Source organism: Comamonas sp. Z3, from assembly GCF_008121565.1.
GTDB classification, from domain to species: Bacteria; Pseudomonadota; Gammaproteobacteria; order Burkholderiales; family Burkholderiaceae_C; genus Comamonas; species Comamonas brasiliensis.
In genome coordinates, this window is record NZ_VOQU01000010.1 from 1 (window position 1) to 52,284 (window position 52,284).

Sequence of the window (52,284 nt, forward strand, 5' to 3'; positions counted from 1 at the left end):
CATGCCCTTGCGGCCATCTTCCACCCAGCCCTCAATCTCCGACGGCGGCAGGTCATAGGTTCGACTGGCCTCCGACACGCTGGTCTTGCCCTGGATGATCTCCAGGATCAGTGCCGTCTTGCGCTTTGCGGTCCAGCGTTTGATCTCTTCTTCCATCAATGTGCTCATGGTGTCTTTCTCTCGACGGTAACACCTGAGCAGGTTTTCACTGGGTCAATACATTTCTTGATGCCTTTCTTTGACTTGCGCCGTGGTGGCGGCGGATGCCCCAGACTCTGCTTGTGGGGGTGTAAGGCATGGAGATTTTGCGGACTGTTTGTACTGGCTGAGGCAAGTGCAGATCGATGAGGTCTCTAACCAGACAGTTGAGCATCGTCCTATTGCCCATCTTCTTGGAGATGAAACTAGATGCCATCAGCATCAAGATTTCGATGACCTGCTTCGTCAGCAAATACAAAAGTATCGCAAGGATGAACAAGCCCCCCGTTAGTTGACACAGTTTGAAGATGAAGGTGATGGTTTCTTCATCTTGAAAAATTTCTTGCAGCTCTCGGAGTGAGTTTCTGTCCATCAGACTAAAGAAGATTCCCAGAGCGCTGATCACGATGGCGATAACGCGGGTGATGGTTTGAGAGTCGTACAGCTTGCTGAGCACTCCTACAAAGTCGACATCAATTGGTGAGCGGTAGGCTTTCTCTAGCAATAGCAGGTCAGTGATCTCCTGTGCTAGCTGCGCGAAGTCAGACGATGATCTTTGAGTGTGGCTGCTGAGAAAGCTGCGTTTTTCCTTCTCAAGCTGCAATCGTCTGGCTCTAGAGAAAAAGGGTGGAGCCTTCTCGACGCCAAGCACTTGATTGCTGCGGTAGTGAAGGATAAAGAGGCAAGAGCCGACAAAGACTAGCGCAGAAATGAACATGCCCACCGGCCCGTGAACAGGGGGAGCGGAGCTAACAAAATACCAATAGGTGAACAGTGTGGCGGTGCTGAATGTGGCTAAGCAGAGCAACCAACGCCAGTTCCAGAGCTTCGGGAAAAGGTGCGAGCCGTGAAAGCGGTTGTAGTAATGCGCAGCCAATCGGTAGTACTCACTCATAGTAATCCCCCTCGTTAATTCTTCTCTTGATCTTATCTTTGCTATTAATTTGATTGTTAATGTTATTGCTGCATAAGCGCCCGTAACCTGCGACATGTTTTTGTGACAGCCGTCACATGGCTTTGTCGCAGCCGTCCGCCGACCATCGGCGCATGGGTCTCTACAGCCACCTCACCACCGAACAGCTCACCGCGCGGCGCGACAGTTATCTGGCCGCCATCGACGCGCGCCTGACCGGCCCGACGCAGGCCAGCCACAGCACCGACGGCGTGGGCGCGCGCTCCGTGCAGTTCAATGCCGACACGACGCAGCTGCGCCGCGCCATTGACGACATCAACGCCGAACTGGCACAGCGCAGCGGCCAGGCCGTGCGCAAGCCCATCTACCTGGTGTAAGCATGGGCCGCAAGAACCAACTAAGCCGCCAAAGTCGCAGCCCCACGTCGTTTGCGGCGTCGCTGGGCGCAGCGCCGCTCAAGGGCGGGGCGGCCATGTCTGCCTATCAAGGCGCATCGCACACCGACCTGGCGCTGAGCGACTGGCAGCCCATGGCCGGCAGCGCCGATGCCGACCTGCTGCCCGAGCTGGGCACGTTGACCAGCCGCGCCCGCGACCTGGCCCGAAACGACGGGTTGATGGCCGGCGGCCTGCAGACCCACCGCGACAACGTGGTGGGCGCGGTGCTGCGCCTGTCTGCGGTGCCCGACTACCGCTTGCTTGGCTGGACGCCCGAGCAGGCCCGCGAGTGGGGCAACAAGGTAGAGGCGCACTTTCGCAGCTGGGCCGACACTACGGATTGCGACGCCGCCCGCACGCTGGATTTGCTGGGCCTGACGGTGCTGGCCCTGGGCGGCGAGATGGTCAACGGCGATGCCGTGGCCATACCCAAATGGCTGCCCCGGCCCGACAGCCCCTGGGCCACGCGGCTGAGCGTGATCGAGGCCGACCGGCTGGAGACCCCGCCTTACCTGGAGGGCATGGCCCGTATTCGCCGTGGCGTGGAGCTGGACGGCGAGGGCGCGCCCGTGGCCTACCACTTTCGCGCCGCGCACCCTGGCGATGCGCTGTACCTGCGCGGCGACGAGGCGCAAGACCTGAACCGCTGGGAGCGTGTGCCCGCCTTTACCCCCTGGGATCGCCGCCGTGTGGTGCACCTGCATGCCAAGGAGCGCACGGGCCAGAGCTGGGGCAACCCGCAACGCCCAGCTTGCCGGTGACGCCGCTGCCTGCCGAGATCTCGCAGATCAGCACCAGCGACTCGCAGCCCTTGCTGTCGAAGGCGCGGGCGTGGTTGGCCAGCTTGTCGGACTGGTCGAGCGCCGAGACGCCCAGGTCAACGCCCTGAAAGGTCAGGTGCGGGTGGACAGGCAACTGCTGGTTACGCACTGAGCCTGCCTGTCAGTATTGCGATTTGCGTTGGCGGTACTTAAAACCTGAACGTCGCCCCGATGATCGGGCCGCTCTGGCTGAAGTCCAGCCGCTTGCCGCCGTCGCGGTAGTCCACGCTCAGGTGGCGGTAGCCGACGGAGACAAAGATGTTCTCCTTGACCTGGTAGTTCACCGAGGCATGAACCTGCCAGGTGAACTTCGAGCCCACATCCAGCCCGCCCATATCGGCATACAGCAAGCTGGACCAGCGCGGCGCAATGTCGTAGCGCCAGCGTGCGGCCACCACAGGATCGACGAAGGAGGTGTTGGACTGCGCGGACGCCACCCCCGGCACATTCACTTCGGCCCTGATCTGCCATAGGCGAAAGCCCGCCATCAGGTCAAAGCTCGACTCAGGGCTCAACGCCCAGTTGTGCCCACCGGTCATCGTCAGCGAGGTCTGGCGAATCTTGGCATGGGCGCTCAGGCCCGGGGGAAGGGCGGCCTTGTCCGATGTGGCTGCGTAGCTGAAGTCGCCTTGCAGCACATAGCTGCCCTTGCGCGCCGTGCCGTTCACGAAGGCGGCAGCGTCGAGGTTCTCCAGAATGTCCGAGAACGACTTGTTCACGTCGACCGTGGGTGCGCCCCTGAACGGGCGCACGCTGCCGTCCAGACCGGTCATCCACACATAGGGCGTGAGCTGAAAGCGCCACGCATCGGCCGATTCCTTGCCCTGCGCCCAGGCAGGCGAGCCCGCCAGCAGGCCCATGGCCAGCGCTGCTGCGGCCATCTTGATGTGCTGCGTCATTTGTCTCCCTTACAGGGTGTTCTTGTGCACCTTGCCGTCCTTCATGATCAGGCGCAGGTTCTGTTCCGGGTTGGCCAGAAAGTCCAGATTCACCGTCGGGTCGCCGTCGGCCACCAGCAGGTCTGCAAACGCGCCGGGGGCGATGCGGCCCAGCGGTTGGGGGTAGGGGTTGCGCTCGCCCGACAGGGCCAGCAGCTCGCCGTTGGTGCCCGTGGCCTGCTTCAGCAGCGTCATCGGGTCGTAAAAGCGCGTCAGCTTGGCCAGCTGCCTGCCCTGCGTGGCCGTCCCCTTGGGGCTGAACAGAATGTCCGTGCCCCAGCCGGTCTTGATGCCGTACTTCTGCGCCATCTCATAGGCGCGCACCGTGCCCTGGGCCACGCGCGACTGGCTCTCGCGGCGCACGGCGTCAGGGTAGACATTGCTGTCCTCGTCCTGCAAGAAGGGCTGCAGGCTCCACCACACGCCCTCGTCGCGCATCATCTTGACGCTCTCTTCGTCGGCCAGCTGGCCGTGCTCGATGCTCTTCACGCCTGCCTTGATGGCCCGCTTGATGCCCTTGGGCGTATACACATGCGCCATCACATAGGTGTTCCAGTCGCTAGCGGCTTCCACGCCGGCGCGCAGCTCCTTTTCGGTGAACTGGGTGCTGTCCAGCGGGTCGTACAGCGATGCCACGCCGCCGCCGGCCAGCATCTTGATCTGCGATGCACCCAGCATCAGCTGTTCGCGCACGCGGCGCAGCACCTCGGTCTCGCCGTCCGCAATCATGGCCACGCCGACTTGCTCCACCATGCTCAGCGGCTCGTTCGCCGCACGCGGAATATCGCTGCGCAGGCGAAAGTCGCCATGGCCCGAGGTCTGAGAAATCATCGCCCCGCTGGGGTAGATGCGCGGGCCCGGCACCATCCCTTCGTCGATCGCGCGCTTGAGCGCAAAGGCCGGCCCGCCCGCATCACGCACCGAGGTAAAGCCGCGCATCAGCGTGCGCTGCGCCTCTTGCGCGGCGGAGATATATAGATAGCCCAGATCGGCCGTCATCGCCGTCATCTGCGGAATGGCTGCCAGCATGGTGTGCCAGTGCGTATCGATCATGCCCGGCATCACCAGCTTGCCCTGGCAGTCGATCACCTGGGCGCCTTCCACCTTCTCGCCGGCAGAGGGCAGGGCCGCAATCATCTTGCCCTGAATCAGCACCTGCACGCCCTGGCGCACCGACTTGCCCGTGCCGTCAAACAGGCGCAGATTGGTCAGCAACACGGGGCGGTCGGCCTGCCTGGGCGTGCCGCCGGCACCGGGCTCGGCTGCGTGCAGGCCCACAAACGGCGCCATCATCGCGGCTACCCCGCCCACAAACATGCGGCGCGACATATCGGTCATCACCCGCTCATGCAGCAACTGGCACACCACACTGCCGCAGGTGCAGGCTCTGGGGCGAATCGGGCCCGTCTTCCAGGCCAGGTCGGCGTCGGTAGCGATTGCGTGACTCATCTGCTCTCTCCCCTCATGCTGAATGAACAAAGACGCCGTGGCAGGCGTGACAAATGGAACCATCAGTTCACAATTTGATGCACCGATGCTACACGACGACGGCGCATGAAAAACGCCCCGTTGCACGAGGGCACCGGGGCGTCCATTGAATTTTGAGAACAGCCGCAAAGCTGCCGCGCTGCAGTAGACCGGGCTTAAACCACAGGCCTGTGCACTAGCACCGGAATGCCGCTGTTCACCAGCACGCGCTGGGTTTCACTGCCCAGCAAAATGCCGGCAAGGCCCTTGCGGCCGTGCGATGCCATGCAGATCAGGTCGCACTGGCTGTCCTTGGCCTGCTGGATGATGGCCTGGTGCACCGAAAAGTTCATCGTCCGCTCCAACTTGCAGTCCACGCCCTCGGCCTTGGCAATGTCCTGCACCGCCTTTAGCACTGTGTCGGCCGTTAGCTCGGCGTCCCGGCGCATCTCGCTGGGGTTGTAGGCCACCATCCCCTCACCGCTATACATCAGGGCCGAATAGTCCGGCATCACATACAGCACAGTGACCTCGGAGCCTTGCTCCTTGGCCAGCTGCAAGCCTGCACGAAGTGCAGCTTCGGAGAGTTTCGAGCCGTCCGTAGGAATCAAAATGTGCTTGAACATATCCAGCCTCCTTGCGCACCAGCGCATGTGTAGTTGCCAATCAACCCCAACTTAACGATTGCCGCAACCCATACTCACACTCCGGGGCGGCCATTGCAACACTTGACGTCAATATTCAAGCATTCGCCGCTTGTGCCTAGTGCCGCATGTCGGTGGCGGCGGCGCGACAGGGCGCAAGGCAGGCGCCAAGGTTGGGTAGCATGGTGGCGATGTCTTCATCCTTCGGATGACAAGGAAGTCCCATGCTCAACACGGATACCGTTGCCAAGAGATTGCTCGGAGTCTCCGCCGATACCTTGGACGAAAGAGCGCTCAAGGTCGCCCAGCACATTGCCCGGCGCAAACACATTTCACGCAATGTGGCGCAGGAGCTGGAGCAAACGCCGCCCACCTTCGGACAGCGCGCGGCAGATGCCGTTGCAACGTTTGGCGGGTCCTGGGCCTTTGTGATTCTATTTGGCGCAACGATGGTGGTATGGGTTGGCCTCAACACGCTGCTTCTTTTGACGCGCGGCTCCACCTTCGACCCGTATCCCTACATTCTGCTGAACCTGTTTCTGTCCATGCTGGCCGCCATACAGGCGCCCATCATTCTCATGTCACAGAACCGCCAGGCAGAAAAAGACCGCATCCGCGGCGAGCATGACTACGAGGTCAACCTCAAGGCCGAGCTGGAGATCATGCTGCTGCACGAAAAGATCGACGAGCTGCAGAAAACGCAGTGGGGTGAACTCATCGCCATCCAGACCGAGCAGCTGCAGCTGCTGCGCCGGCTTGCGGACGGGCCCCGGCCCGTTTAGCTACCCGGGCTTGGTTCTTGGTGCGTGGTGCTCTCGCATCCACTGTGCAGATCGCCATCAGTGGCTAGGGCGGTAGTACGATTCACCCATCGCAACTTGGAGTGGGTATGGGCAAATCGACGTATCGCGCATTGGTGATTGCTTCGCTGGGCATCCCAATCCTTGGAATGCTGGCGGAATATGGCTTCGATCTGGTGCCCCAGGAGCTGGCTGACCTTTCCCAGAGCCTGTTGATGCAGTCAGAGGTCGGCCCGATGGACTGGATTTTCTTGCTGGCGTTTTCGGTGGTCTTGGTGCTCTGCCTCATTGCTTTCTACGGCATGCTGCGGTTCAGAGCATGGGCACCTCGGTTTACCCTGTGGTCTTCTGTGGCGACCTGGGTCGTCGCATGTTTCAGCCCGCCCATCATCCTGTCAGGCCTGGGGCACTCCACATCGACCTTGGGTTGCGTACTCTTTGGCGCGGTGCTTGCCCTGCCGTACTACTCTCCCGAAGTGCGAGAGCTGTTCTGGCCGTCCACGCCAGAGGCCTGAACAAAAGCCCCTGCCAGGGGCTTTTTGTATGGCTTAGCGCTCGGGCTGCAGAGCAGCCTATCGGAACGTCATGCGCAGCAGGCCTTCATCGGGCGCAGGGGGGCTGCTTGGCTGACCGGGCTGGTGCTTGCGCGGGGCGCTGGCCGGGGGAATTACCGGGGTAGCTCGGCAGCGTCACCTGCTTTTCGCGGTGCTGGGCGCGCTGGGTCAGCCGCTGGGTGCAGGCCGTTGCCAGCGTGACCAGCTGGGCATCGGTTGCGCTTATGATCTCGCCGTCGGCAATGCGCTGCGGCAGGCTGCTGAAAGAGATCACCATCTGGTCCGTCGCAATCGGCTGGGCATGGGGCAGGGTGGGGCGGCCCTGGCTGTCGTAGTTCAGGTTCAGCAGATAGCGGCTGTGCTGCCATTCATCGGCGTCGCCCTGCATCACTGCATTGAACACCGTGCGGTGCACCTGCGCCGCGGCCTCTGCGGCCAGAGAAAAGGCCAGCTCCATACGCTGTGTGTCCGCAGGCTGGTGCAGCGCAGCCTCCATGCGGTTAAAGGCGTCGATATAGGCCAGCTTGAAGCCCAGCGCCTTCTTGCCCGTAAAGCCCATGGCCAGCAGCGTAAAGCCATCGCGGGTCAGGCGGTAGGCGGGGTATTCGGCTTTGGCACCCTGGCCGCCCTCAACCTCCACAGACACTTCCGCAAAATTGCGGAGGTGTTCCTCAGCAAGTTGCGGAAGCAGGTTGCGAATAGCCCGAAGTATGTCGTCATGGCGCTTGCCAAAGTGGCGAGCCAGATCGGTGCTGAGTGTGGTGGGGGTGCCGTCAACGATAGTGACGGAGGGGGTGAGAGCCAGAGTGGTTTGCGGCATGAGAGCGCTCCTGATCGAGACTTGCAAAGCCTTATGGAGCGTTCTTACGCGCATCCATAAGGCGGCCGGGAGGTTAAGAACCTAGGATCAGCTAGGCGGACTTCTTCCCCTTGCGGGTCTTGTATCCGTCGCCCTCCCGGCCATAAATCAAGCATCTGCAAGAGTGCAGACGTGCAATGTCCGGGCGCAAAAAAACCGCCAACTATCGGGTGCGGTTTTCCCGCTGATCCTAAGGAGTTCTTACGCTCCACCTCTTGCGAGGTTCGCACAGTATAGCAAAGGAAGAGCCAGTATGGAAATGTTCTAATAATTAACTATTTACACTAATTTATCCGTCTGGATATAGGAGCGCATAAGTCCAATTGATTCAATTAGTTGTTCAGGCGTAAACCTAATATTAGAGATATTCTCTGGATGATGAATCTGATGACGTATATATTCAGTAAGAGATAAATTAATGTTTTGGGTATTTCCTCTGAAAGTCTTAATATATGGAATTTGTGGCTTTCCATTTTTATAATCTTGGAGTTTTCCAATTTCCTCGATGTATCCATAAAGTTCATTATGATATTCTTCAGTAGCTTCTCCGAAAGCGGCGAAATTAACTTCGTTTAGGCTTGGGTAAGGCAGCTCATTTTCTAGAACTTTCTGAATTTTGTTATCTTGTTGATCTGATATTATTAATAAATTTTCGAATTTTAAACGCTTTACAATCTCTGGGCTGTGAGTTGTAAGTACGACTTGCGTATTACCGGTTTTTGATAATTTTACTAAAGCATCCAGCAGAGCTCTTTGATGATCAGGGTGTTGAGCGGTTTCAGGTTCTTCTATGGCATAAATAATGCTGGGTAGATTTGATTCCAAATGTCTTCTTTCCGCTTCTGCTCTGAAGAAACTGATCAAAATTAAGCGTTTTACTCCACTGCCTCGTTTATTTATTGGAATACCTTCATCAGCGGTGATTGAAACGCTTTTAAAAACGTCAGTCCATTTTAAATCTTGGGAGTCAGGTAACTGGGGATCTAGTGTCGAGGCGATAGCTGGATTCATCTCACTCAATTTTTCACGAGTTCTTGCAGCTACGTCTTCCAATCGCTGTTTTACTAGGCTTGAAATTCTTTCAAAGTCTTCCTTGATAGATTTATCGTTCAGAATTTCTCGTACAGCAAGCTTCATGGGATCCTGGATCTCGCCATCACCGTCACTGTTTTTCCTATCAGATTGGAATAAGGTGAAAAGCGGCATATATGCCTTTAACTTATCCCACAAATCCTTGGAGTCGATTTTTGCGATCTCAATTTCACAATCCTTTAACTCTAGATTGCTTTGATTGCTCCAGATGGATTTTCTAAGTTCTGCATTTTTAGTCTTGTCTGAGCAGGATATTTTTTGGGTATCTACTATTTTCTGTAGTTCTGATATTTTTTTGTGGAGTAGATCTTTGCATGCTGTATTAGTTGGGTGCAGTGCTTCTATAAAGACCTTCTCTTTTCCTGCATTGGGATAGCGCTTTAAAATCTTCAGTGTTTCATTTTTAGTTAGAAGATACTCATCTTTTAATGTCGTGGGGTTGGTTGTGTCAATATATATTTGTGGCGGAAGGTTTGTGAATTCAACTGATATTTCAATGTCAGAGTTACCTTCCGAGAGACATTTCTTATTTATGTCATCTTTGTCTATTTTGACGCAACCTTTTCCCTCATTAAAGAAGATGTCTAGCGCTTCGAGTATTGTAGACTTTCCTATATCATTTTTTCCAACGAAAACTAAAAGATTATCGAAGTCGATTGATACAGGTGAACTATACCCTCTAAATCTATTTATTGTTACAGATTTTATTTTCATATTTATCTCCTCCAAATGAAAAATATTTAACACCTTAGTCGGAACTGCTCATCTCTCGCGACCTTGCGCTCCCTGCGAACCCAATCCAGGTCGTAATATTGGCTGCCTGCACGCCCCATGCTATCCAGCGCTTTGACACGTTCTTCCAGAGCATCGCAAGCTTGCTTTTTGCCGGGCTCGGCAGGTTGGGCAGGGCGGTTTTGATAGACAACCGCGGGGGCGGCGGTATTGCGCTGGGTTTTGCGCCATTGGGCTTCGGCCTGGGCCACTTTTTGATCCCAGGGCAGGCCCGAGGGCACGGTTTCCGTACGCTCCAGAAAAGCGTTGTGCTGGCCGCATGAGTGGCTGCTCCAGAACAGCCCGCCGCCATGGCCTTTGCACAGATATACAGTACTGCCTGAGTGCCCGCTGTGCAGGGTGGTGGTTTTGTCTTCCACCACTTTGCCGCCTTTGCATGCCTCTTGAGAATAGGTATTGCCGCAGCGGTAGATGGGCTGCGCTATGGCCGGAGAGATAGCGGTGGCTGGCAGCAAAAATGCTGTGGCAGTCAAGGCAGGCAGAAAATGCATGCGAAGCATTATCTGTAAAAATTAGTTACGATTGCATTAGCCCTGGCCTGCAGTGCGATGTTGGGCAACTGAAATAAAGCAAAGAAAAAGGCAATGTAGAGAGCTACATTGCCTTGGTGCGTTAGCAGGCGCTTTTTGGGGGCGCTAATCAGATTTCAACGGTAGTTGCCGGGCTGGGACGCCGCTTGTTGCTGATTGGCAAGGAGCTGGGCCGCCAAATGGCTTCTCAAGACTTGCTCCAGTGCGGGCGAGGGCGTCTCGGGGTCTGGGGTCTTGCCAAAGGCAATCAGATTTCTGGTGAGTTGCACCGGCGTCATCAAGATTCCCCAAGGCAGGCCCCACCAACCCAGGAACAATGAAAAGACCGTATCTCCAATTTTTTGCTTGGTGCCGCATCGTGCGCAGGCCACCAGCGGCCGGCTGGACCACGACGTCATCATGACGACGGAATACACGCGGTAAGAGGTATGGACATCCACCGGGCCGGGCCCGTCACACTTGGGGCAGTTGCCTTTGTGCACCTGAAAGATATGAGCCTGGACATCGGCGGGGGAGAGCTGGCTGGCAGCGTCGGAAAGTAGCCCTTGGTGCAGGCATTTCTCATTGCAGTAGCGACGGTCGCCGTCTCGCTTTCCGCCAAAAAGAATTCTGGTATTGCAGTACGCGCATGAAGCCATTCAATCTCTCTCAGTGTTGTTATCGCGCCTGATTAAACCAAATATCGCCGGCGATCACCCATCTAAATTCAGAAGGGATGATTCGTGTATCAAATGCGCCTGGCTCCTGGCCGCAACGGCATGGTGAATTGGTTTTTCATCAGGAGGTCAAAACGAACTCAGGGGGGTTGAATGGATTGAGAGCGGTATGGCGCTCAAGCAAGGCGCGGGCCAAGGCCCGCGCTTTCAGCCAGGTCAGTTGGTCGCAAAGCAGTACATCAGCCCGGCGCTGCCACTCTGTTTAAGCTGATCGACGCTGCAGCCGCGTGTGCCGTGCGATGAGTTCCATGAAGCATTGGCTACAGGGTCGGGGTTGGTGCCCTTGTGGTCGTGGTGGCCCACGATGGCTGAGCCGCCGTCGCTCTTGGTCCAGTTGCCGCAGGTGGTGTCCTTGCCGGGCTCGGGCACGGCCAGCGTGCCGTCAGGGCGCGAGCCGGTGAGGATGTCGTGGCGGTTGACCTCATCGCCAAAGCCCGAGACGACTTCGCCCTTTTCGGTCAGCGAGGTGTCCTTGCCGACCTTGGCATTGGCGCTGTGCAGGTCGGCCACGCTGGTGGCAATGACCACGCCCTTGGCGTTGCGCCACGGCCCGTTGCCGATACGATCGCGCGCATTGACGGCAGGTTGTCCGTTCAGCGCCGCATTGCTCAGGTAGGCGCGCCAGGTCTTGTTGCCTGCGCCCACGCTGGCAGCCAGCGATTGGCAGTAGCGGTCGGCCCCGGCCAGCCCGCCCAGGTCGCCGCCCTTGCCCGGGTTGGTGCTGCTGATGAAGAAGCTCATGGGGTTGCCGCCCGACGACCCCATGGCACCGCAACCAACAATCAGTGCGGCAGCCGCAAGGGCGGTGCTGGCGGAAAGAACCAAACGACGGGACATGGCAGGCTCCTGAGCAATAGTGGAGCCAGCAGGCTAACTCAATGGGGTGTCAGCGGCAATATCAGCAAGGGCTGTCAGCTGGGCTGTGGCGAGCCTGCCGGGCGACTGCATTCAAGGCAGGCAGAGAGGCGTGAATTGCATTGTCTGAAAAATTTGGTTACAAATGCATGAAGCGAGGTTGCAAGCGTGGCCTTGATGAAGCGGTGCTGCTTGGTGACCTCAGGGGCAGCGAAGAGCATCGAGCAAGAACGAGACGGCACTGCCTATCAGGTGTAAGGGGGAGTGATGCAGACAATTCGAATGGCCGCAGCGGCATGCATATTGATGGCTGTGTCCGGCTGCACTGTGATTCGCGGCTACACGATGCCGGATGAAGACAACCTGTTGAGCGGCGCAGGCTCGATCATTGTGAAAAGCAGTGGCGATAAGCAAAGTGCCGAGGCGTTTGAGCAGATCAATATCGACACTCTGCTGAAGGACTACGGCCTTGAGAACGTCGCGACTGTAAGCGCACAGACGAGTACTGCTGAATACAAGTACCGTCGCAACGAGCTGCAGGACAGGCTGATTGCCGTATCGAACCAGCGCTGTGCCACTTATCTGCGGGTGATGACGTCTTCCAAGGCGCAAAGCCAGATGGGCTGGGGAGGGCTGGCCACACTGCTGTCCGGAGCGGCATCGGTGACGACGCCGGCGTCTGCGGCCAGGATTCTTTCGGCTGGCAGTACGGTGTCCAATGGCTTGCTTAGCAAGTACAACGAGGCGTACTTCAACAATCTGACAGTGCAGGTGATTTCAACCGGGATCACCAAGCAGCGGGAGGTGGCTCTGGTCAATATCCAGAAGCAGCGTGATGCTTCGCTGGTGGCATATCCGGTAAATCGCGCCATTGCTGATGCACTGAACTACCACGCCATGTGCAATGTGGTCGCGGGGCTGGAGATGGCGGCGGCGGCAACCAAGAACTCTTCAGCGACATCTGAGGCGGAAAAGTCGGCGGTATCTCGATAGCTGTATCCGTTCAAGGTGTTCGGCGTCGGGCAGCATTATTTCAATGGCGCATGCGCTTGCCTGTATTTGCTATGGCCGAAACTGTGTGTCGACTAACCTCATTGGTACTTCTGTGCCGAATCCGAGATGTAAGAACTGCGATCCATGTCCAGAATTTCTCCTGCACCAGCAGACCGAACGCGATCCGACAGAGTCGATGGGGATCCCGTCGCCCCGGAAGAGTATCAATGGTGGACGCGCATCATTTTTGTAGTGCTGAGTGCAGTCTTTGCGGTCTTGATGTTTAGCCTGCTGCGTTCGTTTGTAACGCTTCAAGACTATGCGGGTGCTATGTGGATTGGCTTGTTTGCATTGATTGCAGCATTTTTTGCAATCTTGGCGACCCCCATCCGATTTCAAGATAGATTTATGCGGCCGATATTGATCTACGGATTAATATTGGATGTAATAATCAATATTATCATTATTGTGAAATGATGTTCAAGATCATTTCTTGGGCACAAGAATATAAACCGTTGTGCAAATCAATAAGGTCTTCCTATGGATGAAAATAACGTGGTAACCGGCGTCGTGGTAAGAGCCATTCAATCCAAAGACTTTGATCAGTGGCTATCGCTTTGGGACGGCTACAACGCTTTTTATGGACGGAAAGGGGCTACTGCACTGGCCAGAGAAATTACCGAGACAACCTGGGAACGCTTCTTCAATCCCATTGAGCCGGTATTTGCGTTGGTTGCGGAGCATGAAGGAGAAGTGGTTGGCCTGGCCCATTACCTGTTTCACCGCAGCACCACCAGACTGGGCCTGGTCTGTTACCTGCAGGACCTTTTCACGGCCCCCACACGGCGCAAGCTCGGGATTGGCAAGGCCCTCATCAACAACGTCTACGAGCAAGCCACGCTGGCTGGCGCGAGTCGCGTCTACTGGCAAACACAAGCAGCCAATGAAGCCGGCCGCGCGCTCTACGACAAGTTAGCCGAACATAGTGGATTTATCGTCTACAGCCATGAGCTGTAGCTTGATATGCCAGAAGTGACAGGTTGGGGTTGAGTTCTGGCTGTCGCAGTACTGATCATTTGTTTTAGGCGGCTACCAACCGATCCATGAAATGCATCACCGCTTCGCTTGCTTCAGCGGGAACGACCTGCAAGAGGCAGTGTGGGGCATCAAAAGTTTCGACTTTCATATCTCGGCACAGTTGCTGTGCTTCGGATGCTGCTGACGGCGGCACGACCTGATCATTGAGTGCCCTCAGATATAGAACTGGCATCGCAAGCCTGGCAGCTTGAGCACGTACATCCACAGATGCGACTTCACGGAGCCGAGCTCGCAAAACAGCTGGTTGGACCTCGTGCAGAGCTTTACGCAGCAAGGCGCTCAACTTCGGGGTTGCAAACCGGCCGAAAAGCAATTTAGTTGCGATTCTCAAAGGTGGTCGGGGTGTCGGCAAGTAAGTCATGCCTTTGAGCCACCGAAGGTTGGGTCTGGGGTTTCGAACGAAGGTACAACACAAGATGACGCCCAGCACTCGCGCTGGATTAGCTGCCGCTATCGAAATTGCGATTGGGCCTGAAAACGACTCTCCAAGCAAAACAATAGGGCCATCAGGTGGCAGATGCGCTGTAGCGAAGTCACTTAAAGCAGCGTAAGTCTGGGAATGGCGAGTAGTTGGATATCGAACTACTGAAACGGGGTACTTGTCCTTGAGCGCAGCAATGAAGGGCTCGAAAAGGATGCTTGTCCCATCCATACCGGGAAGGAGAACTAGGGTGACATGCATTTTTGCAGATCATACAGAGTAGGGTGCCCTCGGACATTGAAGTGTGGGGAGTTTTCTGGGGAGTTTAGGTGGCGCGACGGGAATTGAAATGATGGCGCTCAGAGTGAGATAGCTGCATTGCACCCCCTTAAACCCCGGTTTGATCGGTTCGATTCCCATCGCCAGATGCAAACTCCGTCTGAAATGAAGATCTATCGCAATTTTTGCTGAGACTTGGCAGTTTGGCCCGATGAAGGATTCGGCTCAATCACTCTTTGAGTGTCTCCAGCTGCTTGGGATCGACGCTCAAGGGGGAGCGATTCCGAGCGCGGCATCTGACGGGCTACATGCGTAGAAGTCGTACCAGCTATTCGCAACGGCAATTGCACCGAAGCAGGAGACTGGCGCAGTGGCAAACCCAAGCTATCCAGACACGAGTGTCTTAAAGGGTTTGTAGCGTCCGCGTTTGCTGCTGGTGCGGGCCTGGCATGGCACCTTAGGCAGGTCACAGTCATCAATTTATGCGGTCCGATGTTCACGGTGATTTTGCCTTGTAACGCTTTTCTATAAAGAGATTGAAGCTATCAAAATTGATTGTTCACTTATTGCATTCGCTATCTATTGAGCAGGAATGTGGTTGCCACGGTTATGTCGAATCAGCAGCAGTCCATGCAGTGCGCTTCTGATGCGTCACAAATACCTAGACCGATGGCTGGTTGCCGATGGGCGCGCCAAAAGCGGCTTGTCGAGATGGCTGCAGTTGTTGGAGGAAAGACGGCCTTACACATTGAAAACCCGCAAGATATCGAAGCGACTAGACTCGGACAAATGAAGAAACTGTTTGGAGTCTCTGCGCTCGTCTTGCTTTTGTCGGGCTGCTATGCAGCAGGCCCTGGATACAGCTACGGGTATGGCGATACCTATATCTATCAGCCTTACGGCGGCTCGTATTATTACGGGCGGCCTGCATACAGGCCTGGGTACCACCATCATCATCACGTGCACCGTCCACCGGCCCATAGGCCTCACCCAGGTCATGGCGGACATGGAAATCATCGTCCTCCACATGGCGGGCATCGGCCTGGTGGAGGCCATGGGCATCGCTGAGCTGCATGTACCAAGGGAAAGAGCGAAGATTGGAAAATTGTTGTTGCAGCAGCGTGCCAGTTAAGAGGTCAACTGCGGATCGGCCACTTGGATAGTTGAGAGTCTTCGGCACCTGGCGGGCTATTTTTCGACATAAGCAGGAATGCCGGGCCGTGTTTCTTCTTGGTCTTCAGTCCATGAGTTGCTGGCGCAGGTCTGTTTTCTAAAGTCGCCCGTCGCATGCCCTTGACGGGTGAGGACATTGAAAAGCCCGCCTTGGCGGGCTTTGTTGTGCATGGACGGGCTAGCGTTTTTTCCTTAGAGGTTTCCGCCCGAAATTTCAATCAGACTGCCCGTGGTGTAGGGGGACTCGTCCGACATAAGCCATACGATTGCATTCGCAACCTCAAGGGCGCTTCCTCCACGCCGCATGGGAACTCGCGGCGCCAGATGCTGAACCCTGTCCGGTTGTCCCCCGCTGGCATGGATATCCGTTTCGATGAGGCCGGGGCGGACTGCGTTCACGCGGATGCCTTCCGCGGCCACTTCCTTGGCCAGTCCCAGCGTCATCACATCCATGGCTCCTTTGGATGCTGCATAGTCCACATACTGGCCTGGCGCGCCCAGTCTCGCGGCGATGCTGGAAACATTCACAATGGCTCCGCCATGACCGCCGCGTGCCGTGCTCATGCGAAGCACGGCCTCGCGGGCACACAGAAAAGCACCGATGGTGTTGATGCGAAACATCCGCTCCAGGCGCTCAAGGCTGAACTCCGCCACTGTCTGCGCCGTGTCCACGATGCCTGCGTTGTTGACCAGTGCATCCAAGCGTCCGAACTGCACATCGGCCACAGCAAAAAGGCGTCGAATCTGTTCTTCGCAAGCCATGTCGGCCTGAATGGCCATGGCGTGCCTGCCCATGTCGGTGATTTGCGAGACAACCGCCTCGGCTGATGCTTGATCCGTATTGAAGCTGAGCAGCACATCCCAGCCGACCGTCGCAGCTTGTATGGCGGTGGCCGCACCAATACCTCGGCTGCCGCCGGTGATGAGCACGACTTTGTTTTTCATGGGTCTCCTGAAGGGGGCATGGGGTGCGGCTGAGAGTCTTGGCATGGGCAGCACAGCTTGCGAGCCATCTTATCGCTGTATTTCTTAACGGCGCCTATGTTTGGCAGGGTCTATGTGCTCGTATTCTTGTATCTCAAGGCAACAAAAAACCACCTGTCGAGGTGGTCGGGAACCCATCGCAATATGAATTTGAAGCGCCGGGCTACCAGTACCGGTAGTTGCGGCGCTCGCGCAGCAGCCTCTCTTGCTCCTGCTTTTTTTCCATTGCTGTGGGCTCTTGCTGTTCTAGTTGTGGCGGTGTGGGGAAATCCTTGTCCATGGAGAACAGCTCCTTGGTGGTCTCCCAGAACTTCTGGATTGGCGGGGGAATACGGCTATCTTGCATATAGACCTCCAGTCCTGGATGACGAATCAGGATCGATCGTCAAAGAGCACAGTACTCTTTTTAATAACCTTAAATGCCCTCCAATAAGTAAAACGTCAGCTTCGGTGCAAACGCTGCTTCGGTGCTGGCGCTATCGCGCAGCTTGCTCGCCAAGCGGTTTTCCAAGGCCGGTCCCTGCTCGAGTAGGCTGCCTTGCCTCAGAAAGCCAACCCCCAATGCACTTGCCGCCGCTTCTTTCCGTTGCCAAAGTCAACGGGGCTGATGCATGACTACCGCCTGCGAAGCCGATTGCGGACATCGCGGCTGAGATGAGAGTCACGCTGTTGTCTCATCCAGCTGATAAAGGCCGGAGCACTCGGGCGAGTGCACAGATGACGCAGGAGAAAACGGGCTAGCATGCAAGGCAGAACAAGGGAGTGGACATGGAAAGGTATCGGTTCAATGTGTTCGGCGATATCGTGCTCATAGAGCGCAGAGACTCCGCATGGCGCTGTTTTTCCGTTGGAGCCGATGGCAAGCTTGGCTTTGTGGATCTGGCCGTTCCTTCCGAGGTTTCCTGCGAGGAGTTGCCTCAGTATCTCTACGACATCTTTCACGAGAGCGCCGCATCGTCCGATGGCGATATCTTCGAGATCGTCTGAGCCTCGCGGTATCCCTGCAGTCGCTTGCTGAAGGTCTGCGGCGAGGGCTAGTGCACTGGCTCCAGTGTGCTTGCAACTTGTTCGGCGCTCACATGGGCGCAGGCCTTGTCTGCGCTGCGTTTGAGTTCGGCGTTGGATGATCAAGGCTGGGCGTTTCCAGATCTTTCCGTGACGTACGAAGTATCGGGAAGCCGACCTCAGGATATGCTTAGTTCGGCTATTCGCTGAGGCAATAGCGCCTTGGATGGGTCTCGCTTCGCCGGACAGCTCAGGGGCGAGCCGCTCATTCAAACCGCATGCAGGAGATGACCGCCATGACGTTTCAAAAGAACCCGCTCAAGGAAGCGGAACCCAAGCCGGAACCAGTTGATCCGCCCAATGAACAACCGCCTGCAGAGTTGCCGACCGACCCCATAGATAGGCCGAATGTATAAGGGCTTCAGCCAGTGATGCCTTGGCTGACTCCGTTTGTTGACTCAATAGCGGCTCGAGTGCTTCTACCTTGGTATCGCGAGCGTGATTGCTATGCTCAAGTCATCAAAACTGATTGGGAATTCCCCTGAGCTGGTTCAAGCCCATCTAAAGCCAGCGTCGGACCTGTTGGCGATAGGTGTCGAAGGACGCTCCAAATTGTGCTTGCAACGCTTCTTCTTCCGGCCGAATCTGAAAGCGCTGCAAATAAGCCATGAATAGCGGCACAAGAAGCAGTGCCGACAACTTGCCCAACCCTGTGGCGAAGCCAAGCAGCAGCAGTGCAAAGCCCAGGTACATCGGATTGCGTGTCATACGATAAACCCCGCTGACGACCAGTGAGGTCGACGCTGCAGGAGTTGTGGGGTTTACCGTGGTTTGGGCGCGCTGAAACGCTCGTACGCCTGCTATGCAGAAGGCTCCTCCCAATATGGCCAGCAATGAGGCGGCCGTCCAGGAGGCCGGGAATTTGGTGGTCAGGATATCTGGCAGAAGCCACATGGCTGCGGCAAACACTGCCAACAGTGCCATCGGCGGCACTCGCAGCGCGAGCAAAGAGGAATCAGTTTGCGAGCTGGATTGGAAAGTCATGTGTTCAAGGCTAAAGCTTGAAGTGACTTGATGGTCAACTATGTCATGTCAGGTCAGGTGGCGCGACATGCGTAGGCCGTTGATTGCCAGCCGGCTTGGCCCTGGCAATGCGCAGGTGTTACATCTTTTCGGGCTTCTTACGGCAGCTCCATCATCGCCAGATCTGGGGAGGTGGTGAGCCCAACGGCTGAGCCGTCTGTTTGTCAGAAGTGACCATATATGGTGATTTCCTGGCGGCGGGCATGAAAGTCACAGGATGTGAGTTCTGAAAGAAGAGGGTAGATTCCGAGAAGCGCCTTGGCCTAGCATGGACCTATGTTCCTTGAAAGGAGGTCGGTCATGAAATCTCTCAATGTCCTTGTATTGCTTACGGCTGTGGCGGCTCTCAGTGCCTGTGAAAAAGCGCCACAACCAGAACTTCAATCGAGGCCGCCAGCAACAGAAGGAATGCCTGCACCGCATCCAGCCCCGGGGTCTCAAGTTCCTGTTCCCGAGCCATCACCTGCAAATCCCAATCCACGTCCATAACCGTTGTTATGTGGGGCAGTGAAAAGTTCCATATTGTTTGCAGCAAGACATGGGGCCTGGACCAGGTCTTGCAACGTATCAAGGCCCGACGACAAATAGCTATCAGCTGAAGAGATGCCAGAGGGAATGGTATCGCCGATACATGAAATATGGAGAACAGCTTCCTGTAATTATTTCAGGAGCTGGTGCAGCGATGAGAATCTTGACAATCAAGCATTGCCGGCTTCTCAGGGAGCGGCCATGCCCCACGCCGCATATCCAAACGGATTCATTCTGTTTGTCACAAACTACGAGAAATACCTGCTCATTGAAGCGCATTGACAGTGGTGCATTTCTTGGCAGCAAGCCAAGCTTTCGATATGCCGGTGTAGTTGCATGCCTCGTTTGCGGCTGATTTTTGCTGCGTGTTTTTGGGGCGGTTGCCCAGTCGCAGCGGATGTGGACACGGGGTTGATCGACAAGACTGGCGTGGGCTTGTCCATTGCTCGGCCCGCCTGATTCGCGAGTGTCTGCTCTGCGTCTGGTTCACCGATAAAGCGTATATTTGCCTGGAGACAAGCTGATGAGGGCGAGGCTCCAGGGCTCGGGCTGGGTTGTCCTCGTCGGAGTCATTCCCTCCGGCTTGCTGGTGACTATCGAGCTGAGTTGGAGAATAACGATGCAAAAGACATTTCTCGCCATTGATACCAACTCCTGGATACTGCTGGTCAGTATTTTTGCGTTGCTCAGCCTCGCGGCTTTTCTGGGAAAATTCACCTGGAATAAGAGGTTCAAACATGACGCCGTCGCTGAAGATGAACTCAAGATCGTCCTGGGTGCAACCTTGTCATTGTTTGGTCTGCTGATCGGCTTCATTCTGTCGTTCGCGATTGGCGGCTACAACATGCGCGTGGCGGCCGAAGAAAACGAAGCCATCGCAATCGGCAATGCTTTTCAGCGCAACAGCTTGTTGAAGGACAGTCATCAGCAGCAGGCGAAGGCCTTGCTGCAAGACTATTTGAGTCTGCGCACACAATTCTTTGAGACCATGAATGAAGGCCAGCGGGCGCAAATCCGCAGAGAGTCCATTCGCATGCAGACCCGGATGTGGACGCTGGTCAGCAAGATTGCCACAGCCAACCCCGACCCGGTCATTGCGACAGCCTTGAACGCCTGCAACGACCTCTATATCGCACAGCAAAAAACGATGGCCAGCTGGCGACATCACATTCCAGGTGCTGCCTGGTTTCTGCTCATCATCTTCGGGGTCTGCTCGAACTTTCTTATCGGCTACAACATCCGTGGCCAAAATCGTCGCAACTCCCTGATTTTCATCGTCCCGTTCGTCACGGCCCTGGCTCTTTTCCTGATTGCCGAGATCGATGTGCCTGGTAAAGGCCTGATCCACGTGTCGCCGGACAATCTCATCATCCTGCGCGAAACGCTTTCCGATGGCGGGTTGATGTCTTGATTGCTGCTCGCGCAATGGCGCAGCATGCGTTCTTGTTGGCGATGAAAAGCCTGCGCAATAGGGAGCCGGGAGATGCTAGGGACTATCGAATTTATGAGCATATAGCGCATGCTCTATATGTACTTGAAAGCAGTTCTATATCAAGATCGTTGCATGACTTACGCTATATGCTTCTGTTTCAATAGCGTTCAACTGGCACCTGCACTCCGCATGGCGGTGCTGGGATGCCGCGCCAATGACTGCCGCGCGCGGCGAGAATTGCTCCAACGCTTTTGCAATAATCAGTGGCGATGCACCCCGGCTGTTGCAGAGAAAGGCCATCCAGCGATGGCCATTTTGCGATGAGTCTGCCCGTGTGATCGACAGCGGTGCGCCCGTGGCGGTGTGTTGCGATCAAGGTGAATCAGGGCTGGCTCAGGCTTTCGATGCTGCTTGATGGTGGTTGGTTTGAGATTCAACAAGCAAGGGGGTTCATCATGAAAGTGATGCTGGCCATTTCATTGATCGCTATTGCTCTGGTGGGCTGCAATGCCTCTCAACCGCCTGTGCAAAGCGCTGCCGGGGACAAGGCGGCGGGCGTTTCCGCCACCAAGGTGGTTAACTTTGTGGGGCCCATGGATCTGACGATCAGGCTGCAGTCTTCGGATAATTTTGAGACTGCCGTGATGACGGACAACGCCGACCGTTCGTTCAACATGACTCGTGTGCCGGCGGCAAGCGGCTTGCGCATGACGGATGGCAAGAGCACGTTCATCCATTTCAGGAATGGCGAAGGTATTGTGGAGTTGGTGAAGGATCGCCCCATCCGGATCAAGGAGTTCACGAAATAATCGGCCTGCTGATTCGATGGCAAGCCCGTGGCGACATGGGTATTTTTATGGGCCAATGTCAGGTGAAGCCACCTTGCAATGCTGCGGCTATTTTTTCATGGGTGCTGCCATGCGCCGGTCTTATTTCCTTCGGCATGGCGCACCAAAGGACTGCACTGCGCTGTGGCCTTCGTGGCGCGAATCGCCTTGCCATGGGCCTGCTGCAGATTTCCGTGACTAAGTTCGTGCTGCTCGCGCAGATGTTGCGGGTAGGTGTCTGGAAAGTTCTTCATCCATTTGCGGCCGTCCTCCATCCAGCTCTCGATCTCCGAGGGGCTGAGTGGTAAGAACGGCAGGTTTCAGATAGTGCTAGCCCGGAATAAAAAAGCCCGCAGATTGCGGGCTTTGATGAGGGGCCGTTAAAGCTTGCCTGTCAGTTCACGACAGCGCTTTATTCCCACTCAAATATTCATAAGGCTCTGAAATCCTTATCCGGTGCGGTATGTGGCGCTGCGCCTGCACCAGATACCATCCCAGATACCATGAATATTATTGAACTGGTTTGTCTATTGCCTCGAGAGGCGCTGACGCCTTTATATTGGCTTGGCGCCGCTCTTCGATCCAAGCATCGATCTCGGCCTCATCCCATGCCACTCTACGCGGCGACAAGACAATCCGTTTCGGGAACTGGCCAATGGACTCCAGCTTGAGAATATAGCGATCAGAGTAGGGTACTTTAGAGCAAAGAGCTCTGCGGTCCAAAAGCTTCATTTTCGATTTCTCCAAAAAAGAACCCCGCTCATTTGGCGGGGCTCGGGGTTGCTAGTTCGCTTGCACCGATGGCATCGCGCGGCACTGGGGCGCATGCCGTGTTGAAGCGCTGGCAGGCTCTTGGCTGCGCGCCGACACCAGTGCGCAGTGAATGACGCGGGCATGCACCTCGCTGCGTGGCGGGCGGCAGGCCAGCGTGTGGATGCGGGCGCGCTCCAGCTCCACCACCAGGGCGGTGCCGGGCAGCAGCGCGGCATGGTGTGTTTGCCAAAAGCGCTGCGCAGCCACGCCGGTCCAGGTGGCGCGCCATGGCTCTGTGTGGTGCGGGCCCAGGCGGTCCAGCAGCAGCAACTGCAGCTGAAAAGCGCCGCACAGCGCCGTGCTGGCCTGCGGCGGGGTGCGGCTGAGGAAAAGCGTTCCGGTATGGCGCATGCATGCCTCCTTTCTCGGCAATGAAAAAAGCCCGCGCGGCGTGGGCCGGGCGGGCTGGGGTTTGAGTGAAATCAGGCTCTAGCCCTTATTTATCAAGCGCTGGTAGCTATGAAATTGATAAATTTACTGCAGCTGCAGACGGCCTTGGTGGCCGGGTTGAGCGGTTTGGTCGGGCTGGGCCTGCTTTAGCGCCTGCAGCTCGGCGCGCGTGGCCATGCGTTGGGTGCAGGCTGCTGCCAGTCGGGCCAGCGTGGTGTCGCTCACAATCAGGTCGGTGCGCACGGCCTGGGTCAGCTGGGCCAGCGTCATCACCATGGCGCCGGCCTCGATGGGCTGCACATAGGGGTTCATCGCACCGCCCGCGCCGCGGGTAAAAGACAGCAGCATGCGCGTGGAGTGGGGCGCTTCGCCCTCCAGCATCACGGCATCAAACACCGCCTGATAGACCTGCAGCGTGGCCGCATGGGCCAGTTGGTGGGCATGCTCGACAAGGTGAACGTCGCGTTGCGGGGCGTTGTCGTCGGTCTGCTGTTCAAGCAAGTCCAGCACCCACGCCCGAAACTCCTTGGCCACGGCCGTGCGGGCAAACATGGCCAGAAGGTGCGCGCCGCGCAGGCTGAAGATGCGGACTTCGCGGGTCTGTATCTGGTCGGTCAATTTGACCGAGCAGGTCATCGTGTCGGTGAATTCGTCAGAGCGCCGTGCGTAGATGCGGTTGATCGCGCTCTCATCGGCGTACCCAAGAGCTTGGGCAATTTCGTTGGCCTTGAGCCAAGGCTGCCCTTGGTGGTCAACGATACCGAAGGTGGTGGAATGAAAAGACAGCGCAGCAGCGCGTGCATTGAGGGTGTCAGCCATAGCGGCCTCCGAAGGTTGCATGTTTGCTACAACCACCGCCGCTCGCTTCCCAACAATTGGCGGTGACTCGAAGGAGTGGGAAGTACCGGGCAACCCTGCGGCAAACCGGCGAGCCTCGCGGCTCCTCCTCCGAGCCACCATAAAACTGGGGCCACAGACGACAAAGCCGCACGACTGCGGTTCAGGTGCGGCTTTGTTGTCACCGCAGGTTTGCTTCGGGCTTCCCAACCCGGTCACGCTTTACTGGCGTGACGTTGGTGAGTGTAGCGGAAGCAGTTGCGTTACGCGACTGCCAGAGTGCTGCTTTGCAACATTCGGATACTTCTTGTGTATGCTCGCCTGCCATGGAGGAGATAGCTTTTATGCCGTTTATTTTTTGGTCAGGCCTAGCTTTTTTGCTGGGATGTGCATTCTGCGTTCACTTTGATGTGTTTGGATTTCGCAGAAGATTGACGAAAAGTTTTCTTTCCGTTTTTGATTTTGTTCTTCCAAATACAGATTCGCGTGGGAGGCGGATGAAGTTTGGGATGGCCAAAACTGCTTCGTATATATTTGCCGTAATTCTATTTTTACTTCTGGCTTCTATATTTCTATCTTCTGGTCTGCCGTACGCTACAGGTGATGAAGAAAATAAGCATACGGGGCCGCTAGGCGATTTGTTTAATGGGATATTGACGCCAGTACTTACATTTTTAACCTTCTGCGGTTTGCTGGTGACTATTCTTATTCAGAATATACAGATGAAAGCAACGCTTCAAGAGTTAGAGTTGACGAGAAAGGAGATGTCTGAATCGACTGAAGCACTTCAGGCTCAGGTAGAGAATTCGACGGCGCAAAAATTCGACAGTAATTTCTATGAGCTGCTTAAGTTGCATAATAATCTGGCAGATAAATTAAAAAGTAATATTAAATTAATAAATGATGAGTTTGATGAGTTTAATAAAAAATCCACCCTATGGGATGGATTTGCTTGTCCAGATGAATTGCGCAGTTTTTTCTTGATTAACTATCAATTGCTGAAATTTATAAAAAATAATGAAGATAAAAAAATAATAAATGCTACCGAGGCAAAAAAATACGCAAATATAGCGAGAGCGATGCTCTCGGAGAGTCTGTATGCATTAATATTTATTAATTGTATTATTCCGAGATTCGCAAAATATAGAGAATTGATTGAGCGTTATCATTTTTTTGAGCATTTGGTTTTTGCAAGATTTAATGATCCATATGTACTAAAAGTAATTCATTGTTATGATATTTCGGCATTCGGTGATCGGGAAAATCTGCACGACTATCTAACGTATAAGAAGATTAGGGTTCTTGATTTTTTAGGGCAGACAATTTTTGAAAGTATTGAGGTTGTCCGTGATGTGGTTGGATTAATAAATATCCTGGTGAATTTGAATGATAACATTTCAAATAGGAATTTGGATAATAGGAAAAATGATATTTTGTCTTACGGAAAAATCATTGAAGAGATAAAAAATAAAATAGACTTAAATCTTATATTTAATAATGATGGCTTGCTGAAAAAATTAATAAATAAAGATCAAAAGCACTTCCTTGTTGATGGGGGATTTGATATTGGTAGATATTTGGTTGAGCTAAAATTTATGAATGAAGAAATTCTAAAATTTAGGAGAAGTTTTTCGGAGCTGGATTATTATATTCAATATCTGGAGAAGTTAAGTATCTCTGATGTTTAGTTGAGGGGAGTCAGGTTAATATATTTGCAGCATTCTCTGTGGCAAAAAAGAATGGCCCTAATGGAAGGCTGTTTCAACTGATCCCCGTCAGTTTGGCCAGTTCTGTCAGTCGTTGGTGCTCTACGGTCATTTGCTGTTTGTCCAGCGGGGCTGTGCCTAAGGTGTACCAGTCGGCACTCAGCACCATATCGGTGGGCAGTTTGCGCAAGGCCAGCAGGTCGCGCTGCTGATCTGAGTTCAGGTTGCGCAGGTCTCGGGAGAGCAGGGCCTGCTCGCCCGCCAATCGCACCAGTTCGTTGCGGTCTGAGGTGTCGGTCATCAAGACTCCTTGGTGGTCAAAGAAGCCCGCCGGGTGTGGAACCTTGCGGGCTTTTGTTTGGGTAATGATTTCTGAATTTGTGAGCACATTGCGCTTGCTCTAGCTGCATTTGAAAGTAGTTTGCTACCGATAGATATGCTGGGCTGGCGGTAGCTGCTTTGCTTTCCATAGCGCGTAGCAGGCGGCTGCACTGGCGGTCGCGGTGCTGCAGCTCGTGCAGCACGGTGTCTATCGGATGCATCGGCAGGAGATCCCCAAGCCCAGGTGGCCCAGCTCGGCAAAGCCGTGGTCAAACGCTTCGGCGGCGCTACGGGCAATGTGGTGGATGGAGACGCAGCCGCATTTCAGAACAAAGATGCGCATGGTGACTGCTCCTCGAAAAGCTGCAGATTCAGGTGGCTGGCGGTGCCGGCGCGCACGCGGTTGATGGTCATCAGGGCCGGGCCATGCTGGCTGCGGCGCCGTGGCTTGCTGGCCGCAGCTGCCTGCTCGGCTGCGATGCGTGCACGGGCCTTGGCAAAGGTGTCGGCAATGTTGGAGCTGGCCGAGTTGCTGTACTGAAATGCCGCGCTGGTGATCGGCACGCTGGGCAAGGTGGGGCGAGCTGCTTGCATGGGTTCTCCGGTTGAGGGCAAAAGAAAAGCCCGCTCAGCGGCGGGCTTGGGGTGGTTTGTCTTGGCTTTGCTCTGACCTGACGGCCACCATTTGCAAGATGAAAAGCCGTACCAGCCGAATGCCGAAGCTCCATAGCCAGCCAGCCCAGGCGAAGACGAATAGCTCTGCGATTGCAAGCAGCGTGCTGTGAACTCTCTTCCAAGTCTTGCGCTCTTGTTGTTGTTGCCTCCAGAGACGATTGACTTCTTTGTTGCCTACTAGAAATGCAAGATAGATCAGCAGCAGAGTGTTGATGATTCCTGTCCAGATGGCGGCAACATCAAGTAGTCGTGCGCCATACGATGGCTGGGCGTAGGTTGCATATGCAATGCCGGTAATCACGCTCCAATGGGTTGCGTTCCAGAGTAGCGGCTTGAGGCTCGTTTGAGGTTGGCTGTTCATATGCTTTCTCCGTGTGCCCTGATCCATGCCTTGCATTCGTCATAGGTGCCCTGGTGCCGGCTGCTGAAAATCCAGGCGGTATAAGTGCCATCGCCGTTTGGCTCGATGCGTACTGCTTTCAAAGTGCATGCTCCTGAAGTAAAGCCCGCTCAGCAGGTGCTGGCGGGCTTGGTGGTGACAAGGCGCGCTATCTAGAGGCTGGCAGTTGCGGTGTTGTCCGGGCGCTCCTTGGCTTCTGCCTTGCGAAAGTCCACAGGCAGCGGAAAGGTTGGGCTGGTCTTGAGCAGCTCCTGTAATTGCAGGATGAAGGCCTTCTGGTCTTTGATGCCGGAGGTCATATAGAGCCAAGTTGCGGCTGGCATTGACAATGGGGCACGGCCGTAGATCTCGGCTGCCCAGTTCAATGCAAGAAAAATGGAGTCGTTCATGCCAGTACCTTTGAAAAATGTGTCAGCCGAAGCGATTGAGATCGCCTTGGAGAAAGTGTTTGCGGAAATGCACGGCAAACCTGTGAGCGTGAAAATTGCAGAGTTGAAGTTCGACCCTAGGCAGGGGCGTACCGATGTGGCTTTGTCGGTTTGGGATGACACGACGGACGATCTGTTTACAGGTTTCTAGACTCTGCTCACAGGGAAGAAAGAGCCGATGCCCTTGCAGGCGTGCCAGAGGAAGTGAAGTGGAGGGAGGAGATGCCTCTGGCTCGGCGAAAAGCGTTCAAACCGCAACGCCCTGGTGCAAGGCGCTCTGGTTTGGCCCCGATGCGCACGGGGCGGGCGGTGCCGGGATTCCAACCGGCGTTGCCGTTCTTGCTCTTGGCCGCATTCGCCTCACCCTTTTGACCGTGTACGCCCTTTGGCGGCTGGATACGGCAGGGATGCCGCGCAGAGCAGCGGCCGTGCCCGCTGGTGCGATGAAGCCCGGGGACGCTCCGCACTGGTGGAGTGAACGACATGGGCATACGACTTTTGAAAGACCGGGCCTGACCCGGCCGATGCCGTGGTGCCCATCGCGTCTGCTACCTCTGTTGCACTCCCTTGATGCCAACTGCGCGCTTGCGTTGGTGGCGTTGGCCCTGTGTTGATGGGGCTCGGGTGTGCTGTGGTGGTTGATGCGATGGATTAATTTAACCATGGTTAAATTATTTGTGTCAACCATGGTTAAATTTCTTTGTGAAGTTTTCTTCAATTCAAGAAGAGGGCGCAAAAAAGCCCGCTGTTGCGGGCTTGAGATGAGTAGGGCTGTTTCAACACTGCGTAGTTTTCATTGCGACGTATAAGGCGCGGGTCAGCGCGATGGTGAGTTGATTACGTTACACTTATTACAATTTAGGCTCTGCTCTTGTGCGAGTTATGGCAGCAAGTTTGTCTATCGAGTGGCTCTTGGTCAGTCTTCGCTAAAGCCAACGACGCGGTACACGCTAGCACCAACTTTGAGGCACTTGTCGAAATGCGAGCGGTCGTTCCACTAACATCCAGATGCAAACTAGCCCCCTTCTATCGATCGGATGTTAGTTCCAATTAATTAACTAAGACAATGATGATGCTTATTCCTTCGATGAATCTGGTTACCCGAGTAAGAAAGGGAGAGCTGAGCTTTGAGCGATTTGTTGAAATAATGCGTAACCGAGGCTATATCACTGAGCAGTCACATGAAGAAGGCTGCAACTTCGGTTCGTCAGCTATGGAAGCGGTACATCAAGATGAATTTCAAGTACTTTTTACCTTTTTCTTCCCAGGGGAAGACTGTGACATTGAAATTAAATGTGCTGCAACAGATGATGGTGGTACACCAGGCGCATTCATTTATGCACTCTATAACTCGAAAGCTATTGATCGAGAGGTAGTCCTTGGGGTACTACGTACTGAAAACGAGAAGATGCATGCATGACTATATGGGAATGGGTAACTGCTCCTCAGTCAATGCTCTTCAGTAAGCGCTGATCGCTAGCGGCCTTTGCTCAGCCAATCACTGGCCATGCAAGGCTCCACCTAAACCTTATATGATGCTAGGGTCTCCAACACGGCCCATGATTTTGATGAAGCTTACAGAATTCTTTAAGTCGGTTTGGAGTGAAAAAGCGCACGCCATTTCTGTGGCAGCTAGCTTGGTTGCTATCGTTGGGGCTTCCTATGGAGCTTTTCAGATCGTAGACGCCGCCATCGAAAGCAGAGTGAGAAAGCAAACTGAGGTTCATACTGAGTTGCTATCGGCGCTATTTGTTCAGAGGGCAAACTCTCCCTACAATGCAGCAAAGCGGTATAGTGAAATATATATTAAGTCGAAGAAAGAGTATTATCCGAGAGATTTGCGTGAAGCATTGGTTACGGCACTAATTGACTCCATTTCCGAGTCTGGATTTCCTGAGGAGTTTCAGGATATTGTTGAGCAAATTGAGAAAGATAAAATTGTATCTCTTCAGAGATATAGTCTTAATGCATTGGCTCATATATATATTCAGATAGGTGATGCAGATAGGGCTATTGCTATTCTTAGAAAAGCTATAGATAGAGTTGAGCTAAACAACTTCCGCCCTAAGCAAGTTCTTGCGGAATCACATTGGCTTCTTGCACTCAGCTATCTGTCGAATGACAGAGTTAGCCCGGCCGTAGAGGAATTTCTGCTTGCTAACCAGCTAAAACCGGAAAGCTATAGAGTTAGCGATCTTTTTCTTGCTGATGAAAGTGCGGTGGAGAGATATATTACCGACTTCTCAATATTCGAGAGAATGAAGATTAGGAATAAAAGACTGCCTCTTGCTCTGCTTGAGTTCTCGACGCAACTTCAACAGAGAATAGCTGTGCAATAGCTGGAAGAGTTCGTTTGCGATGAGTACCGTCTTCGGCGATTGTGCTCGAGTACTTCGCTTGAGCATATCTTCACCAGATTATCCGTGAACTTGTCCGTAAGTGGCCAAGTTGGCTCAACTTAAACTTTGAGCCACTGCCTTTTGCTATTGCTTGAGGATGTATATATTCGAAATTTGAAGTTATGCCGCTTCGCCAGTGGATTACAACTTCTGGCCGTTCCAGGCCCACACAACGCGGCCCAGCACGCGTACCTGGTGATCCCCATTCAGTTCATCCACGGTCTTGATGTTGGGATTGTCGGAGCTGACTTCCAAGGTGCCGCTCATGCGCATGCGAACGCGCTTGATATAGGTCTGGCCGTGCACGTCCAGCACATAGACGCCTTCATGGCTGGCAGGGTCGCGCGAACCGACGTCGACCAGCAGCACGTCGCCATCGCTGAAGGTGGGCGACATGCTTTCGCCCTGGGCGTGAATGAACTTCAGCTCCCGGATATTGCCGGGCTTGATGTGCTGGTTGATCCAGTGCGCGGAGAGGGCCAGGTCGCCCACCACATAGTCCGCATCGAGCGTGTCATTGCCTTTGCCCATGCTGCCGCTGTTGGCCAGTATGGGGATGCGCACCAGATCTTCATTTTCTTCTGAAAAAACAATGCTGCTGGCGTTGCGAGCCATGTCGCCCATACCGGTCGCAAGCCAGTCCGACGACACATTCAGGCGTGCGGCGGCCTTGGCGTTGTTTTCGGCAGTGAAAGCCTTGCTTTCGCCCTCAAGGACTTTGCGCGCAGCCTGATAGGAGACGCCAACAGACCTCGCAAGCTCTGTGATGTCTACACCAGCAGCCTTCATTGCCTTCTCTAGGCGTTCTTTGTAATCAACCATGGTTGAAATCATGGCGGAATCAATGCTAACTATGGTTGCTTTCATGTTTTAACTAAGGTTAAACTTGAGGCATGACGATCCGTAAAACAGAGGCCATAGAAATGCTGGGTGGCTCCACCAGAGAAGTGGCGGCCGCTTTGGGTGTGTCTTACCAGGCCGTCGACAAGTGGCCTGAGGTCCTCAGCGACAAGGTTGCAGACCGGGTTCTTGCGGCATGGACTCGTCGAAATGTCGAGGGATTGCCGCCACCGTTTGCGAAGTCAGTTGCTCTGCCGCGGGCCGGTCAGGAGGCTGCTCATGGCTGATATCACCAGCCCAGCCATCGCTGCATGGCCTCTTTCAGCAGGTCTGAAAAAGCGGTCACCAGGATGCCGCCTACAGCAACTGCCAGTGCCCACACCCATTTCTGTAGACGGCCGATCAGGCTGTTTGTGCGCTTGCTTTCAAGCAATTGCTGGGCATACAGGCGCCCCTTCAACGTGGGCGCAAATGCACTTAGCGCGTCGATTTCATTGGCAGCAGTCTGGCTGCTGCGATGCACGCGGCCTGTGGCCATTCCCGCTTCTATCAATTCGGCTGCCGCTTCCCATTCTTCTGGGGCAGGGGCTTGGCCGCTCAACAAACGAAGGTAGGTGTCTGTGAACTCTGGTGAACGTCTTTTATGGATCATTTTCTCGTTGAGCATGTTCATGTCGACTGTGCTGGTGAAGGCTGGTGCGCTGCATCGCTTTTGGCCGGATCACTTCGCGCCGCCGGAAATCTGCGTGAAGCAGGCACTTCGGGAGCCTGTGCCCAAGCGTTTGCCGCGCGAATCCAATTTGCCTGAACTGGCGAAGGGGGCGGCAGATGACACTGCACGATGAACTACCAGTTGTGCCTGATCGGAAGGGGAGTGGCGTCCTCGAAGGGCAGGATCTGGACCTTGCGTTTGCAGGTGTCGCAGAAGCAGTAAATGCCACTGGTCCGCAGGATGCTCTTGTCCTTGCGGATATCGAGGCACGGCTGACACAGGAAGTGCGAGGGCTCATCGCTGCGCTCACTCAGTTCAGCGGCAACGCGGAGCTCATACGCAAAGAAATCCCCGAGAGCGCCCACTTTACGAAGTTGGTAACGAGCTTGCTCGTTTTGATCGGCCTCCAGCTTTCGCACGCGCTCGGAAAGGGTCTGGATAAGCCCATCTTTTTCGATGATGGTGCCGAGTACCTGCATGAGCTGAATTTGTGCCTCAGCGATTTTGTTCGTGAGGTCGACCTGGATGGTCGCCGTTTTCTGGCGATCGCGTTCGTCGACAAGCAGCCGGGTAAGTTGAGCAGCTCCAGTGATGGAGCTGACCAGTGCTGATACGTCCATTGATGCCCTCTCTCTTTAGATATCTTGGCTGTTTTTGCACAGCCATCGTATCCAAGAACAAGGGCGGTTTCATTTCGACCCTGAAGCCTCACGTCAGCACCCTTACGGCCACGCGCTGCAGCTCTTCGATCACGGGCAGGGGCACGCTGCCGGTGCGCAGCATTTCATGGATGCACTGGTTGTTCCATCTGGCGACTTTGCGGGTGGTGAAGCTGTCGCGGCCTTCGACGTCGAGGACGAAGACGATTTGCTGCAGCAGCAGCTCCATGGCGTGGGCCCACTCGGGTGTGGGGACGATGGGGGTCTGCTTGGCTGTCTGCGCAGCGGCCGTCAGTGATGCGCCTGAGAAGTGAGGTGTGGTCATGAGAAGCAGTGTCTCTTTCCCTCCCCACGCAAACAATGGCGAAGCAGGCCGCCAAAACGACATGCGGATGCCTGCCGATGTGACGGATGCGGCATACCTGATTGCGCACAACCACCCGGGCGGCGTGCGTGTGTTGGCCGAGCGTATGGGCGTGAGCGCCAATACGCTGCAGAACAAGCTGAACCCGAACAACACGACGCACCACCTGACGCTGCGCGAGTCTGTGGCGCTGCAGGTGATGTCGGGCAACCCGGCAATTCTTCATGCGATGGGGGCGGCCCTGGGCTATACCTGCGTGCCCGCGCTGCCCGACCAGGCCGCGGGCGACCCGGTGGAGGCGTTTGTGGCCCTGCAGCAGGAGGTCGGCGAGTTCACGTCCGCAGCGGCAGACGCCTTTCGCGGTGGCAAGGCCATGGTGAGCCGCAACGAGATCAAGCGGCTGCAGTACCGCTACAACGAGCTGATATCTGCCTTGAACCAGCTGCTGGCCACGGCGGCAGCGCGCGTGCCGGCGCCGGTGGAGGAGGGCTGATATGCATATCCAGCTGAGCGCGCGGGTGCTGAACCAGGCGGAGCTGCTGCGGCAGATCCACGGGCTGACGGGCGCACAGGCCGCCAAGGCCTATGCCAAGGCGCTGAATGATACGGGCTTCGAGATTCGTCGTGCCATGCAGGACGAGATGCGCGCGGTGTTTGACCGGCCTACGGATTACATCCTGCGCAGCCCGTTTGTGCGCATGGCCACGGCCGCCAAGCTGAGCGTGACGATCGAGCCGACCTATATGGGCGGCAAGGGGATTGATCCGCAAAAGATTCTGGATGCCCAGACCTGGGGCGGCCGCCGGCGCGACAAGCGCAGCGAGGTGGCGCTCAAGCGTGCGGGCATCCTGCCTGCCGGTTATCAGACGGCGATACCCGATGAGGCCAGAGGTGGCCCTTACCCCGGCAGCGATGACGGTAAGGGCAACTTGCGCGGGCCGTTTCTGGTGCAGCTGATCAGCTACTTCCAGGCGTTTGGCGAGCAGGGCTACAAGGCCAATATGAGCGCCAAGGGCTATTTGCGCGTGCACCGCGGCACCAAGAAGCAGGCGGGCCGCCGCTATTTCGTGGCCTATGGCAAGACGCGCGGCGGGCCTCGCATCACCCAGAAGGGTGAGCAGGACGAGCGCACGGCGCACCTGGCCCCTGGCATCTGGGCGGCCAGTGGCACAGGCGGTGCCGATGTGCGCCCGGTGCTGATGTTTGTGCGGCCGGGCCGTGGCTACCTGCCGCGCTTTGACATGGACAAGGTGGCCAAGCGTGCCGACGCCACGGCCTACCTGGAGCGCCGTATCCGCTACCGCTTGCGCGAGGCCGCAGGCGTATGACTTCCATGAACCCAGCAACGAATTTGAGCGCAGGCGCGCAGCCGCCTGTGCAGATATCAGGAGGTTTGACTATGCAGCAACCCCAATCCGTAGTGACCGGGCGCGACACCAGCGCCGAGGCATTTGCCGCTCTGGGCAACGAAACGCGCCGCCGTTTGCACGAGCGCTTGTACGAGTCGCTGCGCCATGCCCACCAGCAAGGCGTGCGCGACATGAGCCGGCGCGAGCTGCGCGACTACCACAACGCCCAGACGGGCGAATGGCTGGAGCTGTGCAGCGTTGCCAGCACCGTCAATGCCTTGCTGGCTGCCGGACGGCTGGAGGAGGGCGTTGCGCGCATGTGCAGCCTGTCCCCACGCCAGCGGGACATCAAACCGGTGCGCTGTAAGGCGCGCCAAACGGCTTTGGCTTGATAGCGAGAAGAGTATGAGCACGATCATCATGTCGGCCTGCTGGCCTATGCAGGGCATGTCTGCTGCGCAAAAGGCAGTTCTGATATCGCTGGCGGATCAGGCCAATGACGATGGCTATTGCTGGCCGTCTGTCAAAACCATCACGGTGCGCACATGCCTGTCCGAACGGGCGGTGCAGGGCGCGATCAAGTGGTTGGCATCTGCCGGGATTTTGCGCACCAGTGAGCGCAGCGGCACCTCGACTGTGTACCAGCTGACCCCCGCAGCATATGCACCCCCGCAGGAAATGCGCCCCGCACCAGCTGCACCCAGTCCCGCACCAGCTGCGGGGGTACCCCCGCAGGAGCTGCACCCCACCCCCGCAGCAGCTGCACCCAAACCATCAATGAACCATCAATTGAACCGTCAAGAACCAAAAGACAAGCGCGTGACCGCGCCGACCTTTGTCGTGCCGGACTGGATCAACCGGGCTCACTGGGATGCCTGGCATTCCTGTGCCAAACGCAAAAAGGCGACCGATGCCCAAAAACAGATGGCGGTGGACAAGCTCGATGCCTGGCGACGCGAGGGCGTGGACCACGCAGCAGCGCTGGAGAACGCGGCCATTGCTGGTTGGCAGGGCTTGTTCAAGCCCGACATGGCTCCTGAGCTTGGACGCCGCAGCGGCAGTCGCCAGCCAGTCAACACCCATAAGCATGCCGGTGCAGCCGCAGCCATCTTCGACGGAGTTTGGGAATGAGGAACGTTGCCAGCCTGGCAGACCACGCCATGCGAGATCCGCAGGCCTATCGTGACCCGGCCGAGGAGGCTGCAGAGGCCTCGCTGCAGGCAGTCAGCCTCGTGATCCGCAAGCTGTTCATGCTGTTGCACGGCTCGTACGGCAGCCTGTTCACCAGCAAGTTCGCCACGGGCCAGATGGCTGGAAAGCACGACAAAGGGACCATCTCGGCCATGAAGGTCTGGGATGCCAAGCTGTCGCGCTTCTCGGGTGTTGTGGTGGAGGCCGCGGCCGCCCGCCTGGCTGCAGAGCACCCCGACTTCCCGCCCAACCTGCCGCAGTTCGAGCAGATGTGCGATGCCGTCATGCCGCGCCAGACCTATGCCCAGGAGCAAGGCCTGCCTGCCTTGCCCGCACCCGTGGCCGCGCCGCCTGTGAAGGTCAACCTGAAGGAGCGCAACGACGGCAAGGACTGGGCACGCCGCATCGTGGCCCGCATGGAGGGTGGCGACACCAGCATCTCGTACTACGCCGGCAAGTCCGCACGGATGGCCCTGGGCCTGGAGGTCAAGGTCTGATGTTGCGCTGCACAAAAAATAGGCAGAGTGAGGGTCGCGGGTCCTTCCGCCGAGCCTCTGAAGCGGGTAATTCGAGCCGCGTTGTCGGACTGTTTCGTGAGTTTCCTAAGGGGGTTAAGTGAAGGTTCTGCCTTATTTGGATGCTATCGTTTCGCAAGCAGAGTTTGCGCAGATGGTGGGTGTCAGCGAAGCCAGCATCAGCAAGCGCGTGAGCGAGGGCGTTCTGACCCGTGGTGAAAACGTCCACGCCTGGCTGGTGGGCTACTGCGAGCACCTGCGCGACCAGGCCGCGGGCCGGATCGGCGAGACCCTGGGCCTCGACCTGGTCCAAGAACGCGCCGGCCTGGCCAAGGCCCAGCGCGAGGCGCAGGAGCTGAAGAACGCCGTTGCCCGTGGCGAGTACGCGCCCATTGGCATCCTGGCGGACGTGCTCGGTCTGGCCAGCTCTGCCATCGTCGATCGCATGGACCAGTTCGAAGGCCAGGTGCGCAAGGCCTGCCCGGATCTGCCGCAAGAGGTGCTGCTGATCGTGCTGCGCATCATGGCCGATGCCCGCAACGAATGGATCCGCTCCACCTCCCAACTGGTCAACAAAGAGGTCGAAGCCATGGCGCAGCTCGATGCAGACGAGACCGCAGCATTTGATATCAGAGCAGGCAGCGGCGAGGAGGGTGACGCCGCATGAGCGCACCCCTCAGCCCCGAAGCCATGGCCGCCATCCAGGCCGCAGCCGCGCTGGGCCTGTCCAGCCTGCGGGCCGATGCACCCCAAACCCTCAGCGAATGGGCGGCAGAGCACTTTCTGCTGGCTGGCGAATCCAGTCACCAAAAGGGCGGCTGGGTCGGCTGGCCCTTCCAGCTCGGCATTCTCGACTTCATGAGCGACGACCGCATCGAAGAGCTGGCCGTCAAAAAGAGCAAGCGCGTGGGCTATACCAAGATGATCACCGCCTTCGTCGCCTACAACATCGCCCACCGCCGCCGCAAACAGGCGCTGTGGCAGCCCACCGACGACGACCGCGACAGCTACGTCAAAAGCGAGATCGAGCCCGTGCTCGACGGCGTGGCCGCCGTCCAGGCCGCGCGCCGCCAGGGCAAGGGGGTGGAGGACACCATCAAATACAAGCCCTTCCGCGACAGCGTGCTGCACCTGCTGGGCGGCAAGGCTGCGCGGGCCTACCGCCGCATCACCGTGGCCGTCTCCATCCTCGACGAATGGAGCGCCTTCGACCAGAGCATCGAGAAATCCGGCGACCCCGGCAGCCTGGCCAAGGGCCGACTGGAGGGCGCGCCATACCCCAAGTTCGTTGGCGGCAGCACGCCCCGCGTCAAAGGCATGTGCCATGTAGAGCGCGCCTGCGAAGAATCCGACGCTTACGTCCAGTACCACATCGAATGCCCGCGCTGCGGCGCGGAGCACCCGCTCGTCTGGGGCAGCAAAGAGCTGCCCTACGGCTTCAAGTGGGTCAAAGGCCAGCCCGCCAGCGTGCACCACGTCTGCCCCCACTGCCTGGAGAGCATCACCCAGGCCGACTACCTGCCCGGCGGCTGGCCGCTCACCGGCACCTGGGTCTGCAAAAAGACCGGCCGCCGCTACGGCGCAGACCGCATCTGGCGCGATGCGGCAGGCCAGCCCTGCCGCCCGCCGCGCACCCTGGGCGTGCATGTCTGGGCTGCCTACAGCCCACAGCGCACTTGGGTCAGCATCGTCGATGAGTTCGAGAAGGCCCACCGCGCCCTGCAGGCGGGCGACGTGGCGCCCATGACCGGCTTCACCAACGAAACCCTGGGCGAAACCTGGGAGCTCAAAGGCGACAGCAGCGACGAACACGCCCTGCAGGCCCGGGCCGAAGACTACCCCCTGGGCCGCGTGCCCGCCGGCGCGCTGCTGCTCACCGCCGGGGTCGACGTGCAGCGCGACCGGTGGGAGATCGCCATCTGGGCCTGGGGCCGCGGGCTGGAAAGTTGGGCCATTGCCCACCAGGTCATCCAGGGCAACCCCGCCAGCGAGGCCGACTGGGAGCCTGTCACCCAATACCTGCAGCAGCGCTACGTGCAGGCCTGGCATGGCGGCAGCCTGGGTTTGTCTGCCATCAGCATCGACTCGTCCGACCAGACCCAGGCCGTCTACAACTGGGTGCGCAGCGCGCAAGGGCAGCTTGCCGGCCTGCGCGCCATCAAGGGTGACAACAACGACAACCGCAACATCGTCGGCCCCAGCAGCCTGCAAGAGGTCAACTACCGCGGCCGCAAGATATCGCATGGCATCAAGCTCTGGCTGGTGGGGGTGGACAGTGCCAAAGACCTGCTGCTGGGCCAGCTCGCCATTGATAAGCCCGGCCCCGGCTACGTGCACACCAGCCAGAAGCTGCCGCGCGAATGGTACGAACAGCTCACTGCAGAGCAGCGCGTGCTGGCTAAGGTCAACGGCAAGGACGTGTACCGCTGGGTCAAGCGCAGGCCGCGCAATGAGGTGCTGGACTGCCGCAACTACGCACTGCACGCCGCCATGTGCCTTGGCGTGCACAAATGGCCCGAGGCCCGCTGGCTGCAGCTGGAGCAAACCGTGCAGCCCCCGCAAGACCTCTTCAACACCGCCCCGGCCCAGGCCGCCCAGCCTCAGCAGAAGGGCGATGAAGCAGCGCCGCCACGCACGCTAGCACGGCCCAGCCCGTCACGCCAACTGGCGGACGAAGAGCTCTTCAGCCCCATCAGCCTTTATTAATAAAAACCAATGCAAACGCAGGCACCACAAGCGCAACCAGCTATCAAAACAATGAACGAAAAAGACGCAACCACTACCCCTTCGGTATCCAGCCATAACAAGCTGGACCCCATCGCCGTGCTGCGCGAAGAACTGGCCGCCGCCGCGCTATGCCATGGCGTGGAGCGGGTGGAGGATTTGACGGAAGAGCTGGTGCGCCGCTATGTGCAGCGGCTGGGTGGGGTGCAGGTGTATGTGCCAGGGCAGCGCGCTGTTGATCGCAAGCGGGTGGTGGAAGAAATTCGCGCTAGCTTTGATGGATGTAATGCCGTTCAACTGGCAAACAAATATGGTTTGAGTCCGAGAAGAGTGAGGCAGATTCTTCAGGAAGGTAATGTCTGAAAAAATTAATATAAACAAAAAATGCACCTAACCATTTCGAATGGTTTGGGTGCATGAAGGATTTTATATAATTTCACTAAGCTTGAGATCCAATTTTTTCAAAATCATTCAGAAGATGATGAATAGTGGTGCTTGGGTTTAATGCTTCAGGATCTTTGGCGATCTCTTTTAGGCAACGATTGGCGTGTTTCGTAGCCGTAGCAAGCTTGTCTTCTAGTTTGTAAAAAAGGCCTTTGCTTTCTCCTTTTTTATATTCTTTAAATTCATCAATTTTTTTTAAATCAGCTGATAATGCATCGGCGGGAGATTTATCTCCTTGACGCATATATGATTTTCTGCTGTATTTGAAATGAAGCATTAGCCAAAATTCATAGCATGGATAAGAAGAAATTATTTTTATGCCATGAATATTTGCCAGGGTATGAGATTCTTCCCATTTTTCATGCTCATCCCTGTCTAATACGCAATAGATATATTCATAGTTGCTCTTCTCTTTTACCGCAAACTCAACAATTCCGAGAGGATTTGTTTTCCCTGGGTGCGATATTTTTACGGCTGCATTAGCTCTGAATTTCTGAGACGCTTCTTCAAGGTAGTTCAACGAGGACACGGAGTCCTCGCAAAGAACTAACACTCGAGGGCGAGCTTTCTTGACCCCTCTTTTTCTAGTGAAATCTCTTGCCATCAGATTAGCTCCTCCGATGAGGCAGGCCTTTGTACCTTCCCTCGTAGTATCTTTTTTCTATATCCTCACCTTCCCGTCCTTCGTAATCGTGCACAGAGGATAAGTTAGTGGCTCCGTTACTGTCTCTGTCTGTGATCCATATTTGATCTCTTCTTAGAATTTTGCTATTCATTAGATGAGTGTCATGGGTTGTGAATATTAACTGTGAAGTAGAATTATCTTTGCTAATATGCTTTTTTACGAGAGATTCGACGATAAGTGGATGTAGGCTGCTATCGAGCTCATCAACAATTAAAGTGCTTGAGCGAATGCCTTCTTCCCGAGTTTGTGTATGCATCCATGGTATCCAGAAGGAAACCAAACTTTGCGTTCCGTCAGACTGATCCTCAAAATTAATTCGATATTTCCCAAGGTTAGTATCATGGGTGAATAATATTTCTCTTTTAGCAGGTGTCTCATTTGATGACGCAATAGTGTTATTTTTATTTATTTCTGTGCGATCTTTTTCAACATATTCAATTGAAGAGATAGGAACATCGAAGTCCCGTAAAAATTTTGTAAGATTTTTAGCATAAAAATCTCTAGCCTTTTCTGAGATATCATAGTCAGAAGTCAACATCTTCTTAGTGGCTTCAAAATATTGTTTAGCACCATCCAAGTGGCACATCCAACCTACTGAGAGCCATGTGTAGGCTGCAAGGATGTCCTGACGAGGCTTTTCATTATTTGAGACCATTTGGGATAAAAAAAGGACATCTTTAGGGGTAATCCTTTCCCAGGTTTTTAAAGTTAACTCATCATCTAAAAGGCTGGGGTATTTATATAGATATGAGCTTTCCTCTTCTGAATAATCTCTAATGTAGAGAATTTCCTCTTTCCCTTTAGGGAACGATGTTAGTTGTTCTTTTATGATTCGATCTTCATTTGTATGAAGAATAAATTCATACCTTAGTTTATTTGCAATGAAGTGAACTTCAAATTTGCTGGGCTCGTTTTCAAATGAAGGGTCGAAAGCGAAACGTTGCACAGGAATTTTTTTATTGCTGTTCCGTGGCTCTCTTGTTGCAATTCCTATCAGGGCATGCATCGCTTTTAATAAATTGCTCTTTCCTGATGCATTGGGTCCATAAATAACTGCAACCTTCAATAGGTCAGCGAATTTTTCATCTAGAGGGGGCTTGAAAGTGTTATCACGCTTTTTTATGCGTGGTGCAGCCACCATCGACAATGTTTGTTCTTCTCTAAAGGAGCGGAAATTTGAGACTGAAAATTGGATAAGCATAACTTTTGGTGTGCCCCTTAGTGAGGACCCTGTCCTTGTACCATCATTGTCGTTCATCTGCAATTTTTTTGCAGTTCAACAAGAGGGCGTTGTTGACGCTTCTTCAACTGTTAGAATGTGGACATCACGCCCGTAAGCGTGATCTGGGCTTGGTCGCCCGGCACAACAGGCGCAGCAGCCGCGCCATACAAGATGGTCTGCGGCTTTTTGCTTTCTAGAGCATGTCTGCGCGCACATGGCTCCGCTTTACGGTGGGCCGTGTGGGGACACCCGTGAGGGTGTGCCGGTGCCTGTTGCCGGTCGACCAACCCTGCACGGTCCACCACCTTCTCTTGGTCGGGAGGGTGATGGCTCAAAAGTCCATAAACAGGAGCCTCACCATGGCTGACACCTCTACCGGTTCTTCTGCATCCGTCGTCGCTGCTCGCCCTGAGCTTTCTATTCACGACGGCACCGTCACCACCACAAGTCTTCAAGTCGCTCAGTTCTTTGGCAAACGTCATCGTGATGTGATGCGCGCCATCCGGAGCTTGACTGCAGAGATGCCAGAAGACCATGCGCGCAATTTTGCGCGCATGGTTCATGTTGTTGAAATCGGCAGCGGCGCAGCACGCGAGGAGAGTGCTTACCGCATGACCCGTGAAGGCTTCATGCTGCTGGCTATGGGCTTTACCGGCAAAGAGGCGCTGCGCTGGAAGCTGGCCTATATTGCCGCCTTCAACCGTATGGAGGCCGAGTTGCAAAAGCCCGCGCAAGATCCGCAGCGCATCCAGCTCGCCCAACGCCTGGCCACCCAGGCGGCAGCCCAGGTCACGCAGGCCGTGTTCGACGCCGTGATGGCCGCAGACAACACCGACTGGCGCCACGCCCGCTATCTGCTCAACCTGGGCTACGACCGCGAAGGCCAGCCCAGCGTGCCTCATGCCCAGCCCATTGGCGACGACCAGATGATCGTGTCCTTCACCGCGCTGCCCGAGCGCATTGCCAGCGGCGAGATCCTGTCCGCCACCGACGCCCAGCTCGCCACCCTGGCCACGGCCTGTACTCAGCGCCTCACCCAACGTGCCCAGCACCGCGAAAAGCAGGCCGCCAAGCCCGGCCTTCCTTCCACGCAACCCGCGCCCAGCCTGCCGCACGGTACGCTGATGATGACCTTCAATTAATCAACTTTGATAGCTAATAGCGCTTGATGGGTAAGCGCTAGAGGCTGGTTTTGCTTGAAGTCTTTGTCACTATGAAAAAGCCCCTGCTGGCGTTGGCTGGCAGGGGCTTTGTGTTAGCGCAGTGTGCGCCTTGGTGGGCGGCTTTTAAGCGGATAGGGCTTCGCTGCTTTCAATGTGCGCTGCCTGGTTGGCAGCGGGTTATGAAATTTGATGAGGTGTTGAAGCAGGTACTCCAGATGTACTGGGTTGCCCAACCCATCCTTCTGTAGTCGGGCACGCCAGTTTCTCCAATCGCTTTTGACGTTGTGCCAGATGTAGACGGTCTGGGGGTAGGCGAAAAGGGATAGGAAGGCAAACAGAGCAACCCAGACACCCCAAATTATTAGCGTCTGGAACGTGATGTGGCTTCGAACGAATGTGACCAGCTCAGGGAAGAAGGTGCCAATGACCGTGAGCAGAACACCAACGATCGTGAGCGCGTGCATGAGGAATTGGCCTCTGGGCCAGGGAATGGGTACATAGTCGCGCAACCGAAGCCGCTGCGGCCCATGCTGCTGACGAAGTTGCATCAGTGCTGTCAGGTCGTTTGCGACCTGCAGAAACTCGCCAGAAGAGGCGCCAGTGAGTCGTTCCAGTGTTTTGATACGAGCTGCCTGCAAATTTGGTGACCCATTGTTCCTCTGCGTCAAGGCCTTGCTTTTATGGTCCTGTACAGCGCCATACGCAAGCAAGAGTGATCCAAGTGCCAGCACAGTTTCCCAGTTCGAGGGGGTTATGCGGTTGGCCATTGATTGGTAGAAAAACAGGTAGCCCGCATAGCCGAGGGCTGCCAACCAAAGTAGCCAAACCCAACTTCGCAGCTTGGGGTAGAGGTGGGCACCCTCGAACTCTTCGAAGTACAGCTTTGCGATCTCGTAAAACTTGTCCATGAAGCCTCCTCTTCGCTTCAACTGAATACTTCTCTCGTCTTGAGTGCTGCAATGAGGGCAGTGGCGCGCCTCAGGCTGCGTCTTCCGCGAGCTCGACTTTGTAGTGTTTCACCAAGGTGGCGCTATCCATGGGGATGCCCACCTTGGTAAGGCGTGTGCTGCGTTCTCCAAAGAGTTTGAGCAGCAGCGGCTTTTTGTCTTGAGGTAGGCCCAGGTGCAAAAGCTTGTGGCAGTGCGGGCACAGGCCCACGACGTTAGCCGCTACGTCTAGCGACGTTGGGAACTGGTCCTGCAACGCCATTGGCACTAGATGGTGGGCCTCAATGTAGGGGCGCTTTTTGGCATGGGATGTGAAAGTGGGGTGAAGCGGATCCACCTCGCAGCGGTATTGCGCCGCAGCCAAAGCATCTCCAGCTACTTTGGGGTCGCGTGGGTAGGCTTTGCCGGCAGAGGTTTGGATCGCTGGAGGTTTGTCTTTGGGCGTGTCCTGCGGTGGAGTTGGTGCTTGTTGCTGGCTGATAGGTGCCGCGGCCTCTTGTGCGGCTTTTTGATATTCCTGCTCGGTCACAGGTACCAAGGCTTCCAAGCTGGGGCCTGCCACTTGGATTAGGCGCTCGTAATGCTCCAGCAGTTGCTGCAGATGCTGCTCAACGGTTTGGGCAGAGGGCAGGCCATTGGCTTCGTACCGGAAGCTTTCAATGGACGCCGCTTCATATCCCATACCCAGATCGCCATCCGCGGCCAGGTCGATAGGACCAAGGATGGCGCCTGGTGCCGTTGGGAAGCATTGCGCTGCGCGCACGGCGTACTCCCGAACCTTGGCTTGTGCAATCTTCTGGCCGTACTGGTTCGCGAATGCCGTCACACCTTGGTTCAGGCTCAGAGTGCACGACTGCATGTCTTGCGCAAATAGCAAAACGATGTAGTAGCCGTTTTGCGCAGAGGTTGTGACGGACTTATGGAACACCCCGACCCAAGGCACTCGTGCAATGTTGCCGTTGCCAATAGAGCCTTCTATTTTGAAGTCGTTGAGGTTGCGCTTTTGCCCGACTACTTGGCGAAAGAACGCCGGCAGATCTACGAGGATGGCTTGCTGGTCTGGGCTGCCGGTTTTGCTGGCGACCTTGGCGGCGCGACTATTGAGGAAATTATTCAGTACGTCCTGGATGGGCTGCATTGCAGTGTTCTGTCTCTAAATCAAAGGGGTTTCTTGTTTTGCTTAGCTGTAGCAGCTGCCGCATTGTCGCTGGGTGAATGAGGCTGGCGGAGCAATGACAGGCAGACGGCGGCAATGAGGGCGCCAAGGCCTGGCTCGCGTCTAGGTGAGGGCGGTAGTATTTCCGAAGGCGCTTGTGCTACTGGTGGCGGAGCAGGTGGCTCTATCCGGTGGTACTGAATGAGGTCTCGAATCAGATAGTCAAGTGTTGTCTGCCGGCTATGCAGGGCAGGGAAGACTGTTGAAATGAGCCAGGGGAGGAACTCAAGCAGCTGTCTAAAAAAAAAGCGAGCCCCAATGATGGCAATAAAGCTTATTAGGATGAGCTTCGCCAGTGCCGCAATCAGCGACAAGGTGACATCATCACTCAGAGCCTCTACAAGGTTGAAGCCTTCATTTTTCCCGAGGAATGCGACGACAAGACCTAACAATGCGGTGAAGAAGCTCAGAAGCCTTGCCTTCGAGTCTGGGTCGTAAATCTTGCTCCATACATCTTCTTGGTCCACCTTTGAGCGGCATGCTTTCTCTAAGTCACGAAACTCAATGATCTCTTTGGCCGTGGTGATGAACTGGGAAGCCGGTTTATTCAATAAGGCCTCGAGCCTCGCTCGCTTGGAAATGCCGAGGCGTTCAATTGGTTTGATGTCGCTTTCCTCACTAGTTGCCCGCACGGTTTCTTTAAAACGATGGATTGCGATAAATCCGCATGAGACAAGGAATGCCAACTCCGTAACAAGGAACTTCCCGAAAGGCTTCTCGTTCGATGGCATTTCTACAAAGAAGAATTCGTAGCCAAAGTACAAAAAAAGGGCGAATAAGGAGCCTGATAGATACCAGTGGTAGCTCTTGAGTCCTGGAAACGAGCTTCTTGGCTCGAACTCCTTGAAATAAGCGGCGGCTAACTTGTAGTAGTCGTCCATTTCCCCTCCCTCGAAATATTGTTTTCTGTGTCTATTATCTTATCTTTGCTATCAATTTAATTGTTGATGTCATTGCTGCATAAGCCCGCAATAAGGCGGAAGCAATTTTGTGAAACTTTCACATGGATTGTTCCGCCTTGCCCGCCGACCATCGGCGCATGGGTCTTTACAGCCACCTCACCACCGAACAGCTCACCGCCCGGCGCGACAGTTATCTGGCCGCCATCGATGCGCGCCTGACCGGGCCCACGCAGGCCAGCCACAGCACCGACGGCGTGGGCGCGCGCTCCGTGCAGTTCAATGCCGACACGACGCAGCTGCGCCGCGCCATTGACGATATCAACGCCGAACTGGCCCAACGCAGCGGCCAGGTCGTGCGCAAGCCCATCTACCTGGTGTGAGCATGGGCCGCAAGAACCAACCAAGCCGCCAAAGCCGCAGCCGCACGTCGTTTGCGGCGTCGCTGGGCGCAGCGCCGCTCAAGGGCGGGGCGGCCATGTCTGCCTACCAGGGCGCATCGCACACCGACCTGGCCCTGAGCGACTGGCAGCCCATGGCGGGCAGCGCCGATGCCGACCTGCTGCCCGAGCTGGGCACGCTGACCAGCCGCGCCCGCGACCTGGCCCGCAATGACGGGCTGATGGCCGGCGGCCTGCAGACCCACCGCGACAACGTGGTGGGCGCGGTGCTGCGCCTGTCTGCCGTGCCCGACTACCGCCTGCTGGGCTGGACGCCCGAGCAGGCCCGCGAGTGGGGCAACAAGGTTGAGGCGCACTTTCGCAGCTGGGCCGATACGACGGATTGCGATGCCGCCCGCACGCTGGATTTGCTGGGCTTGACGGTGCTGGCCCTGGGCGGCGAGATGGTGAACGGCGATGCCGTGGCCATCCCCAAATGGCTGCCCCGGCCCGACAGCCCCTGGGCCACGCGGCTGAGCGTGATCGAGGCCGACCGGCTGGAGACCCCGCCGTACCTGGAGGGCATGGCCCGCATTCGCCGTGGTGTGGAGCTGGACGGCGAGGGCGCGCCCGTGGCCTACCACTTTCGCGCCGCGCACCCTGGCGATGCGCTGTACCTGCGCGGCGACGAAGCGCTGGACCTGAACCGCTGGGAGCGCGTGCCCGCCTTTACCCCCTGGGGCCGCCGCCGCGTGGTGCACCTGCACGCCAAGGAGCGCACGGGCCAGAGCCGGGGCAAGCCCATCGTCAGCGCCGTGATGCGCGAGTTCCACATGGCGGGCAAGTACGCCCAAAACGAGCTGCAGGCCAGCCTGGCCAATTCGCTGGTGGCGGCGTTTCTGGAGTCGGATCTGAGCCAGGAGGCGGCGTCATCCTTGTTTGGCGAGCACCCGCGCGATGTCTGGAAGGACTCTGTCACTCAGTCGCGCAGCATCGGCAAGCTACAGGCAGGGGCGGTGATCCCGCTGCCCGTGGGCGCGCGGCTGCAGTCGTTTGCGCCGGGCAGGCCCAATGTGGCCTTCGAGGCCTTCATGCTGGCGGTGGAGCGGCGCATTGCCGCAGGCATGAACCTGCCGTACGAGCTGTTTGCCAAAGACTTCAGCCGCGTGAATTACAGCAGCGCCCGCGCTGCGCTGCTGGAGGCATGGCGCTACTTTCACGGCCGCCGCCGCTGGCTGACCACCACATGGCTGCGGCCTATCTACGAGCTGTGGCTGGAAGAGGCGGTGAACGCGGGCGTGATCGACGCGCCCGGCTTTTACGCCAACCGCTATGCCTATACCCGCTGCCGCTTTGTGTTTGGCGGCAAAGGCTGGGTGGACCCGGTCAAGGAAGTGCAGGCCGCCAAGCTGCGGCTGGAGATTGGTGTCTCCACCCTGGAGCAGGAATGTGCCGAGCAGGGCCTGGACTGGGAAGAGGTGCTGCACCAGCAGCGCCTGGAGGCCGAGTGCCGCCGCGAGCACGGCCTGCCCGAGCCCGGTGCCACCACCTGGATTGCCAACACCGCAGACAACGGCAGCGACAAGGAAGAGGGCGCACCCGCCCGAAAGGATGCGCCATGAACCGCCAAATTAACCGCCAGATGAGCAGACCCTATCCGCATCTGGCCGACCGCCTGTTCAACACCCCGCTGCTGCTGCACCCGCAAAAGCTGGACGCCATCATCGCCGGCCTGGGCCAGCGCCTGCTGGGCACCGAGGGCCTACAGATCGATGCGGCCGCCATCAGCCCCCGCGCAGCTTTGCCTGCCGAGATGTTTACCACCCGCAAGGGCGAGCGCACCGAGCGCGGCTACCGCGTGAACGAGGGCGTGGCCGTCATCAGCGCCATGGGCGCCCTGGTGCATCGCACCCGGCTGGAGGCCGACAGCAGCCTGCTGATTGGCTACAACGACCTGGCCGCCGACATGGAAGACGCCCTGGCCCAGCCCGAGGTGCATGCCATTGCCCTGGTGCTGGACAGCCCGGGCGGTGAAGTCTCGGGAGCGTTTGAGCTGGCTGACCGGATCTACGCCGCGCGCGGGCGCAAGCCCATTGTGGCCGTGGCCGACGGCATGGTGGCCAGCGCTGCCTACCTGGCCGCCAGCGCGGCAGACGAGGTGGTGCTGACCACCACGTCTTACGTGGGCTCTATCGGCGTGGTGATGCGCCATGTGGACTACAGCCGCGCGCTGGCCAATGAGGGCATCAACGTGAGCCACATCTTTGCTGGCGAGCACAAGGTGGACGGCAACCCCTACCAGCCCTTGCCTAACTCGGTGCGCGAGCACCTGCAGGCGGACATCGAAGGTCTGTACCAGATGTTTGTGCAGGCCGTGGCCAGGCACCGCGGCATGCATGAGCAGGCCGTGCGCGACACGCGCGCCGCCGTGTACCGGGGCGTGGCCGGCGTGGCTGCACGCCTGGCCGACCGCATTGGCACGGCTGACGCCGTCATCTCTGACCTGTCTGCGCGCCGCGCTCGCAGTTACCCCGCAGGGGCGGGAATGTCAATTCAACTTCAAGGAGCTTCTATGGGCGACCCCCAAACCATTCAACCGGCGGCGGCTGCGCCTGCCGAACCTTCCACGGCGGCTGTCGCGGCCCCCGTCGCTGCATCGGCTGCTGTACCTGCTACATCGGCTGCTGTACCTGCTGTACCTGCTGCACCGGCTGCGGTTGCGGCTGCCCCGCAAGGCCTGGAGCAAGCTCGCGCCGAAGGCGCACAGGCCGAGCGTGCGCGCGTCGGCGCCATCCTGGGCCATGCCAACGCCGCAGCCAACCCGACCTTGGCGCAGACCTGCATTGCCGGCGGCCTGACGGCAGAGCAGGCGCAGGGCGTGCTGGATGCCGCACCGGCGGCTGCCGTGGCCGCTTTGGCCCCCGCTGCCACCAACCAGTTTGCCCAGGCCATGGCGGCGCTGGGCAATCCCAATGTCTCGGGCGTCGAGGCGGCCAGCCCCGACGGCTCTGCACAGGCGGCCACCCAGGCCGCAGCCGGTTGGGGCAAGGCCTTTGGCACCGCACCGTAACGCAACCCCCACCCATAGGAGCACACACCATGCAAGTGCAAGAACTCGGCCCCGGCACGGCCTGCTATCTGGTCAGCGAGGCCAACGGCACCCGCTCGCGCGAAGTGGTCACTATCGAGCAGGGGCAAAACCTGCTGCCCGGCGCTGTGCTGGGCAAGGTTACTGCCACCGGCAGATACGTAGCCGTAGACCCCGCCAATGGCAGCGGCGAAGGCGGCACGCCCGACGGCAGTCAAACCGCCGTGGCCGTGCTGTTTGCCGCCGTGGACACCACCGCCGCTGAAAAGCCCGGCGTGATTACCGCCCGCGACGCCGAAGTGGCCGCCCATGCGCTGGCCTGGCACGCAGGCACGACCGAACCCCAGAAAACCGCTGCCCTGGCCCAACTGGCCGCCGTGGGCATTGTTGCGCGCTGAAGCCGCGCGAGAAAAAGGACTACCGATATGGCCGATCTCAATATCTTTGCGCATGAGGCATTCAGCATGACCTCGATGTCCACCGCCATCCAGGCCGCGCCCTATGCGCCGCAGTTGCTGGGGCAACTGGGCATCTTCACGACAGAGCGCTCGCGCACCACTACCGTGGCGATCGAGGAAAAAGGCGGCGTGCTGTCCCTCATCAAGACCAGCCCGCGCGGCGCGCCCATTGAAGAAGGCAAGGGCGAAAGCCGCCGCATGCGCCACTTCGACACCCTGCGCATTGCGCGTGGCAAGACGCTGTATGCATCGTCGGTGCAGAACATCCGTGCCTTCGGCTCCGTCAGCGAGCTGCAGGCCGTGCAGAACGAGCTGGCCGACATCATGAACGGCAAGACCGGCCTGCGCGCCGCCGTGGAGCTGACGCACGAGCACATGCGCCTGGGCGCAGTGCAGGGCAAGGTGCTGGACGCCGACGGCACCGTGCTGGTGGACTGGTATGAAGAGTTCGGCATTGCCCAGCCTGCCGAGATCAACTTCGACCTGGCCAACGCCACGGCCGAAGGCGGCGAGATCCGCAAGCAGTGCAACGCGCTCATTCGCGACATGATGCGCGCCAGCCATGGCGCCTGGCTGCCCGGTCAGACCTATGCCGTGGGCCTGTGCGGCGACAACTTCTTTGACGACCTGACGGGCAATGCCGAAACGCGCGGCACCTACTTGAACCAGCAGGAGGCACGCGACCTGCGCAACGACGTGGGCCAGGTCTTCGGTTCGTTTCGCTACGGCAACATCCAGTTCATCAACTACCGCGGCACCGACGACAACAGCACCGTGGCCGTGCACCCGGACAAGTGCCAGTTCTTCCCCGTGGGTGCGCCGGATGCGTTTCGCGTCGGCTTCTCGCCGGCCGAGTCCTTCCCCTTCGTCAACACGCCCGGCCAGGACGTGTACGCCATGGTGGTCACGGACAAGGACCGCCAGGAGTGGGTGCGCCCCGAGGTGCGCAGCTACCCGCTGTTCATATGCACCCGCCCCGGCATGCTGCAGCGCGCCAAGCGCAAGGCTTGAGCATGCTGGCAAGTACTGCACCTTTTGCGCAGGTGGATGCGCTGATCAACCAGGGCGTGAGCCAGCTGCTGGCTAACGCCACGGCCAGCTGGCAAGGCGGCAAGCCCTTTGGCGTGGTGTTCAACCGCACGCCGCTGGAAGGCTTTCTGACCGATGCAGCCACCGCCGAGCGCCACACCGTGGCAATGCCCGTTGCCGATGCCCCCGGCATTGCCGAAGGCAGCACCGGCCTGCTGGTGGGTGGGCAACCCTGCCAGGTCACCGGGCCGGTGGTGCAGGACGCCAGCGGCTGGGCCACTTTTCCCATCGTCTTTCTGAACTGATCGCCATGTTGCTTCTGGAACAAGTCATCAAGACGCGCCTGGCAGGGCGCACTGCACTGGCCTCCTGGCAGGTGCGCGGCGTGTCGCAGCTGTGCGACCGCACCCAGGTGCCGGCCGTCGAGGTGCGCATGTCCGGCGCGGGCCTGGGCGATGTGTCGCGTGAGGCCGCCCAGCTGGAGCCGCGCTGGTCCTGCGTGCTGGTGAACCGGCGCAGCGACACCGCTGCTGCCGAGCTGGACGCCGCCATGGAGGAGGTGGTGGGCTGCCTGCACGGCTGGCGGCCTGCGGTGCCCGGCGGGCGGGCCTGGTCCGAGCTGCGCGCTGCTGGCGTGCGCGAGGCCGAGTTTGTGGATGCCGGCCTTGTCGGCTATGCGGTGGAGTTCACCACCGTCTCTGTTTTTGAGTCGCTGGACGCCTGAGGCCGGCGCCGTTCAATCTTTCATAGGAGCTAGCCATGGCTGCACTGCCCCGCGTCAAGAAGGAATACCAGATTCCGCGTGGACGCCTTGTTTTCTATCCGTTCGATGCGGCGGGCCGCTTGCTGGGCGGCCGCCAGTTCGGCAACTGCCCCGCCTTCTCTTTGAGTGTGGAGGGCGACAAGGCCCCGCATTACAGCTCGCAAGGCGGCCTGCGCGAGAAGGACGAAGAAGTCCTGATCGAGATCACCCGCAAGGCGGCCATCACCACCGACAACATTAGCGGCAGCAACCTGCGCATGTTTCTGTCCGGCACGGCAGAAACGCACACCCAGGCATCGGCCACGGTGGCCGACGAGGCGCACACGGTGGAGCCGGGCGGCATCTACCGCCTGGGCGTGACCGCAGCGGCCCCCACGGGCGCACGCAAGCTGAGTGCTGTCTCCGTCAAAAGCAAGGACGGCACCACGACCTTTGCAGCGGGCACTGATTACACGGTGGATGCCGACCTGGGCCTGCTGCAGATCGTCGAGGGCGGCGCAATCACCACCTTGACTGAAGTGGAGGTGGGCTACGCCGCCGCCGATACCAGCTGGGAGCGGATCAAGTCCGGCAATGGCGCGGATCTGAAGGGTGCACTGCAGTTGATTGCCGACAACGCCCATGGCACCAACCGTGACTGGTGGTTCCCCAGCGTAGCGCTGTCGCCCACGGGTGAGCTGCCGCTGATTCAGGACGGCACGGACTACAGCCAGTTCGGCTTCGATGTGGAAGTGCTCAAGCCCGACAACGGCGAGGCCGTCTATGTGGACGGCCGTGCAGCACTGATTCCCTAACGCCTTAATCCAGACCTCCCGGCTTGCCGGGGCGGTTTGCACTGCGGCCAGCAAGCGTCGGCTGCAGCGCAAACCGAAGCAACCACTTTCACCAGAGCCTAACGCCATGGCCTTCAAGCCCATTCAGATTGTGATCAACGCCAAGGACGATGCGTCTGCGGTGCTGAGCCGCCTTGGGCGCAATGTGAAGCTGCTGGGCGCGACGGTTGCCGGCTACTTCGGTATCAAGGCGTTTGCGGGCGTGGTGCAGAGCGCGGCAGACTTTGAAGCGGCCATGAGCCGCGTGAAGGCCGCGACCGAAGGCTCGGCCGCAGAAATGGCCGCGCTGACCAAGGCCGCCCAGGCGGCGGGCAGCAATACCAAGTACACCGCAGTGGAGGCGGCTGGTGCTCTGGAGAACCTGGCTAAGGCGGGTCTGAGCGCTGGTGACTCTGTCAAGGCACTGCCCGCCGTGCTGGCTGCTGCCCAGGCCGGCGATATCGAGCTGGGTTCAGCCAGTGAGATAGTGACCAAGTCCGTCATGGGCATGGGCTTGGCCTTTGAGGATGCTGGTCGCGTGGCCGATGTGCTGGCCAAGGGCGCCAACGCCACCAACACCAGCATGGAAGGCTTGGGCCAGGCGCTGAGCTATGCAGCACCCGTTGCCAACTCCCTTGGCGTGAGCCTGGAGAGCACGGTCGCCATCATCGGCAAGTTTGCCGACGCGGGCATTGACGCCAGCCGCGCCGGCACGGCGCTGAACTCCATCATGAGTCAGTTTGCCGATCCGACCAGCAAGTTTCGCAAGGAGCTGGGTGCTGCAGGCATTGTCACCACCAACTTTGAGGAGGCCTTGCACCAGCTGGCCGACAAGGGCAAGGACGGTGAGAAGGCTATCAACGCCGTGGGACTGGAGGCCGGGCCTGCGCTGCGTGCCTTGCTCAACCAGGGCATGGGTGCGTTGGATGAGCTGACCGGCAAGCTGCGGGATGCAGGCGGCAGTGCCGAGGCTACGGCCAAGACCATGGCCGACAACCTCAACGGCTCCCTCAAAGGCCTGAGTAGCATGTGGGAGACCGTGACCCAGGTGCTGGGCAAGCCCGTGCTGCCGGTGGTGCGCCAAGGCGTGGACGAGCTGACAGGCGCGCTGCGCAAGGCGGTCGATAACGGCCTTGTGGAGCGCTTCGGCCAGGCCCTGGCTACGGCCTTTGAGAACGGCCTCAAGTTCTTCCGCGCGTTTGCAGCCAACGTCAACTTTGACGCCGTGGTGCTGCGCCTGCAGGTATTTGCCAGTGAGGCGGGCGAGACGCTGCAGCGCATCGGCCAATACGCCACCAATGCGGGCAATACGGTGCAGCTGGCCTGGGGCGTGATGACGGCGGGCGTCAATGGCGTGCTGACTGCCATCTACGGCCTGGGCGCAGCGTTTGCGCAGATTGCCTCCAAGGTGATGGA

The 52,284-nt window shown here is 57.4% G+C and carries 67 protein-coding genes (1 of these 67 only partly in view); 35 read left to right on the forward strand and 32 right to left on the reverse strand.

What is annotated here, in order from left to right:
* Together FSY59_RS24650 and FSY59_RS24655 are read right to left on the reverse strand one after the other, a co-directional pair.
* Positions 1-168, reverse strand: a 168-nt coding sequence (locus FSY59_RS24650; protein WP_148729820.1) for a DUF1153 domain-containing protein, incomplete at its 3' end; no start/stop codon positions are given.
* Between the two features lie 37 nt (positions 169-205).
* A complete protein-coding gene (locus tag FSY59_RS24655; RefSeq protein WP_148729821.1) occupies positions 206-1,093 on the reverse strand; it encodes a hypothetical protein in 888 nt (295 codons plus the stop codon).
* 116 nt (positions 1,094-1,209) lie between these two features.
* On the opposite strand from FSY59_RS24655, the gene FSY59_RS24660 reads away from it, so the two are divergent.
* Together FSY59_RS24660 and FSY59_RS24665 are read left to right on the forward strand one after the other, a co-directional pair.
* Positions 1,210-1,488: a hypothetical protein gene (locus FSY59_RS24660; protein WP_240154207.1), complete on the forward strand. Its 279-nt coding sequence runs from the start codon at positions 1,210-1,212 to the stop codon at positions 1,486-1,488.
* 2 nt (positions 1,489-1,490) lie between these two features.
* Entirely contained in the window at positions 1,491-2,309 is an 819-nt protein-coding gene (locus tag FSY59_RS24665) for a phage portal protein (protein ID WP_148729822.1), read from the forward strand.
* Between the two features lie 209 nt (positions 2,310-2,518).
* Here FSY59_RS24665 and FSY59_RS24675 read toward each other — a convergent pair whose 3' ends face one another.
* The 3 genes from FSY59_RS24675 to FSY59_RS24685 all read right to left on the reverse strand — a co-directional run bounded on the left by FSY59_RS24675 (position 2,519) and on the right by FSY59_RS24685 (position 5,400).
* Positions 2,519-3,268 carry a YfaZ family outer membrane protein gene (locus FSY59_RS24675; protein WP_148729823.1) on the reverse strand — a complete coding sequence of 250 codons (750 nt, stop codon included), beginning with the start codon at positions 3,266-3,268 and terminating at the stop codon, positions 2,519-2,521.
* A 9-nt stretch (positions 3,269-3,277) separates the two neighbouring features.
* Entirely contained in the window at positions 3,278-4,756 is a 1,479-nt protein-coding gene (locus tag FSY59_RS24680) for an amidohydrolase family protein (protein WP_148729824.1), read from the reverse strand.
* 194 nt (positions 4,757-4,950) lie between these two features.
* On the reverse strand, positions 4,951-5,400 hold the full coding sequence (locus FSY59_RS24685; protein WP_050875064.1) for a universal stress protein: 450 nt from the start codon (positions 5,398-5,400) through the stop codon (positions 4,951-4,953).
* A 242-nt stretch (positions 5,401-5,642) separates the two neighbouring features.
* On the opposite strand from FSY59_RS24685, the gene FSY59_RS24690 reads away from it, so the two are divergent.
* Complete coding sequence (locus FSY59_RS24690; RefSeq protein WP_148729825.1) at positions 5,643-6,200, forward strand: DUF1003 domain-containing protein; 558 nt, start codon at positions 5,643-5,645, stop codon at positions 6,198-6,200.
* 107 nt (positions 6,201-6,307) lie between these two features.
* Positions 6,308-6,733, forward strand: coding sequence for a hypothetical protein (locus FSY59_RS24695; protein WP_148729826.1), 426 nt, complete (start codon positions 6,308-6,310; stop codon positions 6,731-6,733).
* A gap of 85 nt (positions 6,734-6,818) precedes the next feature.
* On the opposite strand, the gene FSY59_RS24700 is transcribed toward FSY59_RS24695, so the two are convergent.
* The 5 genes from FSY59_RS24700 to FSY59_RS24720 form a co-directional block, all read right to left on the reverse strand.
* Complete coding sequence (locus FSY59_RS24700; protein ID WP_255439732.1) at positions 6,819-7,592, reverse strand: Rha family transcriptional regulator; 774 nt, start codon at positions 7,590-7,592, stop codon at positions 6,819-6,821.
* A 318-nt stretch (positions 7,593-7,910) separates the two neighbouring features.
* Positions 7,911-9,437, reverse strand: a complete 1,527-nt coding sequence (locus tag FSY59_RS24705; RefSeq protein WP_148729827.1) for an ATP-binding protein — start codon at positions 9,435-9,437, stop codon at positions 7,911-7,913.
* Between the two features lie 26 nt (positions 9,438-9,463).
* Positions 9,464-10,006, reverse strand: a complete 543-nt coding sequence (locus tag FSY59_RS24710) for a hypothetical protein (RefSeq protein ID WP_255439733.1) — start codon at positions 10,004-10,006, stop codon at positions 9,464-9,466.
* Between the two features lie 155 nt (positions 10,007-10,161).
* Positions 10,162-10,683, reverse strand: coding sequence for a hypothetical protein (locus FSY59_RS24715; RefSeq protein ID WP_148729829.1), 522 nt, complete (start codon positions 10,681-10,683; stop codon positions 10,162-10,164).
* A 234-nt stretch (positions 10,684-10,917) separates the two neighbouring features.
* Positions 10,918-11,598: a hypothetical protein gene (locus FSY59_RS24720; RefSeq protein WP_148729830.1), complete on the reverse strand. Its 681-nt coding sequence runs from the start codon at positions 11,596-11,598 to the stop codon at positions 10,918-10,920.
* A 285-nt stretch (positions 11,599-11,883) separates the two neighbouring features.
* Between FSY59_RS24720 and FSY59_RS24725 the strand changes: the two genes are divergently transcribed.
* From FSY59_RS24725 to FSY59_RS24735, 3 genes are all read left to right on the forward strand, one after another.
* Positions 11,884-12,609, forward strand: a complete 726-nt coding sequence (locus FSY59_RS24725; protein WP_148729831.1) for a hypothetical protein — start codon at positions 11,884-11,886, stop codon at positions 12,607-12,609.
* A gap of 144 nt (positions 12,610-12,753) precedes the next feature.
* A complete protein-coding gene (locus FSY59_RS24730; protein ID WP_148729832.1) occupies positions 12,754-13,086 on the forward strand; it encodes a hypothetical protein in 333 nt (110 codons plus the stop codon).
* 63 nt (positions 13,087-13,149) lie between these two features.
* Positions 13,150-13,626 carry a GNAT family N-acetyltransferase gene (locus FSY59_RS24735; RefSeq protein WP_187427981.1) on the forward strand — a complete coding sequence of 159 codons (477 nt, stop codon included), beginning with the start codon at positions 13,150-13,152 and terminating at the stop codon, positions 13,624-13,626.
* Positions 13,627-13,690: 64 nt separating this feature from the next.
* Here FSY59_RS24735 and FSY59_RS24740 read toward each other — a convergent pair whose 3' ends face one another.
* Positions 13,691-14,389 (reverse strand): alpha/beta fold hydrolase, encoded by a 699-nt coding sequence (locus FSY59_RS24740; protein ID WP_148729833.1) that lies wholly within the window; start codon positions 14,387-14,389, stop codon positions 13,691-13,693.
* Between the two features lie 1,024 nt (positions 14,390-15,413).
* On the opposite strand from FSY59_RS24740, the gene FSY59_RS27810 reads away from it, so the two are divergent.
* Positions 15,414-15,539 (forward strand): hypothetical protein, encoded by a 126-nt coding sequence (locus FSY59_RS27810; RefSeq protein WP_255439734.1) that lies wholly within the window; start codon positions 15,414-15,416, stop codon positions 15,537-15,539.
* Between the two features lie 233 nt (positions 15,540-15,772).
* Here the strand turns inward: FSY59_RS27810 and FSY59_RS24745 are convergent, their stop codons facing one another.
* The gene (locus FSY59_RS24745) at positions 15,773-16,525 is read right to left on the reverse strand and encodes an SDR family oxidoreductase (protein ID WP_003054684.1); all 753 of its coding nucleotides are present in this window, start codon (positions 16,523-16,525) and stop codon (positions 15,773-15,775) included.
* Positions 16,526-16,727: 202 nt separating this feature from the next.
* Complete coding sequence (locus FSY59_RS24750; protein WP_003054686.1) at positions 16,728-16,910, reverse strand: hypothetical protein; 183 nt, start codon at positions 16,908-16,910, stop codon at positions 16,728-16,730.
* Positions 16,911-17,332: 422 nt separating this feature from the next.
* Between FSY59_RS24750 and FSY59_RS24755 the strand changes: the two genes are divergently transcribed.
* On the forward strand, positions 17,333-17,551 hold the full coding sequence (locus tag FSY59_RS24755; protein ID WP_019042546.1) for a hypothetical protein: 219 nt from the start codon (positions 17,333-17,335) through the stop codon (positions 17,549-17,551).
* A gap of 579 nt (positions 17,552-18,130) precedes the next feature.
* On the opposite strand, the gene FSY59_RS24760 is transcribed toward FSY59_RS24755, so the two are convergent.
* Positions 18,131-18,613: an isoprenylcysteine carboxylmethyltransferase family protein gene (locus FSY59_RS24760; RefSeq protein ID WP_034400575.1), complete on the reverse strand. Its 483-nt coding sequence runs from the start codon at positions 18,611-18,613 to the stop codon at positions 18,131-18,133.
* A gap of 385 nt (positions 18,614-18,998) precedes the next feature.
* Complete coding sequence (locus FSY59_RS27460; RefSeq protein WP_158407676.1) at positions 18,999-19,139, reverse strand: hypothetical protein; 141 nt, start codon at positions 19,137-19,139, stop codon at positions 18,999-19,001.
* 660 nt (positions 19,140-19,799) lie between these two features.
* Here FSY59_RS27460 and FSY59_RS24765 point away from each other — a divergent pair.
* Positions 19,800-20,591: a hypothetical protein gene (locus FSY59_RS24765; protein WP_019042548.1), complete on the forward strand. Its 792-nt coding sequence runs from the start codon at positions 19,800-19,802 to the stop codon at positions 20,589-20,591.
* Positions 20,592-20,989: 398 nt separating this feature from the next.
* Positions 20,990-21,421: a hypothetical protein gene (locus FSY59_RS24770; RefSeq protein WP_235214149.1), complete on the forward strand. Its 432-nt coding sequence runs from the start codon at positions 20,990-20,992 to the stop codon at positions 21,419-21,421.
* Positions 21,422-21,516: 95 nt separating this feature from the next.
* Here the strand turns inward: FSY59_RS24770 and FSY59_RS24775 are convergent, their stop codons facing one another.
* From FSY59_RS24775 to FSY59_RS24790, 4 genes are all read right to left on the reverse strand, one after another.
* Positions 21,517-21,714, reverse strand: coding sequence for a hypothetical protein (locus FSY59_RS24775; RefSeq protein WP_148729834.1), 198 nt, complete (start codon positions 21,712-21,714; stop codon positions 21,517-21,519).
* A gap of 235 nt (positions 21,715-21,949) precedes the next feature.
* Positions 21,950-22,171 (reverse strand): AlpA family transcriptional regulator, encoded by a 222-nt coding sequence (locus FSY59_RS27965; protein ID WP_148729835.1) that lies wholly within the window; start codon positions 22,169-22,171, stop codon positions 21,950-21,952.
* 51 nt (positions 22,172-22,222) lie between these two features.
* Positions 22,223-22,603: a hypothetical protein gene (locus FSY59_RS24785; protein ID WP_148729836.1), complete on the reverse strand. Its 381-nt coding sequence runs from the start codon at positions 22,601-22,603 to the stop codon at positions 22,223-22,225.
* A gap of 123 nt (positions 22,604-22,726) precedes the next feature.
* Positions 22,727-23,461, reverse strand: coding sequence for a Bro-N domain-containing protein (locus FSY59_RS24790; protein WP_148729837.1), 735 nt, complete (start codon positions 23,459-23,461; stop codon positions 22,727-22,729).
* A 257-nt stretch (positions 23,462-23,718) separates the two neighbouring features.
* Here FSY59_RS24790 and FSY59_RS24795 point away from each other — a divergent pair, with 257 nt between their 5' ends.
* Entirely contained in the window at positions 23,719-25,167 is a 1,449-nt protein-coding gene (locus FSY59_RS24795; protein ID WP_148729838.1) for a putative phage abortive infection protein, read from the forward strand.
* A 73-nt stretch (positions 25,168-25,240) separates the two neighbouring features.
* Here the strand turns inward: FSY59_RS24795 and FSY59_RS24800 are convergent, their stop codons facing one another.
* The 4 genes from FSY59_RS24800 to FSY59_RS24820 form a co-directional block, all read right to left on the reverse strand.
* Complete coding sequence (locus FSY59_RS24800) at positions 25,241-25,486, reverse strand: hypothetical protein (RefSeq protein WP_148729839.1); 246 nt, start codon at positions 25,484-25,486, stop codon at positions 25,241-25,243.
* A 344-nt stretch (positions 25,487-25,830) separates the two neighbouring features.
* Positions 25,831-26,100, reverse strand: coding sequence for a hypothetical protein (locus FSY59_RS24810; RefSeq protein WP_148729840.1), 270 nt, complete (start codon positions 26,098-26,100; stop codon positions 25,831-25,833).
* 34 nt (positions 26,101-26,134) lie between these two features.
* The gene (locus FSY59_RS24815) at positions 26,135-26,542 is read right to left on the reverse strand and encodes a hypothetical protein (RefSeq protein WP_148729841.1); all 408 of its coding nucleotides are present in this window, start codon (positions 26,540-26,542) and stop codon (positions 26,135-26,137) included.
* Between the two features lie 191 nt (positions 26,543-26,733).
* Positions 26,734-26,970 (reverse strand): hypothetical protein, encoded by a 237-nt coding sequence (locus FSY59_RS24820; RefSeq protein WP_148729842.1) that lies wholly within the window; start codon positions 26,968-26,970, stop codon positions 26,734-26,736.
* On the opposite strand from FSY59_RS24820, the gene FSY59_RS24825 reads away from it, so the two are divergent.
* From FSY59_RS24825 to FSY59_RS24835, 3 genes are all read left to right on the forward strand, one after another.
* Positions 26,969-27,160, forward strand: coding sequence for a hypothetical protein (locus FSY59_RS24825; RefSeq protein ID WP_148729843.1), 192 nt, complete (start codon positions 26,969-26,971; stop codon positions 27,158-27,160). The two genes, FSY59_RS24820 and FSY59_RS24825, sit on opposite strands and share 2 nt — an antisense overlap.
* 936 nt (positions 27,161-28,096) lie before the next feature.
* Positions 28,097-28,429 carry a hypothetical protein gene (locus tag FSY59_RS24830; RefSeq protein WP_148729844.1) on the forward strand — a complete coding sequence of 111 codons (333 nt, stop codon included), beginning with the start codon at positions 28,097-28,099 and terminating at the stop codon, positions 28,427-28,429.
* Between the two features lie 148 nt (positions 28,430-28,577).
* Entirely contained in the window at positions 28,578-29,348 is a 771-nt protein-coding gene (locus FSY59_RS24835; protein ID WP_187427982.1) for a hypothetical protein, read from the forward strand.
* Between the two features lie 201 nt (positions 29,349-29,549).
* On the opposite strand, the gene FSY59_RS24840 is transcribed toward FSY59_RS24835, so the two are convergent.
* Complete coding sequence (locus FSY59_RS24840; RefSeq protein ID WP_187427983.1) at positions 29,550-30,230, reverse strand: S24 family peptidase; 681 nt, start codon at positions 30,228-30,230, stop codon at positions 29,550-29,552.
* Between the two features lie 71 nt (positions 30,231-30,301).
* Here FSY59_RS24840 and FSY59_RS24845 point away from each other — a divergent pair, with 71 nt between their 5' ends.
* A complete protein-coding gene (locus tag FSY59_RS24845) occupies positions 30,302-30,535 on the forward strand; it encodes a hypothetical protein (protein WP_148729847.1) in 234 nt (77 codons plus the stop codon).
* Between the two features lie 2 nt (positions 30,536-30,537).
* Here the strand turns inward: FSY59_RS24845 and FSY59_RS24850 are convergent, their stop codons facing one another.
* Positions 30,538-30,921 (reverse strand): hypothetical protein, encoded by a 384-nt coding sequence (locus FSY59_RS24850; protein ID WP_148729848.1) that lies wholly within the window; start codon positions 30,919-30,921, stop codon positions 30,538-30,540.
* Between FSY59_RS24850 and FSY59_RS27465 the strand changes: the two genes are divergently transcribed.
* A complete protein-coding gene (locus FSY59_RS27465; protein WP_187427984.1) occupies positions 30,920-31,093 on the forward strand; it encodes a hypothetical protein in 174 nt (57 codons plus the stop codon). The two genes, FSY59_RS24850 and FSY59_RS27465, sit on opposite strands and share 2 nt — an antisense overlap.
* Before the next feature lies 1 nt (position 31,094).
* Here the strand turns inward: FSY59_RS27465 and FSY59_RS24855 are convergent, their stop codons facing one another.
* Both FSY59_RS24855 and FSY59_RS24860 read right to left on the reverse strand, forming a co-directional pair.
* Positions 31,095-31,580 carry a hypothetical protein gene (locus tag FSY59_RS24855; RefSeq protein WP_148729849.1) on the reverse strand — a complete coding sequence of 162 codons (486 nt, stop codon included), beginning with the start codon at positions 31,578-31,580 and terminating at the stop codon, positions 31,095-31,097.
* Positions 31,581-31,668: 88 nt separating this feature from the next.
* On the reverse strand, positions 31,669-31,944 hold the full coding sequence (locus FSY59_RS24860) for a hypothetical protein (protein ID WP_148729850.1): 276 nt from the start codon (positions 31,942-31,944) through the stop codon (positions 31,669-31,671).
* Between the two features lie 61 nt (positions 31,945-32,005).
* Here FSY59_RS24860 and FSY59_RS24865 point away from each other — a divergent pair, with 61 nt between their 5' ends.
* From FSY59_RS24865 to FSY59_RS24900, 8 genes are all read left to right on the forward strand, one after another.
* Positions 32,006-32,476, forward strand: coding sequence for a phage regulatory CII family protein (locus FSY59_RS24865; protein WP_187427985.1), 471 nt, complete (start codon positions 32,006-32,008; stop codon positions 32,474-32,476).
* A 1-nt stretch (position 32,477) separates the two neighbouring features.
* Positions 32,478-33,311 carry a hypothetical protein gene (locus FSY59_RS24870; protein WP_148729852.1) on the forward strand — a complete coding sequence of 278 codons (834 nt, stop codon included), beginning with the start codon at positions 32,478-32,480 and terminating at the stop codon, positions 33,309-33,311.
* Positions 33,312-33,382: 71 nt separating this feature from the next.
* On the forward strand, positions 33,383-33,724 hold the full coding sequence (locus FSY59_RS24875; RefSeq protein WP_148729853.1) for a hypothetical protein: 342 nt from the start codon (positions 33,383-33,385) through the stop codon (positions 33,722-33,724).
* Positions 33,725-33,737: 13 nt separating this feature from the next.
* Positions 33,738-34,463, forward strand: a complete 726-nt coding sequence (locus FSY59_RS24880) for a helix-turn-helix domain-containing protein (RefSeq protein WP_222864305.1) — start codon at positions 33,738-33,740, stop codon at positions 34,461-34,463.
* Positions 34,460-35,020 carry a hypothetical protein gene (locus tag FSY59_RS24885; RefSeq protein ID WP_148729854.1) on the forward strand — a complete coding sequence of 187 codons (561 nt, stop codon included), beginning with the start codon at positions 34,460-34,462 and terminating at the stop codon, positions 35,018-35,020. The genes FSY59_RS24880 and FSY59_RS24885 overlap by 4 nt, the downstream gene beginning before the upstream one ends.
* Positions 35,021-35,156: 136 nt before the next feature.
* Positions 35,157-35,705: a hypothetical protein gene (locus FSY59_RS24890; protein WP_255439740.1), complete on the forward strand. Its 549-nt coding sequence runs from the start codon at positions 35,157-35,159 to the stop codon at positions 35,703-35,705.
* Positions 35,702-37,744 (forward strand): phage terminase large subunit family protein, encoded by a 2,043-nt coding sequence (locus tag FSY59_RS24895; protein ID WP_148729855.1) that lies wholly within the window; start codon positions 35,702-35,704, stop codon positions 37,742-37,744. Before FSY59_RS24890 ends, FSY59_RS24895 begins: the two co-directional genes overlap by 4 nt.
* Positions 37,745-37,753: 9 nt before the next feature.
* Complete coding sequence (locus FSY59_RS24900; RefSeq protein ID WP_148729856.1) at positions 37,754-38,125, forward strand: Mor transcription activator family protein; 372 nt, start codon at positions 37,754-37,756, stop codon at positions 38,123-38,125.
* 76 nt (positions 38,126-38,201) lie between these two features.
* On the opposite strand, the gene FSY59_RS24905 is transcribed toward FSY59_RS24900, so the two are convergent.
* Positions 38,202-38,810, reverse strand: a complete 609-nt coding sequence (locus FSY59_RS24905) for an RloB family protein (protein WP_148729857.1) — start codon at positions 38,808-38,810, stop codon at positions 38,202-38,204.
* Positions 38,811-38,814: 4 nt separating this feature from the next.
* The gene (locus FSY59_RS24910; protein ID WP_255439742.1) at positions 38,815-40,149 is read right to left on the reverse strand and encodes an ATP/GTP-binding protein; all 1,335 of its coding nucleotides are present in this window, start codon (positions 40,147-40,149) and stop codon (positions 38,815-38,817) included.
* Between the two features lie 323 nt (positions 40,150-40,472).
* Between FSY59_RS24910 and FSY59_RS24915 the strand changes: the two genes are divergently transcribed.
* Positions 40,473-41,255, forward strand: a complete 783-nt coding sequence (locus tag FSY59_RS24915) for a Rha family transcriptional regulator (RefSeq protein WP_148729858.1) — start codon at positions 40,473-40,475, stop codon at positions 41,253-41,255.
* 113 nt (positions 41,256-41,368) lie between these two features.
* Here FSY59_RS24915 and FSY59_RS24920 read toward each other — a convergent pair whose 3' ends face one another.
* The 3 genes from FSY59_RS24920 to FSY59_RS24930 all read right to left on the reverse strand — a co-directional run bounded on the left by FSY59_RS24920 (position 41,369) and on the right by FSY59_RS24930 (position 44,320).
* Positions 41,369-42,184 carry a hypothetical protein gene (locus FSY59_RS24920; RefSeq protein WP_148729859.1) on the reverse strand — a complete coding sequence of 272 codons (816 nt, stop codon included), beginning with the start codon at positions 42,182-42,184 and terminating at the stop codon, positions 41,369-41,371.
* A gap of 70 nt (positions 42,185-42,254) precedes the next feature.
* Positions 42,255-43,361, reverse strand: coding sequence for an MrcB family domain-containing protein (locus FSY59_RS24925; protein WP_148729860.1), 1,107 nt, complete (start codon positions 43,359-43,361; stop codon positions 42,255-42,257).
* A gap of 20 nt (positions 43,362-43,381) precedes the next feature.
* Positions 43,382-44,320, reverse strand: coding sequence for a hypothetical protein (locus tag FSY59_RS24930; protein ID WP_148729861.1), 939 nt, complete (start codon positions 44,318-44,320; stop codon positions 43,382-43,384).
* A gap of 122 nt (positions 44,321-44,442) precedes the next feature.
* On the opposite strand from FSY59_RS24930, the gene FSY59_RS24935 reads away from it, so the two are divergent.
* The 9 genes from FSY59_RS24935 to FSY59_RS24975 form a co-directional block, all read left to right on the forward strand.
* Entirely contained in the window at positions 44,443-44,721 is a 279-nt protein-coding gene (locus FSY59_RS24935) for a hypothetical protein (RefSeq protein WP_255439744.1), read from the forward strand.
* A gap of 2 nt (positions 44,722-44,723) precedes the next feature.
* Positions 44,724-46,340, forward strand: a complete 1,617-nt coding sequence (locus tag FSY59_RS27815; protein WP_255439745.1) for a phage portal protein — start codon at positions 44,724-44,726, stop codon at positions 46,338-46,340.
* Positions 46,337-47,788: a S49 family peptidase gene (locus FSY59_RS24945; RefSeq protein ID WP_255439746.1), complete on the forward strand. Its 1,452-nt coding sequence runs from the start codon at positions 46,337-46,339 to the stop codon at positions 47,786-47,788. The genes FSY59_RS27815 and FSY59_RS24945 overlap by 4 nt, the downstream gene beginning before the upstream one ends.
* A gap of 29 nt (positions 47,789-47,817) precedes the next feature.
* On the forward strand, positions 47,818-48,204 hold the full coding sequence (locus FSY59_RS24950) for a head decoration protein (protein ID WP_148729862.1): 387 nt from the start codon (positions 47,818-47,820) through the stop codon (positions 48,202-48,204).
* Positions 48,205-48,231: 27 nt separating this feature from the next.
* Entirely contained in the window at positions 48,232-49,275 is a 1,044-nt protein-coding gene (locus tag FSY59_RS24955) for a major capsid protein (protein ID WP_148729863.1), read from the forward strand.
* 2 nt (positions 49,276-49,277) lie between these two features.
* A complete protein-coding gene (locus FSY59_RS24960; RefSeq protein ID WP_148729864.1) occupies positions 49,278-49,598 on the forward strand; it encodes a hypothetical protein in 321 nt (106 codons plus the stop codon).
* Positions 49,599-49,603: 5 nt separating this feature from the next.
* Positions 49,604-50,017 carry a hypothetical protein gene (locus tag FSY59_RS24965; protein WP_148729865.1) on the forward strand — a complete coding sequence of 138 codons (414 nt, stop codon included), beginning with the start codon at positions 49,604-49,606 and terminating at the stop codon, positions 50,015-50,017.
* A gap of 35 nt (positions 50,018-50,052) precedes the next feature.
* A complete protein-coding gene (locus tag FSY59_RS24970; RefSeq protein ID WP_148729866.1) occupies positions 50,053-50,850 on the forward strand; it encodes a hypothetical protein in 798 nt (265 codons plus the stop codon).
* 106 nt (positions 50,851-50,956) lie between these two features.
* Positions 50,957-52,284, forward strand: the beginning of a protein-coding gene (locus FSY59_RS24975) for a phage tail tape measure protein (protein WP_148729867.1). It continues 1,516 nt past the right edge of the window; 1,328 of the gene's 2,844 nt are visible here — the first part of the coding sequence; its start codon is at positions 50,957-50,959; its stop codon lies beyond the right edge, outside the window.

What these genes read in the sequence shown, in the direction of transcription:
- FSY59_RS24920 (WP_148729859.1), bottom strand. Translation starts at nt 42,184, where the DNA reads ATGGACAAGTTTTACGAGATCGCAAAGCTGTACTTCGAAGAGTTCGAG.
- FSY59_RS24740 (WP_148729833.1), bottom strand. Translation starts at nt 14,389, where the DNA reads ATGCATGTCACCCTAGTTCTCCTTCCCGGTATGGATGGGACAAGCATC.
- FSY59_RS24950 (WP_148729862.1), top strand. Translation starts at nt 47,818, where the DNA reads ATGCAAGTGCAAGAACTCGGCCCCGGCACGGCCTGCTATCTGGTCAGC.
- FSY59_RS24700 (WP_255439732.1), bottom strand. Translation starts at nt 7,592, where the DNA reads ATGCCGCAAACCACTCTGGCTCTCACCCCCTCCGTCACTATCGTTGAC.
- FSY59_RS24900 (WP_148729856.1), top strand. Translation starts at nt 37,754, where the DNA reads ATGCAAACGCAGGCACCACAAGCGCAACCAGCTATCAAAACAATGAAC.
- FSY59_RS27815 (WP_255439745.1), top strand. Translation starts at nt 44,724, where the DNA reads ATGGGCCGCAAGAACCAACCAAGCCGCCAAAGCCGCAGCCGCACGTCG.
- FSY59_RS24725 (WP_148729831.1), top strand. Translation starts at nt 11,884, where the DNA reads ATGCAGACAATTCGAATGGCCGCAGCGGCATGCATATTGATGGCTGTG.
- FSY59_RS24755 (WP_019042546.1), top strand. Translation starts at nt 17,333, where the DNA reads ATGGAAAGGTATCGGTTCAATGTGTTCGGCGATATCGTGCTCATAGAG.
- FSY59_RS24895 (WP_148729855.1), top strand. Translation starts at nt 35,702, where the DNA reads ATGAGCGCACCCCTCAGCCCCGAAGCCATGGCCGCCATCCAGGCCGCA.
- FSY59_RS24825 (WP_148729843.1), top strand. Translation starts at nt 26,969, where the DNA reads ATGCCAGTACCTTTGAAAAATGTGTCAGCCGAAGCGATTGAGATCGCC.
- FSY59_RS24850 (WP_148729848.1), bottom strand. Translation starts at nt 30,921, where the DNA reads ATGAACATGCTCAACGAGAAAATGATCCATAAAAGACGTTCACCAGAG.
- FSY59_RS24765 (WP_019042548.1), top strand. Translation starts at nt 19,800, where the DNA reads ATGCAAAAGACATTTCTCGCCATTGATACCAACTCCTGGATACTGCTG.
- FSY59_RS24715 (WP_148729829.1), bottom strand. Translation starts at nt 10,683, where the DNA reads ATGGCTTCATGCGCGTACTGCAATACCAGAATTCTTTTTGGCGGAAAG.
- FSY59_RS24925 (WP_148729860.1), bottom strand. Translation starts at nt 43,361, where the DNA reads ATGCAGCCCATCCAGGACGTACTGAATAATTTCCTCAATAGTCGCGCC.
- FSY59_RS24880 (WP_222864305.1), top strand. Translation starts at nt 33,738, where the DNA reads ATGAGCACGATCATCATGTCGGCCTGCTGGCCTATGCAGGGCATGTCT.
- FSY59_RS24840 (WP_187427983.1), bottom strand. Translation starts at nt 30,230, where the DNA reads ATGGTTGATTACAAAGAACGCCTAGAGAAGGCAATGAAGGCTGCTGGT.
- FSY59_RS24855 (WP_148729849.1), bottom strand. Translation starts at nt 31,580, where the DNA reads ATGGACGTATCAGCACTGGTCAGCTCCATCACTGGAGCTGCTCAACTT.
- FSY59_RS24760 (WP_034400575.1), bottom strand. Translation starts at nt 18,613, where the DNA reads ATGACTTTCCAATCCAGCTCGCAAACTGATTCCTCTTTGCTCGCGCTG.
- FSY59_RS24800 (WP_148729839.1), bottom strand. Translation starts at nt 25,486, where the DNA reads ATGACCGACACCTCAGACCGCAACGAACTGGTGCGATTGGCGGGCGAG.
- FSY59_RS24775 (WP_148729834.1), bottom strand. Translation starts at nt 21,714, where the DNA reads ATGGAGGACGGCCGCAAATGGATGAAGAACTTTCCAGACACCTACCCG.
- FSY59_RS24675 (WP_148729823.1), bottom strand. Translation starts at nt 3,268, where the DNA reads ATGACGCAGCACATCAAGATGGCCGCAGCAGCGCTGGCCATGGGCCTG.
- FSY59_RS24720 (WP_148729830.1), bottom strand. Translation starts at nt 11,598, where the DNA reads ATGTCCCGTCGTTTGGTTCTTTCCGCCAGCACCGCCCTTGCGGCTGCC.
- FSY59_RS24750 (WP_003054686.1), bottom strand. Translation starts at nt 16,910, where the DNA reads ATGCAAGATAGCCGTATTCCCCCGCCAATCCAGAAGTTCTGGGAGACC.
- FSY59_RS24930 (WP_148729861.1), bottom strand. Translation starts at nt 44,320, where the DNA reads ATGGACGACTACTACAAGTTAGCCGCCGCTTATTTCAAGGAGTTCGAG.
- FSY59_RS24730 (WP_148729832.1), top strand. Translation starts at nt 12,754, where the DNA reads ATGTCCAGAATTTCTCCTGCACCAGCAGACCGAACGCGATCCGACAGA.
- FSY59_RS24710 (WP_255439733.1), bottom strand. Translation starts at nt 10,006, where the DNA reads ATGCATTTTCTGCCTGCCTTGACTGCCACAGCATTTTTGCTGCCAGCC.
- FSY59_RS24690 (WP_148729825.1), top strand. Translation starts at nt 5,643, where the DNA reads ATGCTCAACACGGATACCGTTGCCAAGAGATTGCTCGGAGTCTCCGCC.
- FSY59_RS24810 (WP_148729840.1), bottom strand. Translation starts at nt 26,100, where the DNA reads ATGCAAGCAGCTCGCCCCACCTTGCCCAGCGTGCCGATCACCAGCGCG.
- FSY59_RS24745 (WP_003054684.1), bottom strand. Translation starts at nt 16,525, where the DNA reads ATGAAAAACAAAGTCGTGCTCATCACCGGCGGCAGCCGAGGTATTGGT.
- FSY59_RS24960 (WP_148729864.1), top strand. Translation starts at nt 49,278, where the DNA reads ATGCTGGCAAGTACTGCACCTTTTGCGCAGGTGGATGCGCTGATCAAC.
- FSY59_RS24655 (WP_148729821.1), bottom strand. Translation starts at nt 1,093, where the DNA reads ATGAGTGAGTACTACCGATTGGCTGCGCATTACTACAACCGCTTTCAC.
- FSY59_RS24815 (WP_148729841.1), bottom strand. Translation starts at nt 26,542, where the DNA reads ATGAACAGCCAACCTCAAACGAGCCTCAAGCCGCTACTCTGGAACGCA.
- FSY59_RS24905 (WP_148729857.1), bottom strand. Translation starts at nt 38,810, where the DNA reads ATGGCAAGAGATTTCACTAGAAAAAGAGGGGTCAAGAAAGCTCGCCCT.
- FSY59_RS24935 (WP_255439744.1), top strand. Translation starts at nt 44,443, where the DNA reads ATGGATTGTTCCGCCTTGCCCGCCGACCATCGGCGCATGGGTCTTTAC.
- FSY59_RS24965 (WP_148729865.1), top strand. Translation starts at nt 49,604, where the DNA reads ATGTTGCTTCTGGAACAAGTCATCAAGACGCGCCTGGCAGGGCGCACT.
- FSY59_RS24735 (WP_187427981.1), top strand. Translation starts at nt 13,150, where the DNA reads ATGGATGAAAATAACGTGGTAACCGGCGTCGTGGTAAGAGCCATTCAA.
- FSY59_RS24945 (WP_255439746.1), top strand. Translation starts at nt 46,337, where the DNA reads ATGAACCGCCAAATTAACCGCCAGATGAGCAGACCCTATCCGCATCTG.
- FSY59_RS24970 (WP_148729866.1), top strand. Translation starts at nt 50,053, where the DNA reads ATGGCTGCACTGCCCCGCGTCAAGAAGGAATACCAGATTCCGCGTGGA.
- FSY59_RS24955 (WP_148729863.1), top strand. Translation starts at nt 48,232, where the DNA reads ATGGCCGATCTCAATATCTTTGCGCATGAGGCATTCAGCATGACCTCG.
- FSY59_RS24885 (WP_148729854.1), top strand. Translation starts at nt 34,460, where the DNA reads ATGAGGAACGTTGCCAGCCTGGCAGACCACGCCATGCGAGATCCGCAG.
- FSY59_RS27460 (WP_158407676.1), bottom strand. Translation starts at nt 19,139, where the DNA reads ATGGACGTGGATTGGGATTTGCAGGTGATGGCTCGGGAACAGGAACTT.
- FSY59_RS24790 (WP_148729837.1), bottom strand. Translation starts at nt 23,461, where the DNA reads ATGGCTGACACCCTCAATGCACGCGCTGCTGCGCTGTCTTTTCATTCC.
- FSY59_RS24860 (WP_148729850.1), bottom strand. Translation starts at nt 31,944, where the DNA reads ATGACCACACCTCACTTCTCAGGCGCATCACTGACGGCCGCTGCGCAG.
- FSY59_RS24875 (WP_148729853.1), top strand. Translation starts at nt 33,383, where the DNA reads ATGCAGCAACCCCAATCCGTAGTGACCGGGCGCGACACCAGCGCCGAG.
- FSY59_RS27965 (WP_148729835.1), bottom strand. Translation starts at nt 22,171, where the DNA reads ATGAAGCTTTTGGACCGCAGAGCTCTTTGCTCTAAAGTACCCTACTCT.
- FSY59_RS27810 (WP_255439734.1), top strand. Translation starts at nt 15,414, where the DNA reads ATGGAAATCATCGTCCTCCACATGGCGGGCATCGGCCTGGTGGAGGCC.
- FSY59_RS24660 (WP_240154207.1), top strand. Translation starts at nt 1,210, where the DNA reads ATGGCTTTGTCGCAGCCGTCCGCCGACCATCGGCGCATGGGTCTCTAC.
- FSY59_RS27465 (WP_187427984.1), top strand. Translation starts at nt 30,920, where the DNA reads ATGTCGACTGTGCTGGTGAAGGCTGGTGCGCTGCATCGCTTTTGGCCG.
- FSY59_RS24915 (WP_148729858.1), top strand. Translation starts at nt 40,473, where the DNA reads ATGGCTGACACCTCTACCGGTTCTTCTGCATCCGTCGTCGCTGCTCGC.
- FSY59_RS24685 (WP_050875064.1), bottom strand. Translation starts at nt 5,400, where the DNA reads ATGTTCAAGCACATTTTGATTCCTACGGACGGCTCGAAACTCTCCGAA.
- FSY59_RS24785 (WP_148729836.1), bottom strand. Translation starts at nt 22,603, where the DNA reads ATGCGCCATACCGGAACGCTTTTCCTCAGCCGCACCCCGCCGCAGGCC.
- FSY59_RS24705 (WP_148729827.1), bottom strand. Translation starts at nt 9,437, where the DNA reads ATGAAAATAAAATCTGTAACAATAAATAGATTTAGAGGGTATAGTTCA.
- FSY59_RS24845 (WP_148729847.1), top strand. Translation starts at nt 30,302, where the DNA reads ATGACGATCCGTAAAACAGAGGCCATAGAAATGCTGGGTGGCTCCACC.
- FSY59_RS24820 (WP_148729842.1), bottom strand. Translation starts at nt 26,970, where the DNA reads ATGAACGACTCCATTTTTCTTGCATTGAACTGGGCAGCCGAGATCTAC.
- FSY59_RS24680 (WP_148729824.1), bottom strand. Translation starts at nt 4,756, where the DNA reads ATGAGTCACGCAATCGCTACCGACGCCGACCTGGCCTGGAAGACGGGC.
- FSY59_RS24865 (WP_187427985.1), top strand. Translation starts at nt 32,006, where the DNA reads ATGCGGATGCCTGCCGATGTGACGGATGCGGCATACCTGATTGCGCAC.
- FSY59_RS24665 (WP_148729822.1), top strand. Translation starts at nt 1,491, where the DNA reads ATGGGCCGCAAGAACCAACTAAGCCGCCAAAGTCGCAGCCCCACGTCG.
- FSY59_RS24870 (WP_148729852.1), top strand. Translation starts at nt 32,478, where the DNA reads ATGCATATCCAGCTGAGCGCGCGGGTGCTGAACCAGGCGGAGCTGCTG.
- FSY59_RS24830 (WP_148729844.1), top strand. Translation starts at nt 28,097, where the DNA reads ATGAATCTGGTTACCCGAGTAAGAAAGGGAGAGCTGAGCTTTGAGCGA.
- FSY59_RS24695 (WP_148729826.1), top strand. Translation starts at nt 6,308, where the DNA reads ATGGGCAAATCGACGTATCGCGCATTGGTGATTGCTTCGCTGGGCATC.
- FSY59_RS24910 (WP_255439742.1), bottom strand. Translation starts at nt 40,149, where the DNA reads ATGAACGACAATGATGGTACAAGGACAGGGTCCTCACTAAGGGGCACA.
- FSY59_RS24835 (WP_187427982.1), top strand. Translation starts at nt 28,578, where the DNA reads ATGAAGCTTACAGAATTCTTTAAGTCGGTTTGGAGTGAAAAAGCGCAC.